The following is a 57671-nucleotide window of genomic DNA, read 5'->3' as shown; positions in this document are numbered from 1 at the left end:
CATCGGCAAGGTGATCGGCCGCTCGGGTCGTACCGCGACCGCTCTGCGGACCGTGGTCGGCGCCCTGGCCGGCCGGGACCAGGTCCGCGTCGACTTCGTCGACGTGGACAAGGGCCCACGCCGTGGTCCCGGCGGTCCCCGCCGCGGCTGACCATCCCACGCTCGTAAGAGACGACGCCCCGACCCCGCACGCCGGGGTCGGGGCGTCGTCCGCTCCGGCCGTATCCGGCCACGACCACGAAGGACGGCATGGCGAACAGCATCGAGGTGGTCGTCGGCGCGATCGGCCGCGCCCACGGCATCCGTGGCGACGTGGCCATCGACGTCCGCACCGACGAGCCCGAGCTGCGGTTCGCGGCCGGTGCGGTGCTCCGCGCTGAGGGCAGCGGCCGCCGCTTCACCGTCGCCTTCTCGCGGGAGCACTCCGGCCGGCTGCTCGTGCACTTCGACGAGCTGGCGGACCGCACCGTGGCCGAGGCGGCCCGCGGCATCGTGCTGGTGGTCGACGTGGACCCCGATCAGCTGCCGCCCGAGGAGGACGAGTTCTACGACCGGCAGCTGGTCGGCCTGCAGGCGGTCGCGGCCGACGGCAGCGTGGTCGGGCCCATCCGTTCGGTGCTGCACCTGCCCCTGCAGGACACCCTCGAGATCGACACCGCCGACGGGATCCGGCTGGTGCCGTTCGTGACGGCCGTGGTGCCGAGGGTCGACCTGGCTGCCGGCGTCGTGCACCTGGCCGACGTACCCGGTCTGCTCCGTGAGCTCGACGACGACGTCGACAGCGACCTCGAAGCCGACGGGACTGGCGGCGCTGACGTGACTGGCGAGGCCGATGTCGTGGACGAGGACGACGCCGGGCCCGGCGCCGGCTGACCCGCCGATGCGCATCGACATCGTCTCGATCTTCCCCGACTACCTGGACCCGCTGCAGCTGTCGCTGGTCGGCAAGGCCGCGCGGACCGGGCTGATCGAGCTGGCCGTGCACGACCTGCGGACCTGGACCCACGACCGGCACCGCACCGTCGACGACACCCCGTACGGCGGGGGAGCCGGGATGGTGATGAGGCCTGACCCCTGGGGCGAGGCGCTGGACACGCTGGCCCCCGCGGGTGTCGAGCAGCGCGATCCGCTGCTGGTGGTGATGACCCCGTCGGGGGAGCGGTTCAGCCAACCGCTGGCCGAGCGGCTCGCCGGCGAGGAGCACCTCGTGATCGCCTGCGGACGCTACGAGGGCATCGACGCGCGGGTCGTCGAGCATGCCCGGACCCGGATGCGGGTGCTCGAGCTCAGCGTCGGCGACTACGTCCTGAACGGCGGCGAGGCGGCCGCGCTGGTCGTCGTGGAGGCGCTGGTCCGGCTGGTGCCTGGCGTGATCGGGAACCCGGAGTCGCTGACCGAGGAGTCGCACGCGGTCGGCAACGACGGCCTGCTGGAGTACCCCGTCTACACCAAGCCGCCCTCCTGGCGTGGGCTCGACGTGCCCGAGGTGCTGTTCTCCGGTCACCACGGCCAGATCGCCGCCTGGCGCCGGGAACAAGCCGTCGCCCGCACCCGGGAGCGCCGCCCCGATCTGCTGCCGGCCGACCTGGACGACCTGGTGGTCAGCCGGGCCGTCGCCGCGGACGCGGGTGAGCTCTGGACGCTCCAGCTGGCCGCCTACCTCGCCGAAGGCCGTCAGCACGCGACCTTCGACATCCCGCCGCTGACCGAGACCTTCGCCGAGGTGCAGGCGTCGTTGCACGTCGGCACGGTGCTGGTCGCCCGGCGGGCCGGCCGGCTCGTCGGCTCGGTCCGCGGCGAGGTACGCGAGGGCGGCGTCTGGTACGTCGGCCGGCTGATGGTGGCGCCCGACCTCCAGGGTGCGGGCCTCGGCGGCAGGCTGCTGGAACAGGTCGAGTCGCTGGCGCCCACGGGCACGCGCACCTTGCGGCTGGTCACCGGCCTACGCAGTGAGTCCAACGTGCGCTTCTACCGTCGTCGGGGCTACCGCGTCCTTGGTTCCCGGACCCATCCCGAGGCTGGCATCATCGAGCTCGAGAAGACGGTTCGTCCCGGCTGAGGGCTCATGGCGGCGGGCTGGTCGGTGGGCGGTCGGTCGTGCCAGCGCCGTGTGCGGCCCGTGCCAGCGGCAGCAGGCACGCTGGTAGCACCAGCCTCCGCACCGGGGGCGGCACCAGCAAGGGGGCCACCCATGAGCCAGCAGACGTACGCGATCGAGGCGGAAGGGCTGCGCAAGCGCTTCGGCACCACCCAGGCCCTGGCCGGGGTGAACCTGACAGCGCGGGAAGGCACGGTGCTCGGGGTCCTCGGGCCGAACGGGGCCGGCAAGACGACCGCCGTCCGGGTGCTCGCCACCCTCCTGCGGGCCGACGCCGGCCTGGCACGCGTCGGCGGGTTCGACGTCGTCACCCAGGCGCACGAGGTTCGCCGCACCATCGGCCTGACCGGCCAGTACGCCTCGGTCGACGAGGACCTGACCGGCACCCAGAACCTGGTGATGATCGGCCAGCTGCTCAACCTGACCACCGCCGACGCCCGCAGCCGGGCGCGCGAGCTGTTGACCTGGTTCGACCTCGCCGACGCCGCGGCCAAGCAGGCCAAGACCTACTCCGGCGGGATGCGACGGCGCCTCGACCTGGCTGCGAGCCTGGTCGGCCGACCCGCCGTGATCTTCCTCGACGAGCCCACCACCGGCCTGGACCCGGCCAAGCGCGAGGACATGTGGGACGTCATCCGCAGCCTGGTCAGCGAGGGGTCGACCGTCCTGCTCACCACCCAGTACCTGGAGGAGGCCGACGCGCTGGCCGACGAGATCAGCGTCATCGACCACGGCCAGGTGATCGCCCACGACACCCCCGACGGCCTCAAGCGCACCATCGGCGGCTCCCGGATCGAGGTCCGCCCGACCGACCCCGACCGGCTCGAGGACGTGGCCGCCGTGCTCGCCGAGGTTGGTCAGGGCGTCCCCGAGACCACCGGCCGAGGCCGGCTCAGCGTGCCCGTGGCCGGGGAGGAGGCGCTGCCGGTCGTCGTCGCCCGGCTCGCCACCGCCGGAGTCGCGCTGACCGAGCTCTCCCTCCACCTGCCCAGCCTGGACGAGGTCTTCTCCACCCTCACCGGGCACCGGACCCAGGCTGAGGAGGACGCCGCATGACTCTGTTGCACTGTCGCGCTCCGCGCTCCGGGGTCCTGAGCTCCGCCAGTTCTCGCTCGTTCGTCCCGATTTCGGACGACGGCGTTCTGCGTCGTGCCGGCAAGGCGCGTCGTCCGAAATCCCTCCTCACTCCCGAGAGGCTCCGTTCATGACTGGCCTCGACCTCCGCGCTCCGCGCTCCGGGGTCCTGAGCTCCGCCAGTTCTCGCTCGTTCGTCCCGATTTCGGACGACGGCGTTCTGCGTCGTGCCGGCAAGGCGCGTCGTCCGAAATCCCTCCTCACTCCCGAGAGGCTCCGTTCATGACCACGACGACCACCCCCGCAACGAGCCAGCACCAGCCGGCGCGAACCACCCTGTCCACGGCCGGGCCCACCGATTCCCGCACCAACCTCGGCACCTACGTCCGGCACGCCGTGGTCCTCGCCCGGCGCAGCCTGGTCAAGACCATCCGGACGCCCGAGGCCCTGATCGACGTCACGCTGCAGCCGATCATCTTCCTGGCCCTGTTCACCTACATCTTCGGCGGGGCCATCGCCAGCGGCGACCGCGGCGCGTACCTGCAGTTCCTGCTGCCCGGCATCCTCGGCCAGTCGATCGCCCTGGCCGGCATCGCGCTGGGCACCAACCTGAACTCCGACATCGACAAGGGCGTCTTCGACCGCTTCCGGTCACTGCCCATCGCACGGTCGGCGCCTCTCGTCGGCGCGGTGCTCGCCGACCTGTTCCGGTACGTGGTGCTGTGCGCGGTGACCCTCGGCACCGGCTTCCTGATGGGCTTCCGGGTGCACACCAGCTGGCTGTCGGCCCTGGCCGCGGTCGGCCTGGCCATCGCCTTCGCGCTCTGCTTCTGCTGGATCTCGGTCTTCATCGGCATGAAGGCGCGGACGCCGGGCTCGGTCCAGGCGATCGGGTTCTTGATGGTGCTGCCGCTCAGCTTCGGCAGCAACACCTTCGTGTCCACCGACACGATGCCCGGCTGGCTGCAGGCGTTCGTCAACGTCAACCCGATCTCACACCTCGTCTCGACCGTCCGGGCGCTGATGAACGGCGGCGCCTACGGCACCGACCTGATCTGGACGCTGGGCTGGATGGCCGTGCTCCTGGTCGTCTTCGTGCCGCTGGCGCTCCGGGCCTACCGCGCCCGCGCCTGAGCAGTCGGCAGGCCCAGCAGCGCCGGGTCGAGCCGGGCCACCGCCTCCGCGCGGGTCAGCGTCCGGCCGGCCCGGTAGTGCTGGTCGAACGCCTCACCGAGGCCGGCCCGGGCGGCGGCCCTGATGGACCGCACGTCGGGGTCGCTCTCGTCGTCGGACCCGAGCACCTGGGCGGACGCGCCGAGAACGGTGGCCGCCTCGGCCGGCTGCGCCAGGGCCAGCGCCAGCTGCGCGGTGGCCCGTCCGACGGTGGCGAGGATCGGCATGTCGGTCGTCAGCACCCCGGCGGCGTAGGCGCTGGTGAGGTCCTCGGCCGCGTCCTCGACCCGTCCGGCCGCCGCCGCGATCGCCCCCGCCGTGCCCAGGACGATCGCGCGGGCGTGGTCGAGCAGCGGTGATGCCCCCCGGTGCTCGGCCAGCCAGCGGCGCAGCGTCACCAGCCGGGCCTCGGCGGCCGCCACCTCGCCGGCCCGCCACTCCAGCCCGGCCAGGGCGGCCCCGGCGAACATCTCGCGCTCCCGGTTGCCGCCCGGCAGCGCCCCCGGGGCCTGCAGCGCCAGCAGCTGGTCGCGCGCCCGCTCCAGATCCCCGAGCCGGGCGTACAGGTCGGCCAGCCGGAGCCTGATGTAGAGGTCGTCGTCGGAGGAGCCGAGAGCCACCACGTGCCGGGACGCCTCCTCGTACTCGGCGACGGCGTCGGCGGTCCGGCCCTCCAGCGTCGACAGCCGGGCCAGCGTCACCAGCGTGGTCGACAGCCCCCAGCGGTCCCCGAGCGCGGCGAAGGTGGCGTAGGCCTCGGTCACGGCCTCGCGCATCCGTGGGAGGTCGCCCTCGTTCTCGGCCTGTCCGGCCAGCGAGCTCAGCAGCGCCGCCCGCAGCCAGGGATCGGTGGAGGTGCGCAGCGAACGCGTGGTCAGCTCGTCGGCGATCTCCAGCCGCCCGGCGAAAACCGCGAGCATCGGCCGAAGCGCCTCGAGGCCGACGAACGGCGGGGCCGGGGCGGCGAGCAACTCCTCGGCCACCCGCTCGATCCGGGCCTGCGTACCTGCCCAGGTGTCGACGCCGTCCAGGGCCGCCACGGGCTCAGAGCTCAGCGTCGAGGTCATCTCCGCCAGCACGAGACCGGCCCGGGCGAAGACCAGCTCCCCGGCGTCCGGGTCGTCGTTCGCCGCCACGGCGTAGCCGAGCATGGCGGCGGCCTCGCCCGGGCTGTCGAGCAGCATCCAGTACCAGACCAGGGCCAGGGCCAGGTGCAGGGCCTCCACGCCACGGCCGGAGTCGCAGAGGAAGCGCAGGGCGCTGAGGATGTTCTCGCGCTCGAGGTTCAGGGCGGCGAGGGCGGCCAGCTGGTCCCGGGCCCGGAGCTCGGGCTCCAGCCGGACCGCGAGGTCGGCGAAGTAGCGCGCGTGGGCGAGCCGGCTCTGCTCGAGCTCGTTCCGCTCGGCCAGCCGCTCGACCCCGTACTCGCGGATCGTCTCCAGCATCCGGAACCGCAGCGTCACCCCCGCGGTGTCGACCTGCAGCAGGGACTTGTCGACCAGCGCGAGCAGCAGGTCGTCGACAGCCGCCGCGTCCAGCCGGTCGTCCCCGCACACCGCCTGGGCCGCGCCGACGTCCGCCCCGGCCGGGAAGACGGCGAGCCGTTCCGCCAGCAGCCGCTCCTCCGGGCTCAGCAGGTCCCAGCTCCACGCCACCACCGCCCGCAGGGTCCGGTGCCGCGGCAGGCTGGTCCGGTTGCCGCCGGTCAGCAGCCGGAAGCGGTCGGAGAGCCGGCTCGCGATCTCGGCGACCGGCAGCACCCGCAGCCGGGCCGCCGCGAGCTCGATGGCCAGCGGCAGCCCATCGAGCCGCCGGACGATCTCGACCACGGGTCCGAGCGTGCCCTGGTCCAGCGCGAAGCCGGGTTGGACCGCCCGGGCCCGGTCCAGCCACAGCCGCACGGCCGGGTAGTCCGCGGCGGCGGCGCTCCCGGTGGCCGCCGGCGGCCGCACCAGGGGAGCGAGCGGGACCAGCGCCTCGGCCGTCAGGGCCAGCGGCTCGCGGCTGGTGGCCAGCACCCGGACGCCCGGGCAGACCGCCAGCAGGTGCTCCACGACCGCCGCCGCCGCGTCGACGAGGTGCTCGCAGTTGTCCACCACGAGCAGGCACGACGCCTCGTGCAGCACCTCGACCAGCCGTTGGAGGGTGTCCTGGGTGGACCGCTCGGTCCGGTCGAGCAGCTTGGCCTCGCGGAGGCCCAGCGCGTCGAGCACGGCCGTGGCGATGCCGGCGCCGTCGGTGACCGGGGCCAGCTCGACCAGCCAGGCCGACTCACCTCCCTCGGCCAGCCAGCTGCGAGCCGCCTCCACCGCGAGCCGGGTCTTGCCGGCGCCGCCAGGACCGACGACCGTGGTCAACCGGTGGTCGCGCAGCAGCTCCTGCACCCGCTCGACGTCACGCTCGCGCCCGACGAAGCTGGTCAGCCAGGAGCGCAGGTTGCTGCGGTCGGGCCGCCCGGCGTCGGCGGCTCGGGCCGGGTCCGGCCCGCCGCGCAGCAGCTGGAGGTGCAGGTCCCGGAGCTCGGGGGAGGGGTCGCTGCCCAGCTCGTCGCGCAGCAACCGGCGCGTCTGCTCGTAGCGGGTCAGGGCCTCCGGCGTCCGCCCGGCCGCGGCCAGCAGCCGCAGGTGCACGGCGGCCAGCCCCTCGTCGAACGGGTGGTCGGCGAGGACCTCGGCCACGACTCCGGCCGCTGGGTCCGCAGTACCTGCTCTGAGCGCCAGCTCGCCGAAGGCCTTGACCGCGGCCAGCCGATCCGCCTCCCAGCGGGCCGCGTAGCCCGTTCGGTAGTCCGCGTCACCGGCATCGGCCAGCGGCTCGCCGCGCCAGAGCGCCAGGGCCTCCGCCAGGTCGGCCAGCGCTGCGTCGGTGTTGCCGTGCTGACTGCGCTCGGCAGCCCGCCGTCGACGGTCGCCGAAGCGGGTCACGTCCAGCTCGTCGGCGCCCAGCACCAGGCGGTAGCCGGCGGCGTCCTGACGCACCCGGTCCGGCTCGGCCAGCACCCGGCGCAGCCGGGACACCAGGGACTGCAGGGCATTCGCGGGGTCGCCGGGGGCCCCGTCCGGCCAGACGGCGTCGACCAGCTCGCGGGACGGAACAGGTCGGCCGGCCTCCGCGGCGAGCCGGCAGAGCAGGGCCCGCAGGCGCGCTCCCGCCACGGCCACCTCGCGGCCGTCGCGGCGGATCTCCAGCGGTCCGAGCAGCCCTACCTCCACGCCGTCCAGGGTCTCAGACGACACCACCTCCCGGACGCGACCGCAGGCGGGTCGGATGCGGCTCCCGACGTGGCGAAAAACACCAGTGATCACGGTGGCCTTATTCGTCATCGCCCATAGCGGAGTCCTAGGGTGACTGCGTGGCGACGACAACACTGACCCCGACGCAGCGGGCGGTCAGGACGACGGTGGCGCTCAAGGCGCTGATGGCGGTGAGCGGGCTGATCATGGTGGCCTACCTGCTCGCCCACATGTACGGCAACCTCAAGATCTTCGCGGGCCAGGCGTCCTTCGACGGCTACGCCCACCACCTGCGCACGATCGGCGAGCCGATCCTGCCGCACACCGGACTGCTCTGGATCATCCGCGTGGTGCTGCTGGCCGCGGTCGTCGGTCACGCGTACTCGGCGTTCAAGCTGTGGGCGCGGGCCAAGAAGGCGCGCGGCGGCGGGAACACCAAGCGCTACCAGTCGACCAAGGGCCGCACCGGGGTGCAGCGCAGCTACGCCTCGTTCACGTTGCGCTGGGGCGGGATCATCATCTTGCTGTTCATCGTCTTCCACCTGCTCAACTTCACCTGGGGCACGATCCACCCCGGCGGCGCCTCCGACAGCCCCTACCAGCGCGTGCTGAACGGCTTCGGCGTCTGGTGGGTCGTGGTGGCCTACACCGTGGCCATGATCGCCGTCGGGTTCCACCTGCGGCACGGCATGTGGAGCGCGCTGACCACGCTGGGAGCCAACACCGGAGCCGTCGCGCGGCGCCGGCTCAACCTCCTGGCCTACGCCGTGGCCGGCGTCATCACCGTCGGCTTCCTCCTTCCCCCGTACAGCATCCTGCTGGGATTGGTGAGCTGACATGAGTGACGAGCGCAGCACGACCGCGGCCGTGACCGAGGGAGTCGCCGATGCGGCTCGTCGGGTGACCGGAGCGGTCAGGGACCTGGTCTCCCTCGACGCCGACTCCTTCTACGCCGACGGCGAGGACATCGCCGACACCAAGGCGCCCGCCGTGCCGATCGAGCGGCGCTGGGACGAGCGCAAGTTCAACGCGAAGCTGGTGAACCCGGCCAACCGGCGCAAGCTCAGCGTGATCATCGTCGGCACCGGCCTCGCCGGCGCGTCCGCCGCGGCCACGCTGGGCGAGGCGGGCTACAAGGTCACCACCTTCTGCTACCAGGACTCCCCGCGCCGGGCCCACTCGATCGCCGCCCAGGGCGGCATCAACGCCGCGAAGAACTACCGCAACGACGGCGACTCGGTCTACCGGCTCTTCTACGACACGGTGAAGGGAGGCGACTTCCGCAGCCGCGAGTCCAACGTGTACCGCCTGGCCGAGGCCAGCGTCCAGATCATCGACCAGTGCGTCGCCCAGGGCGTCCCCTTCGCCCGCGAGTACGGCGGTCTGCTCGACAACCGCTCGTTCGGTGGCGTGCAGGTCTCCCGCACCTTCTACGCCCGCGGCCAGACCGGCCAGCAGCTGCTGCTGGGCGCCTACCAGGCGCTGGAGCGTCAGATCGCGGCCAAGACCGTCGAGATGCACACCCGGCACGAGATGCTCGAGGTCGTCGTCGTCGACGGGAAAGCGCGCGGCGTGGTGGTGCGCGACATGGTGACCGGTGAGCTGGAGACCCACTTCGCCGACGCCGTGGTGCTCGCCACCGGCGGCTACAGCAACGTCTTCTTCCTCTCCACGAACGCGATGGGCTGCAACGTCACGGCGACCTGGCGGGCGCACCGCAAGGGCGCGCTGTTCGCCAACCCGTGCTTCACTCAGATCCACCCCACCTGCATCCCGGTGTCGGGGGACTACCAGTCCAAGCTGACGCTGATGAGTGAGTCGCTCCGCAACGACGGCCGCATCTGGGTGCCGAAGAGCGGGGAGGACAAGCGCGACGCGCGGCAGATCCCCGAGGACGAGCGCGACTACTACCTGGAGCGGATCTACCCCTCGTTCGGCAACCTGGTGCCCCGTGACATCGCCTCACGCGCGGCCAAGAACGTCTGCGACGAGGGCCGCGGGGTCGGACCGGGCGGACTCGGGGTGTACCTCGACTTCGCCGACGCCATCGCCCGCCTCGGCCGCAAGGCCGTCGAGGACAAGTACGGCAACCTCTTCGACATGTACGCCCAGATCACCGGCGAGAACCCGTACGAGACGCCGATGCGGATCTACCCGGCCGTGCACTACACGATGGGCGGGCTCTGGGTCGACTACGACCTGCAGTCCACGATCCCGGGTCTGTTCGTGGCGGGTGAGGCCAACTTCTCCGACCACGGTGCCAACCGGCTCGGGGCCAGCGCGCTGATGCAGGGCCTGGCTGACGGCTACTTCGTGCTGCCGAACACGATCAACGACTACCTGGCCGCCGGCCCGTTCGCCAAGGTCGACGAGAGCCACCCGGCTGCCGTCGAGGCCGTCCAGGCGGTCCGGACCCGGGTGGACACGCTGCTCTCGATCCGCGGCACCCGCACGGTCGACTCCTTCCACAAGGAGCTCGGCCACATCATGTGGGACTACTGCGGCATGGAGCGCAGCGAGGAGGGCCTGCGCAAGGCCATCACCCGGATCCGCGAGCTGAAGACCGAGTTCTGGTCCGACGTGCTGGTCCTGGGCACCGGTGAGGAGATCAACCAGGCCCTGGAGCGCGCGGGCCGGGTGGCCGACTTCATCGAGCTGGGCGAGCTGATGTGCATCGATGCGCTCGTCCGACGCGAATCATGTGGTGGGCACTTCCGCGCGGAATCCCAGACTGAGGACGGCGAGGCGTTGCGGCATGACGACGAGTTCGCCTACGTCAGCGCCTGGGAGTTCGGCGGTGAGGGCGGCAGGCCCGTCCTGCACAAGGAGCAGCTGGTGTACGAGAACGTCGAGATGAAGCAACGGAGTTACAAGTGACGCTGACCGCTGGAGAGAAGAACGCCGCCGCGGAGGTCCAGGCCTCAGGGACCGACGGCACCCGGATGATGAACATCACCGTCCGGGTCTGGCGTCAGGCCGGCCCCGAGGCCGAGGGTCGGATGGTCAGCTACCAGGTGCCGGACGTGTCGGAGCACATGTCCTTCCTGGAGATGATGGACGTCCTCAACGAGCGGTTGACGATGGAGGGCGACGACCCGATCGCCTTCGACCACGACTGTCGCGAGGGCATCTGCGGTCAGTGCGGCGTCGTCATCAACGGTGTGGCCCACGGCCCGCAGCAGACGACCACCTGCCAGCTGCACATGCGCTCCTTCCGCGACGGCGACGTGATCGACGTCGAGCCCTGGCGGGCGGACGCCTTCCCGGTCCTCAAGGACCTGGTGGTCAACCGCAGCGCCTTCGACCGGATCATCGCCGCGGGCGGCTACATCTCGGTGCCGACCGGCTCGGCGCCCGACGCCCACGCCTCGCCCGTCCCGAAGGCCAACGCCGACCACGCCTTCGACGCCGCCACCTGCATCGGCTGCGGCGCCTGCGTGGCCGCCTGCCCGAACGGATCGGCGATGCTCTTCACCGCCGCCAAGATCACCCACCTGGGCATGCTGCCCCAGGGCCAGCCCGAACGGCACTCACGCGTCCTGGGCATGGTCGCCCAGCACGATGAGGAGGGCTTCGGCGGCTGCACCAACATCGGCGAGTGCACCGCCGTCTGCCCGAAGGAGATCCCCTTCGAGACCATCTCCCGCCTGAACCGCGACCTCTTCGGCGCCCTCACCCACCCCAACAGCTGACCGCAGCCGGCCACTTTCCCCCCCGGGGTCACCGGGCTGCCCGCCTGCCTCCCGGGCAGAGCCGGGACGGTCACTTCACAGCCCGTCGGGCCTCCCTGCTCCCGCTCCCGAGGGTGTGATGTCGGCCTCGGGCCTGTGAAGTGGCCCCGTGGGTGAGGGTGGACGTTCGATCGGGTCGCGCCGTTGCGGCCGGGCCGGAGTGCCGTCCGCCCGCCGTTAGGCTGGCTGGATGAGCGACGACGCAGCCACGCCTGACCCCACTGCCCCGACCCGTCCACGCCGGGTCGCGGTCACCGGTGCGGCCGGCAAGACGGGACGGGTGGTGGCCCGCTGGTTCGTCGAGCACGGCTACGAGGTGCGGCCGATCGACGGCAACGGTCTCGCCGGGGCCTACGGACCGCTGGCCGCCGAGCTCGGGGTGGGCCTGTTCCGCGCCGACCTCCGCGACTACGGCCAGACCGTGGACGCCCTCCGCGACGTCGACGCTGTCGTGCACCTGGCCGCCATCCCCGCGCCCGGGCTGTTCCCAGCCAGCACGACGTTCCTCGACAACACCGCGATGAACTACAACGTGTTCGCGGCCGCCCAGCTGCTGGGTATCGACCGTGTGGTCTGGGCCTCCAGTGAGACCACCTTCGGGCTGCCTTTCGACACCCCGCCCCGGTATGCGCCGATCGACGAGGACCACTACCCGCTGCCCGACAGCACCTACGCCCTGTCCAAGGTCGTGGGGGAGACGATGGCCGTCCACTTCGCCGAGTGGACCGGCGGGACCTACATCGCGCTGCGGTTGTCCAACGTGCACGTCGGGGACGACTACGCGGCGGTGCCCGGCTACCAGTTCGACTTCGCGCTCCGCCGGTGGAACCTGTGGGGCTACGTGGACGCCCGTGACGTCGCCCTGGCGTGCGAGCGGGCCGTGCTGGCCGAGCTCACCGGGGCACACAGCTTCGTGATCGCCGCCGCCGACACCCTCATGGAGGCCGCGAACGCCGAGCTGATGGCCGACCAGTTCCCCGGCGTCCCGATGACCCGTGAGGTCGGCGAGCACGAGACGCTGCTGGCCATCGACCACGCCCGAGAGCTGCTGGGCTACGAGCCTCGGCACAGCTGGCGCGACCAGGTCTGATTACCGGCGCAGCGGGCCCGTGTGGCAGACTGGCCCGCTGTTGTCCTCATCGACGCGCGGCTCCTGCCACAGGGGGATCGACCGCCGCCGGCGGGGTTCTCAACTGAATCGATCTCAGGTGACCTGTGGCACTGGCGAGGAACAGACATGAGCAAGCTCATCGACGCGCTCGACGCGGCATCCCTGCGGACAGACGTCCCCGACTTCCGGCCGGGTGACTCGGTCAAGGTGCACGTGAAGGTCACCGAGGGCAACCGGTCCCGCCTGCAGGTCTTCGCCGGCGTGGTGATCTCCAAGGCCGGTGACGGTGTCCGCGAGGCGTTCACCGTCCGCAAGGTCAGCTTCGGCGTCGGGGTCGAGCGCACGTTCCCGATCCACAGCCCGATCATCGACCACATCGACGTCGACCGTCGTGGCGACGTGCGGCGCGCCAAGCTCTACTACCTCCGCGGTCTGCGCGGCAAGGCTGCCAAGATCAAGGAGAAGCGCGACGCCATCTAGGCGTTCCCGCGCCGCTGACGAGCCGGGAGGTCCCGTGACCGATGAGACGGTCGCGGACCCCGACGTGGCGGTCGAGCCGCGGTCGCTGAGCTTCGGTGGCCACGTGCTGGCCTTCCTGGGCGAGCTGTCCGGGGTGGTGGTCGGCGCGATCATCGTCGCCTCTCTGCTGCGGGCCCTGGTGGGCCAGATGTTCCTGATCCCGTCGTCCTCGATGGAGCAGACGCTCCAGATCAAGGACCGGGTGGTCGTGGAAAAGCTCACCAGGGTCCAGCGTGGCGAGGTCGTGGTGTTCCGCGATCCCGGTGGCTGGCTGAACGGCCCCCCGGCTCCCGAACGGGGTCGGGTCGGCCGGGCGCTGGAGTTCGTCGGCGTCCTTCCTGACACGGGGACCGACCACCTGATCAAGCGGGTCGTCGGCTTGCCGGGTGACCACGTGGTCTGCTGCGACAGCGCCGGCCGGATCACCGTCAACGACGTCGCCCTGGACGAGACGTCCTACCTGGACACCCCGCCGGGCGGGGAGCAGGCCGAGCCGTCGATGATCCCGTTCGACGTCGTGGTGCCGCGGGACCGCATCTTCGTCCTCGGCGACAACCGCGACTACAGCCGTGACTCGCGCTGTCACCTGCACGACCAGACCCCGGGTGCGGTCGCGGGCAGCAACGCCTTCGTCTCCGAAGACCTCGTGGTCGGCCAGGCCGTCGCGGTCCTCTGGCCGGTCGGTCATGCCCGGCGGCTGAGGATCCCGGCTACCTTTGACCCAGTTCCCGCCGCCGCAGCGGCCCCCGCTGTGCCCACGATCGACGCCGGACCCGAGGCCTCCTGTTGACGACTGACCAGAACGCCCGCAGCGACTCCCCGGCTGCCGATGACCCGACGCCACCGCGCCCCAGCGCCGGTCGGCAGGCGGCCTCGTTCGGGAGGGAGCTCCTCTTCGTGGTCGTCGGTGCCATCGTGGTGTCGTCGCTGCTCCGGGCCTTCGTCGGGCAGATGTTCATCATCCCGTCGGAGTCGATGGAGAGCACGCTGCTCACCGGCGACCGGGTGGTGGTGCAGAAGATCACCGACTTCCACCGTGGCGACGTGGTGGTGTTCGAGGACCCGGGCGGCTGGCTGCCCGACGAGCCGGTGGAGCCTTCCGGTCCGGTCGACAAGGTGCTCGAGTTCATCGGGATCCCGACCAAGAGCACCCAGGGCCACCTGATCAAACGCGTGATCGGGATGCCGGGGGACAAGGTGGTCTGCTGCGACGACCGAGGTCGGATCACCGTCAACGGCTACGCGCTGGACGAGACCGCCTACCTCTACGTCAACCCGAACGGCAACCAGGTCGTGCCCTCAGACGTCCGCTTCACCGTCGTGGTGCCCAAGGACCGGATCTTCGTGATGGGCGACCACCGCGACCTCAGCGCCGACTCGCGCTGCCACCTGGCCGACTCCTCCACCACCGAGCCCCGCGGCTACGTGGCGTTCGTTCCGGAGAAGCTGGTGGTGGGCCCGGCGTTCGCCATCGCCGCACCGTTCGACCGGGCGAAACGGCTACGGGTGCCGGCGACCTTTGCCGGCGTGCCCCCGCCCAAGGACCCGGCCCCGGACAAGCCGACGATCGAGCCTGCCGGAGTCAGCTGCTGATGGGCGGTCCGGGGGAGGCCGGTGGGTCCTCGACCGACGTGCCGGTGGTCAAGGTGCGGCGGGACAGCGGGCTGTACGGCTACGAGCGGGCGCTCCACCGGGTCGGGTTGGGACCCGTGGCCGGCGCCGACGAAGCCGGTCGGGGTGCCTGCGCCGGCCCACTGGTAGCCGGAGCGGCCATCTTGTCCGACTCCCGGTCGCAACAGATCAAGGGCCTCGCCGACTCCAAGCTGTTGACGGCGCGGCAGCGTGAGCGGCTGTACGCCGAGATCACCGACAAGGCCCTCGCCTGGGCGGTGGTGAGCGTCGAACCGGGGGAGTGTGACCGGCTCGGCATGCACGTCGCCAACGTCATGGCTTTGCGCCGGGCCCTGCTGCGGTTGGACGTGCCGGCCACCTACGTGCTCACCGACGGGTTCCCGGTCGATGGGCTCGGGGTGCCCGGCCTCGCCGTCTGGAAGGGGGACCGGGTGGCCGCCTGCGTGTCCGCCGCGTCGATCCTGGCCAAGGTGACGCGGGACCGGATCATGTGCGAGCTGGACACCGTTCATCCCGAGTACGCGTTCGCCGTCCACAAGGGCTACTGCACGCCGCTGCACCAGGAACGGCTCGACCGCTTCGGGCCCTCGGTGACGCACCGGATGCGGTTCGACAACGTCGCCCGAACCACTAGAGTCGACGCGGTGATCGACCAGCAGCCGTGCCCCCCACCCGGTGCCGAGACAGCCGTCCGAGTGGCCTCGTGAGCGCCGAGGACCTCGAGCAGTACGAGAGCGAGCTGGAGCTCCAGCTCTACCGCGAGTACAAGGACGTCGTCGGTATCTTCACCTACGCCGTCGAGACCGAGCGCCGCTTCTACCTCTGCAACGCCGTCGACCTCAAGGTCCGGACCGAGGGTGGCGACGTCTACTACGAGGTCTCGATGAGCGACGCCTGGGTGTGGGACATGTACCGCCCCGCCCGCTTTGTGAAGAGCGCCAAGGTCCTCACTTTCCGCGACGTGTCCATCGAGGAGATCGCCCACAGCGACCTCCAGGTCCCGAAGAGCGTCACCGGCACCTGAGCTGCTGAGCTGCTCGCACGACACCGTGTCGACCTAGGTCCTGACTACAGGACCTAGGTCTACACGTTGGCGGCCCCGATCGCGGACGGCCGGCCCCATCGCCACCCCTACGGCATCGCGTGCCGCGGCTCCGGCTCTGGCATCGCGTGCCGCGGCTCGGGTGAGTGGTCAGTGGTCCGGCGTCGGACCAGGTCGACCAGCCCGAAGAGCAGAGCGACGCCGATCAGGGCGACGGTCGTGCGCAGACCCGTGGAGAACGCCCCGGCGTAGTCCTGCCCCTTGCTGGCGGCGACCCGCTGGAAGAACTGGGCCAGGATGATGGCCACCCCGATGGCGGACCCGACCCGCTGGGCCGTCTGCAGCATGCCGCCGCCCGAGCCGGCCTGGGCGGGGTTGACCTCCGCGAGGGTCAGCGTGACGTTGGGCGTGATCACCATCCCGCCCCCCAGACCAGCCACCAGCAGGGCCGGCGCCAGCTTGAGGCCGACGTGCCCGGAGAGGTGCGGCACCAGCAGGTCGATCGTGATCAGGCCGATCGACACCAGCACCAGACCGATCACCACCAGGATCCGGCCGAAGCGGTTGACCAGCCGACCACCCAGGAACGCCGCCACGGCTGAGCCGATCGCGAAGGAGGTGCCGGTCGCCCCGGCCTCCAGGGCGCTGTAGTGCAGCCCCGTCTGCAGGTACAAGGTGAGGATCAAGAAGATGGAGGTGAAGCCGCCGAAGTAGAACGTGCCCAGCGCGAGGCCGAACATGTAGGACCGGACCTTGAGCAGGGAGAGCTCGATCAGCGTCTCCCGTCCCCGGGCCCGCCAGTGCCGCTCCCAGAGGTAGAACGCGACGAAGAGTGCCGCGGCGGGGGCCAGCAGCCACCAGGGCCGGTCGCTCAACGGCGCGCCCTGGGTGCCCTCGACCAGCGGGAACAGGACCAGCAGGACAGCGGCGGCGAACAGCGCCACGCCGAGCGGGTCGAGCGACTGCTTGCGCCCCCCGCCGCCTCGAGGCAGCAGCCGGTGGGCGAAGAACAGCAGCACGATGCCGATCGGGACGTTCACGTAGAAGACGAGCCGCCAGCCGTAGTCGGGTCCACCCAGCTTCACCAGCAAGCCGCCCAGCAGCGGGCCCACGGCGGTCGAGATGCCGATGGAGGCGCCGAACAGCCCGAAGGCGCGGCCGCGCTCGGGCCCGCGGAAGAGGTTCTGGATGAAGCCGGACACCTGAGGGGAGATGAGGCCGGCCGCCAGGCCCTGCAACACCCGCGCGACGGAGAGGAACGTCGGGTTGGGGGAGGCGCCGGCGGCTGCGCTGGACAGGGTGAAGATGGCCACGCCGACCATGAAGATGCTGCGCCGACTGCGGGCGTCACCGAGCCGACCGGCCGGCACCAGCGCCACGCCGAACGCGAGCGCATAGCCGGCGATGATCCACTGCACGTCGGAGTCGTCAGCCCTGAGGCCGGTGCGCAGGGTCGGCAGGGCGACGTTGACGATGCTCACGTCGAGCAGGGTCATCGCCCCGGCGATCAGGCAGACGGCGAGGGCGCGCCAGCGGGCGGGGTCGGGAGAGGTCGTGGGGTCGTCGGTCACGAAGTGCCAATCTCTGGAGACGTGCAGGAGCGAACGGCTTCGTCCCTACCCCGGCGGTGCACAACTCGCACGTCCTCGGCAGACTCGGTCGCCAGGGGGTGTTCAGAGGAAGGGGCGAGGATGGACGCGTTCGACCTCGACCGGTTCGTCCGGGCGCAGGAGGCGGGCGGGACCTACGCGGCCGCGTTGGCCGAATTGCGGGCGGGCCGCAAGCGCAGCCACTGGATGTGGTTCGTCTTCCCCCAGGTAGCGGGCCTGGGGCGCAGCCACCTGGCCGTCTCGTTCGCGCTCTCCTCCCTCGAGGAGGCACAGGCCTACCTGGCCCACGCGGTCCTGGGTGCTCGGCTGCGGGAGGGCGCCCAGGCGCTGCTCGACCTCCCCGGCCGCGACGCGAACGCGGTGCTCGGCGCAGTCGATGCCTTGAAGCTCTGCTCGTCGATGACCTTGTTCGAGGCGGCCGACCCTGCTGAACCTGTCTTCGATGAGGTGCTGGAGCGCTACTTCGTCGGTCGACGCGACCCGGAAACCCTTCGACTGCTCGGTTGAGCCCGCCGCTGTCCACAGCCTGATCCGTGCGATCACGCTGTCCACAGGCAAGCTGCTGAGCCGCACGAACGGCCGCGCCGTCCGTAAGGTTCCGGGCGGAGAACGAGTTGGTATCTCTAGCAGGTCTGAGCCCGCTGATCCGGCTCGCCTTTCGTCACAGATTCCACCAACCAGCAAAGCGGGCATAGCGCGCGTCAATAGATGCTACTGGCGGGTGACAGGCGGGCTCCGTGTGAGCTCAGGTGCATTCGTTCACTACCAAGAGAGGTTCCCGATGTTCAGGATCAAGTCTCGTTTAATGGTTGGTGCGGTAATAGTCGCCGTGACCGCCTCAACCTTTCTCGCGGCAGAGCCAGTTGCCTCAGCCTCGCCGAGCGCCATGACGAACGCTACCGCCACGATGAACGGGCGGAAGGTCATCAAGGCTGGTTGGGACGACGACGCGTAGGAGCGTGTGCGGAACAAGGCCGCGCGAGTGGTGACCCTTGTTCAGAAGGCGAAGACCAAGCACGGCCACTACGACTACCGGAAGATGGACAAGTACGACAACAATCACGTCAAGTGGCGACGCCAGGCCGCGGCCTACCTGATCTGGCTCGGGAAGGACGTCACCCATCTCTCCCGAGCTGAGCGGAAGAAGGTTCAGACCTTCAAACCGAAACGCTCATTCGCCAAGGTGAAGTTCGACGACGACGACGAGGTCCTTGCCGTCCGTAACGCAGGAAACGGAGGGGGGAAAGTTTGCACGGGTTGGACCGGCTACCTTATCTCCGACAGCGTCCAGGTTCCTTTTCCGGGGATCTTTAAGTACTGGCTCTTCCTCAACTCCTGCCACACCAACGCACTGAAGTACGCCATGATCGTGGAAGCGGGAGCCTTCGCACTGTTTGGCGCCTTCTTCCCACCGGCGATACCGGTAGTGGAGACCATCGCGTTCTTGGAAGCCGTCGTTGGGGCGGGCTACGTCGAGCTGGCCCAGAGCAACTCCGGTCTCAACGCGATCCTGATCACCAAGGACGTCGCTCGCCTTGCGCTAGTGTCTCAGTGATGAGCCGTCGAGCGAAGGTCTACTGGGGAGCCGTTGTCCTGGCGTCCGCTCTGTTCCTGGCAATGGCCTTCGTCGGCGTCGTGGGCGCCTACCGGGGTGACAGCGCCCTCCTGCACGCGACGCTGATCCTGCTCTACGCCGAGTTCGCGATGATCATCGTGGTCTTCGCGCTCCGGGGCGGACCGATGAAGCGCCACCCTCGCTGAAGACCCAGAACGATGGATCCTGGTCCGGTCGCCCTCACGGGTGGCCGGACCAGTGACGTTGGTGGACGTCCGGTCCTCTGCGTGAGCCGACGTCGTCCACAGCAAACCAGCGTCGATCCGCTGTCCACAGCTTCGCCGTCGGGCCGCACGAACGGCGGTCCCGTCCTGAGGATCTTGGACGGAGGTGGGAGATGGCGACGAACAGTCGACAGACGTTGGGGGCCAGGGGCGAAGACCTGGCGGTGGCCGAGCTGGAACGGCAGGGGATGGCGGTGCTCGCCCGCAACTGGCGGTGCCGCACCGGTGAGATCGACATCGTGGCCGCCGAAGAGGGCGAGCGGGGTCGGACACTCGTCTTCTGTGAGGTGAAGTGTCGGTCCGGCCTCGGCTTCGGTGACCCGCTCGAGGCGATCACCTGGGCCAAGCTTCGCAAGCTGCGGGCTCTGGCCGCCGAGTGGATGACGGTCCACCGAGCGAGTGCGGTGGACATCCGACTGGACGCCATCGGCGTCCTGCTGATGCGTGGCCAGGCGCCGCGGCTGACCCACGTCAAGGCGGTCGGCTGATGGCTCAGGCTTCCAGCTGGTCCGTGGCGCTGATCGGCGTGGAAGGGCGGATCGTCGAGGTCGAGGCCGACATCGGTGCCGGGCTGCCCCGGACGGTGCTCATCGGCCTGGCCGACACGGCCTTGTCCCAGGCCCGAGACCGCTGCAAAGCGGCGGTCGGGAACTCCGGTCACACCTGGCCGGTGTCGCTGCTGACCATCAACCTCAGCCCGGCAACCCTGCCCAAGACGGGCAGCCACTACGACCTGGCCATCGTCTGCGCGGTGCTGGCGGCCGCTGAGGTGATCCCGAGGTTCGAGCTCCGGCGCACGGTGCTGCTGGGCGAGCTCGGCCTCGATGGTCGCGTTCGGCCGGTTCGAGGGATCCTGCCCGCCGTGCTCGCGGCCGCGACGGCCGGCTTCACCCGGGTGATCGTGCCGCTCGGGCAGTCCGCCGAGGCCCAGCTGGTCGAGGGTCTGGATGTGCTGTCCGTGGCGTCGCTCGGTCAGCTGGTGGCGCTGCTGCGCGGCGACCCGATGCCCGACGTGGAACCGCTCGAGGTCGTCGACGAGTCGCCGTCCGCGCCTTCGAGCCGTCAGCTGGACCTGGCCGACGTGGTCGGCCAGCTGGAAGCCAAGTGGGCGGTCGAGGTGGCCGCCGCCGGCCGGCACCACCTGACGTTCTCGGGGCCGCCAGGCGTCGGCAAGACGATGATCGCCGAACGCGTCCCGGGGCTGCTGCCCGACCTCAGCCTTCCTGAGGCACTTGAGGTGTCGGCGGTGCACTCGCTGGCGGGATACCAGCTCGCCGACGGGCTGCTGAACCGCCCGCCCTACAGCGATCCGCATCATTCGGCCTCGGTGGCCAGCATCGTCGGTGGCGGCGCTCGGATGGCCAAACCGGGAGCGATCTCGTGCGCCCACCGCGGCGTGCTGTTCCTGGACGAGGCTCCGGAGTTCCCGGCTCGGGTGATCGACGCCCTGAGGACGCCGCTCGAGTCGGGCAGCATCACCCTGGGCCGCAGCGAGGTCCAGGCGCGATACCCCGCCCGGTTCCAGCTGATCATGGCCTCGAACCCCTGTCCCTGCGGGCAGGCGGCGACACCAGGGGCACACTGCTCGTGCCCGCCGCTCGCGGTCCGTCGCTACGGCGAACGGATCTCCGGTCCGATCCGCGACCGGATCGACATCAGCTGCATCTTCCTGCCCATGCGCAAGGCCTATCTCAAGGCGGCGATGCAGCGGACGGAGTCCTCGGCGACAGTGGCGGCGCGGGTGGCCGAGGCGCGGGCCCGGCAGGAGCACCGCCTGCGGGGGACGGGCTGGCAGACCAACGGCGAGGTTCCGGGCCCGTACCTCCGTAGGACCCTGCCGCTGCCGGACGGGCTGCAGGTGGTCGATACCGCGGTCGACCGCGGCACCCTCAGCCCTCGAGGTGTGGACAAGGTCCTGCGGGTGGCCTGGACGCTGGCGGACTTGGCCGGCCGGCTCCGGCCGGGACCAGACGAGGTGGCCGTGGCGCTGGCGATGCGCCGGGGCGAGCAGCTGGATCGAGTGGTGGAGGCAGGATGATGGCGAGCTGGACATCGGGACTGGACGGGACCTGGTCGGACCGGGCGGCGCGGATGGCGTTGTCCTGCACGGTTGACGGCGGCGACCCGGAAGCGGCCGAGCTGGTGCGGCGGCTAGGGGCCGAGGGTGCTTGGGCGAAGGTCGCCGAGGGGGCGCTGGGGGAGCCTTGGGCCCGGCGGGCGGCAGTCACCGATCTCGACCTGGTCGAGCGGCTGGCCGCTCGGGCTGCCGTGCGGTTCGTCGTCCCGGGTGACGACGAGTGGCCCGACGGCCTCGAGGACCTCGAGCGCACGAGCCCCATCCAGCGCCGGGGCGGGGTGCCGATCGGCCTGTGGGTTCGGGGTCCCGGGCACCTGGCTGGGTGGGTGGCACAGTCGGTGTCGATCGTCGGCTCCCGCGCTTCGACGGCGTACGGCACCGGGCTGGCCGCCGACCTGGCTGCGGAGCTGGCGGAGGCCGGGGTGACGGTGATCTCCGGGATGGCCTTCGGGATCGACGCAGCCGCGCACCGCGGGGCTCTCGCTGCCGGTGGTCCGACGATCGGTGTGGTGGCCAACGGGGTCGACGTCGCCTACCCACCGGGCAACGCCAAGCTCTTCGAGGCCGTCGCCCGCGACCACCTGATCGTCTCTGAGCTCCCTCCCGGGGCGCACCCCACGCGGATCCGCTTCCTCGCGCGCAACCGGCTGATCGCGGCTATGGCCCGGGGGACGGTGGTGGTCGAGGCGGCACTGCGGTCGGGGGCCCGGAACACGGCCGGTTGGGCGCTGGAGTGCCAGCGACCGCTGATGGCGGTTCCGGGTTCGGTGCACTCCCGGGCGTCGGCGACCCCACACCTGATGATCCGCAGCGGTCAGGCGGTCCTGGTCACCTCGGCGGCGGAGGTGCTCGAGCTGGTGTCTCAGATCGGTCAGCACCCTCTCGTCCCGCAGAGCGGTCCCGAGCGGGTGACCGACGCGATGAGCGAGGACCAGCTGACGGTCTTCGAAGCCGTCCCCGCCCGGCGGCGGGCGGCCGCCGGGGACATCGCGTTGGTGGCCGGAGTGAGCATGCCGGTCTGTCTGGCCGCGCTCAACGCCCTTGCCGACCGAGGCCTGGTCGAGGCCGGTGACCGAGGTTGGCGGGCGCTGCCGATACAGGCCCTCAAGCAGGTGGTGAGGTGAGCCCGCAGGGCCGAGAGGCGCAGCAGGTCTACCCTCGACGGTGGCTCTCCTCCGTTCCCTGCCAGCATGACCGGCATGAGCCGTCGAGCGAAGGTCTACTGGGGTGTGCTGGGGCTCGGTATCGGAGTCGCCATCGCCGGTGTGGTCGTTGGAGCAGTGGGGGTCGCGACCAACAGCCACACCCTCATGGGCTACATTACGGCGGCCATTTTTGTGGAGTTCGCCCTGGTCGGGATCGGTTTCCTCATCCGCGGAGGACTGACGAAACCTCACCCTCGGTAGGCCCGGCCGCGATGCACCGGCGGACCGTCCGGTCGTCGCGGTCTCGGGGTCAGGTCAGCGGGTTCCCCGGAGGTAGTCCGCCAGCAGGGGGCCCGCCGTCCCGGACCCGGAGCTGCCGTCGGCGACGAAGACGGCAACAGCCAGGTCGCCCTGGGCCGCGATCATCCAGGCGTGGGTCTTGGGCGGCTTGCTCGTGCCGTACTCCGCGGTACCGGTCTTGGCGATCGGGGCGGGGCCGTCGAGGCCGCCGAGGACGCGGCCGGCGCTGCCTTCGGTGACCACCGCGCGCATCATCTGCTTCAGCTGCGACGCCTCGGCCGTCGTGAGCGGTTTCGCCTTCGACGTCGCCTCACGGCCGGTGACCAGGTGCGGCACGACCGTCTTGCCGGCCGACACCGAAGCGACGACGGCCGCCATGGCCAGGGGCGACGCCTCGTCCTTGCCCTGGCCGATCATGGCCTCGGCCCGGCCGGTGGCGCTCGTGGCCTCCGGGACGCTGCCGAAGTAGGAAGGGAAGCCGACGTCGTAGTCCGTGCCCAGGCCCAGTGAGGAGGCGGCCGCGGCGAGGTCGCCCTTACCGAGCTTCGTCCGCTGACCGATGAACGCGGTGTTGCAGGAGTTGGCCAGCGCGGTCTGCAGGTCGATCCGACCCCTGCGGTTGGCCGGGTAGTCGTCGTAGTTCTCGTACCGGCGGCCGTCGACCACCACGCTGGCCGGGCAGGACACCGGCGAGGTCGGCTTCAACCCGGCCCGCAACAGGGCCAGCGAGGACGCGACCTTGAAGGTCGAGCCCGGTGCGTACTGGCCGACCGTCGCCACCGACAGGTCGTCGGAGCCCGGACCGCTGGCGGCCGCGAGGACCGCCCCGGTCGACGGCCGGATGGCCACGACGGCGCTGGCCGGCTTCGTGTCGGCGAGCACCCGTTCCGCCAGCCGCTGCAGGCCCAGGTTGAGGGTCAGCTCGAGCGAGTGGCCGGCGACCGGGGCGACACGGTGCAGCACCGGAGGTACCGGGCTGGCCGAGGCCGACGCCGAGGCAGCCGGGGTGGGCGACGGCGTGGCCGAGGCCCCGGTGCCGCCCGCAGCCGTGAGGTCGGCCCGCACCACCTGGACGCCCGGGGTGCCGCGCAGCTGCACGTCGTAGCGCTTCTCCAGCCCGGACAGGCCCACCTCGTCGCCGGCCACGACGGCCCCCTTCGAGGTCTTGACCTCGTCGGCGGTCGCCTCGCCGACCGTGCCCAGGATGGGTCGGGCGAACGTCCGGCTCGGGGCGAGCATCTGCTGGTCCTCGATGGCCAGGGCGCCGGGGATCGTGGCCACCTGGGTTGCCGAGGGCCGGTCGTCATCGGTGCTGCGGAAGGTGATGGCCTCGACGAACGCCTCAGGGCCGGCGGCGGTGACCTTCGCGGCGAACGTCTTGGCGTCCACGTCCACCAGGTCGGCCAACCGCCGGACCGAGGCGGCCGTCTTGGACGCCGACACCCGGGTCTTGTCCAGACCCACCCGCACCACGCCCCGTGAGGTGACGATCGGGTCGCCGTCCTCGCCCAGCACCTGGCCCCGCTCGGGGTAGAGCCTGCTCTGGGACAGCCGGTGCGTCCCGTCCAGGGACGACTCGACGACGGACGGCTGCCACTGCGGCAGCCAGCTGCCGGCCGTCCGGTCCAGCTCGGCTTGCGTGTCGTAGGCCCACGGCTCCGCGATCCCGGGGAAGTTCCACGACCATGACAGGGTCGCGGTCGCCCGGTCGCCGCTGGAGTCGAGGCTACGGACGCTCACGGCGGGCTGCAACGGACCCATGCCCTTCACCAGTGGTTGGAACTCCGCATCCACCGCGGTGCCCGCCGCGCCGACGAAGGCCACGGGCTTGAGGTCCTTTTTCGCCAGCGCGGCCGCCAGTGCGGCGGCCGCCGTCGCCGCACCGCTGGTGTCGGGATCGGGCTGCGGGGTGGTGGAGGTGCAACCGGCGAGCAGCAGCACCAGCCCGGCCAGCCCGGCCGCGGGCCTGAGTGCCCTGCTCCTGCTGCGACTCGACCTCTCGTGTCCGTGCTGCACCGGGCCATCGTGCCATCCGGGACTGCTGCGGGCCGTGACCGGACGACGGCCCGGCCCAGCCGCGGCTTGTAGGGTCCTCGGTCATGGGCTTCTACGCGTCCCGACCCGCCCGGCTGGTGAGCCAGCTGCTCGGTGACCTCGGGGTCGTGGTCTGGGCGGTGGTCTGGGCCTTGCTCGGGGTGGTGGTGGACGCGACCGTCTCCCGGCTCGCCGGTCCCGTCCGTGACACCGCCGGCACAGCCCAGAAGCTCTCGGGCAACCTCTCCGACGCGGCCGGTACCGCAGCGCAGGTGCCGGGGCTGGGTGACCGGCTGCGGCAGCCGTTCGACGCGGCCTCCGGCTCGCTCGGTGAGCTGGTCGCCACCGCTAACCGGCAGGCCGACAGCATCGAGCGGCTGGCCGCGCTGCTGGGCTGGCTGGTCTTCCTGATCCCGGTCACGGTCGTCCTGGCTTTCTGGCTGCCCCGCCGGATCCGGTTCTTCCGGCGCGCCCGGGCCGCCCAGGCCTTCCTGGACTCGACCGCCGACCTCGACCTGTTCGCGCTGCGCGCGCTCGCCCTCCAGCCGCTCCCGGTCCTGGCCCAGATCAGCGACGACCCGGTCGCGGCGTGGCGGCGCGGCGACCGTACGGTGATCAACGCCCTGGCTGCGGTCGAGCTGGACCGGAACGGGCTCCGGCTGCCACCAGAGCTCGCGACCCCCGCCTGAGCCGGTCCCGCCGAACCGAGCAAGGACGCACCTGAGGAGGACGCCGTGGACCGCTACCAGTTCGAGCTGCCGCTCGGCAGCGGCGTGGACCGCGCCCTGACCGTGATCCGCTACGGCCACTACGGCCGGCCGGTGGTCGTCTTCCCGAGCGAGGCGGGCCGGGCGTGGGATTTCGAGGCCAACGGCATGGTGGATGCGGTCGGGTCCCTGGTCGGAGACGGGCGGGTCAAGCTGTACTGCGTCGACTCGGTGGATGCCGACACCTGGTCCGACCGCAGCCTGCCGACTGAGGAGCGTGCGGTCCGGCACGGCATCTACACCCGGTGGCTGACCGACATCCTGGTCCCCTGGATCCGGGAGGACACCTCACCCGGAGCCGAGCTGATCGCCACCGGCTGCAGCCTCGGCGCCTACCACGCGGTGCAGCTCGCGCTGCAGCGCGCCGACCTGGTGCCGTTGGCCATCGGGCTGTCGGGCAACTACGACGTCACCACCTGGCGGTCGTGGGGGGAGCGGGGCGGGGCGACCTACTTCGCCAACCCGACCGACTACGTGCCGAATCTCCACGGCGGCCATCTCGACTGGCTGCGCAGCCGGCTGTCGATCCTGCTCGTCGTCGGGCAGGGTGCGTGGGAGACTTCCCCCACCGGCGCTCTGCCCTCCACGATCACCACGGCCGGTCTGCTCCAGGAGCGCGGCATCCGGTGTGAGCTGGACCTCTGGGGCCACGACGTCAGCCACGACTGGGTGTGGTGGCAGCGTCAGCTTTCCCACCACCTGCCCCGGTTCTGCTGAGCCCGGCCAACGCACCACCTGAAGAGTTGGGGAGAACGAGATGACGTCGCACCACCTGGTCGGTCTGCTGCTCGGTGCGGAGGAGGACTGGCCGCAGGCGTTCGAGGCGCTGACCTCGCGGCTGGGTGCCTTCCGGCACGCCGGTACCGAGCACCGCCTCGACGTCGAGCGGGTGCACATCTCCCCGTTCAACCTGCGGGACAAGGCGCGGCACGAGATCGTCATCGACCGGCTCGCCTACTGGTACTACCACCCGCGGGAGTGGCTGAAGAAGGTCGCCCTGATGGACGACGTCTACCTGCTCAACTCCCCCTTCACCTTCCAGTCGATGGAGAAGCACAGTGCGTACTGCGCCCTGATCCGGCTGGGGATGAACGTGCCGGACACGGTGCTGGTGCCCTACAAGCACCCGGTCGACAACGTGCGCTGGAGCTACACCTCGAGCAAGTACAACGACGCCTTCGACCTGGAGGCCATCGCCGCGGAGATGGGCTACCCGCTGTTCATGAAGCCGTTCGACGGCGGCGGCTGGCGCGGGGTCTCCCGGGTCAGGAACGAGGCTGACCTGAGGTCGGTCTACGACGACTCCGGCGAGATGCTGATGCACCTGCAGAAGTCGGTCGAGCCGTACGACGTCTTCGCCCGGGCTCTGACCATCGGTCCCGAGACCCAGGTGATGCACTTCCGTCCCGACGAGCCGATGCACGACCGGTACGCGGTCGACCACGACTTCCTCTCACCGGGCGTCGGGCAGGAGGCGGTGACCATCGCCCAGACCGTCAACGCGCTCTTCCGCTGGGAGTTCAACTCCTGCGAGATGCTCATCCAGGGCGACACCGTGCTGCCGATCGACTACGCGAACGCCTGCCCCGACGTCGCGGTCACCTCCCTGCACTACTACTTCCCGTGGGCGATGGCGTCGCTGGTGAAGTGGACCGCCTTCTGCGCGGCCACCGGCCGTCAGGCCCGGCTGCACGTGGACACCGCGCCCTGGTTCGCCGTCGCCGACGACCCCGGGCTGGACTATGCGGCCAAGCTCGCGCGCTACCAGCAGCTGGCCGACGACCACTTCGACACCGAGCGGTACCGGGCCTTCTGCGCGGAGGCGCTGCCCGACATCGACCGGCTGGTGCTCGACTGGGTCTCCTCGCCGGACTTCGACCGGGTGCTGGTGCAGACCGTCCAGGCCACCTACCCCGCCGCCGAGCACGAGCGCTTCCTGGCCCACTTCCGCGGGCTGGTCGGGCTGTGGGTCAGCGACGAGGGCGTCCTGCTCGGCAGCCGCGCCTGAGCCGCGGTGCGGCGCCGGGTCAGGCGCGCAGGTCGGAGACCTCGGGATGGGTGTCGAAGTAGTGGGCGGTGAAAGGGCACCCGGGGTCGACCTTCAGGCCTCGCTCCCGGACCTCGTCGAGCAGCAGCCGGGTCAGCTCCCCTGCCAGGCCGCGTCCGCGGAACTCGGGCTCGGTGCCGGTGTGGGTGACCACCAGCACGTCGCCGACGCGGTGGAAGTCGGCCACGCTCGTGAGCGCGCCGTCCAGTCGACCCTCGTAGCGGGACAGGTCGTCGTTGCGGGTCAGCTGCAGCTCGGTCATCGTGAGGTCGAACCTACGCCGAGCAGCCGCGCCTTCGCCGCGGGCCAGTCGTCGCTGACCATCGCGTACTGCACGGTGTCGCGCAGGCTGCCGTCCGGACGGATCCGGTGGTGCCGCAGCACCCCCTCGCGGATGGCGCCGAGCCGCTCGATCGCCGCCTGCGAGCGCAGGTTGCGGATGTCGGTGTGCCAGACCACGCGGAGGGCGTCGAGAACTTCGAACGCCTGCTCCAGCAGCAGCAGCTTGGCCTCGGTGTTCAGCCCGGTCCGCCAGTACGGCTTGGCCAGCCAGGTGTGGCCGATGGCCAGACTGCGGTGCTGTGGCTGGATCTCGTAGAAGGACGTGGTCCCCACCAGCTCGCCCGTGCCGACCAGCCGCTGGGCGAACGGCATCCGGTCGGGGTCGGTGAGGGCCGCCGCGATCAGCCGTCGCGCGGCCGGGAGGTCGGGGGGAGCGTAGGTGAGGTGGGCGGTCACCTCGGCGGCCACCGCGGGGGTACCGAGGGCCCGGACGAAGTCGGCCGCGTCGCTCAGCCGCAGCGGGGTCAGCGCCAGCCGGGTCCGCGCCAGCGTCGGGGCTGCGAGCCAGTCGCCCGTCATCGTGACCTCCGTTCGTCCGAGCCGGTCTCCGGCCGGCGTCGGGCCACGGCGAAGATCCGTCGGAAGGGGAGCACGGTACCGGCCGGTCCCGGCGGGTAGGCCCGGTCGAGCAGCGCCCGGTACTCGGTCTCGAACTCCGCGCGCCGCGGTCCGTCGAGGGCCTGCAGCACCGGCCGCGCCCCGGTGCCGGAGATCCAGCGGAACACCGGGTCCGGCCCGCTCAGCTGGTGCAGGTAGGTGGTCTCCCAGACGTCGACGGTGCAGCCGAGCGCCGTCAGGTCGTCCAGGTAGTCCACCGGCTCCGCCGAGGACGGCCGCTCGACGTCGGCGGTGGCGTCGGCGAACCGCGGGTCGCTGGCCAGCTCGTGCAGCAGCCGGTGGCTCGGCTCGCCGAAGTTGCCGGGCACCTGGAAGGCGAACCAGCCACCGGGCGCGACGGCCGCGACCAGCTGCGGGAGCAGGCTGCGGTGCTCCGGCACCCACTGCAGGGTGGCGTTGCTGAGCAGGACGTCCACCGGGGCGTCCGGCTGCCACTCCGCCAGGTCGCCGACGACGAACGACACCCGGGGACCGGCGTGCTCGGCGGCCCGCGCGACCATCTCCGGTGAGGAGTCGACTCCGGTGATCGTCGCCGTCGGCCACCGCGCCGCCAGACCCGCCGTCAGCTGGCCGGGTCCACAGCCGAGGTCGACGACGGTCAGTGGATGGTCGGCCCCGACCCGGGCGAGCAGGTCGGCAAACGGCCGGCCGCGCTGGTCGGCGAACTGCAGGTACGTCCCGGGATCCCAGGTCGGCATCGGCGCTCCTTCAAGGTCTCTTGACGTCAAGATACCTCGACGACGGGACGGCGGCCCGCATTCGGTCCGCAGGGTGGGATCGACGGCTACCGTGGTCCCGTGACCCCCACCTCACCTGACCCAGCCGCCCCCGACAGCGACCCCGGCACGAAGGGCCGCACCATCGAGGTGCAGACCGCCGACGGTCCGATGCCCAGCTACCTCTGCACCCCGCCGAGCGGCACGGGGCCGGGCATCGTCCTCGTCCAGGAGATCTTCGGCGTCGGCGACTACATCCGCGACCGAGCGGCCGACCTGGCGGCGTTGGGTTACGTGGTGCTCGCGCCCGAGGTCTACTGGCGGCTGCCCGAGTCGGGCATCGACCCGGAGGGTGACGTCCTCGCCCAGGCCATGGGGCTGGTGCAGCAGGTCGACTGGGAGCTCGCGGTCAGCGACGTGAGCGCGGCGGTCGAGCACGTCCGCGGGATGATCGAGGTCGACGGCGGGGTCGGGCTGCTCGGCTTCTGCTTCGGGGGCGGGCTCGCCTTCAACGTGGCCGCGGTGACCCCGGTGGACGTCCTGGTCAGCTACTACGGTTCGGCGCTCCCCGGACTGCTCGGCCTGGCCGAGCGCGTCACCACGCCGAGCCTGCACCACTTCGGCACCGCCGACGCCTACATCGCGACCGAGGCCCAGGACGCGATCCGAGCCGCGGTGACGGCGAACGGCGCGCGTTTCGAGACCTACGACGGTGCGAACCACGCCTTCGACAACCCGAGCCCGATGTTCCACCACGCCGAGGCCTCGGTCGCCGCTTGGGCCGAGACCGTGCAGTTCCTCGCCGAGCACCTGGGCGGCTCGCGGGTCTGAGACCGGACCGTCCCGGTCTCGGTCTCTCACCGATTCTCCGGCTGGGCCGCACCGGAAGGGATAGGGTCACATTCGTACCGGTTCCCCGGTCGAGCGGCTGGATGCGCTCCCCGGGTGACGCCGGGCTCGGGGGACGACGGGGGAGTGGTATCCGTGAGCACTGCTATGGCAGCAGAGACGGCCAAGCCGGCCGCCTCGATCCTGATCCGCGTGCGTGGGGCCATGCCCAACCTGCGGCCGGCGGAGCGTCGGGTGGCCCAAGCGGTGCTCGCTGACCCGGCTCGCATCTCCGAGAGCGCGATCACGGCCGTGGCCCGGCTCTGCCAGACCTCCGAGACGACCGTCCTCCGCTTCTGCCGCGCGCTCGGTCTGGCCGGTTACCCCGAGCTGCGGATCGCCCTGGCCCGGGCGGCCCAGTGGGAAGAGGGCGACCGGACGGCCCCTCCGGTCACCGGCGTCATCACCAAGACCGACAGTCTCGCCGACATCGTGGCCAAGGTGACCCACGCCGACGCGCGCGCCATCGAGGACACCGGGTCCGCACTCGACCTCACCGTGCTCGAGGCGGCAGTGACCGCCGTGGCCGCCGCACGGCGCATCGACATCTACGGCACCGGGGCCAGCGCCCTGGTCGGTGAGGACCTGCGGCTCAAGCTGCACCGGATCGGGCTGGTGTCCTTCCTGTGGTCGGAGTCGCACCAGGCGCTGGCCTCCGCCGCCCTGCTCGGTCCCGCCGACGTGGCTATCGGGATCTCGCACACGGGGACGACGGTCGACATCGTCGACGCGGTCCGGGTGGCGCGCGAGGGCGGGGCCACCACCCTGGCCGTCACCAACTTCGCCGGCTCCCCGGTCGCGGCGCTCGCCGACCTCGTGCTGACCACCGCGGCTCGTGAGACCACGTTCCGCTCGGGTGCCATGTCGAGCCGGATCGCCCAGCTCGCCCTGGTCGACTGCCTGTTCACCGGAGTCGCGCAACGCTCCTACGACCGGGCCATGGAGGCGCTGGAGAACACCTACGAGGTCGTGCAGTCCCGACGTGGGCGTCCGGCCCGGGTGGCGGCGCACCCCGTCTGACGCGGGTGCGGGGCAGTGGCTCCGAAGGCCTCAGACGGCCGGGGTCCGGCGACGTCGCGACTGCCGGACGGCGCCCAGGAGCACCCCGACCAGGAGCACGATCGACAGGTACCAGGAGTAGCGCGCGACCTCGGCCAGGACGTGCACCGCCGGCTCGCCGATCCGGTAGCCCAGGTAGATGAAGAGGCCCCGGGTCACCGCCGCGGTGGCGATGTCGACCAGCAGGAAGCGACGCAGCGTCATCCCGGCGGCGCCGACCGTGGCGTACACCACCGCGCTGGGCAGCGGGATGATGTAGCCGGCGATGATGGCCAGCGACCCGAAGCGTCGTGCCAGGCGTTCGGCCCGGTCGGCGTTGCGAGCCGAACGCGCCGAGCGACCCGCCACCATCTCGATCAGGCCGCGGCCCCAGAGCCGGCCCGCCCACCAGAAGAGCCAGTCGAACTTGACCGCCCCGATGGTGCCCAGCACCAGGCCGAGCGGCCAGAACCCGACGCCCGTGGCGGCGAGAGCACCGATGGTCACCGCCGAGACCCGGGAGCCGCCCAGCCCCGCGAGCAGGTAGGGGTTGGCGCCCAGCAGCACCGGCCGCAGCGGCAGCAGGGCCAGGTTGTACAACCCGGTCACGGTGAAGCCAGCCCAGCAGATGATGTCGCTACGTCCCGGCTTGCCCTTCCAGGGCATCCGCGGGTCGTCCCACCACTCCTTCTCTGCGGAACCGTCCCCTTCGGCGATATCCCTGTCGGCGCTGTCCCCGGTCTCGACCTCCGCGGGTTCGACCGGCCCGGTCGTCGCCTCCTCAGCTGCGCCGATGGTAGGCCTCCCGCCAGGACGGGACGGTCGGCCGCCAGGCCAGCGGCATCTGCGCCTCGGCGGGGGTCCGGTTGGCCTTGTGGTTGTTGCAGCGGGTGCAGGCGGCGACGGTGTTGAGCCAGGTGTTCTGCCCGCCGCGGGACTGCGGCAGCAGGTGGTCGACGGTGTCGGCGTGGCCCGAGCAGTAGGCGCAGCGGTGTAGGTCGCGGCGCAGCACGCCGCGCTTGGACCAGGCCGGGTTGCGCGCGTACAGGAACGTGGTCTTGACGTAGCGCAGCAGCCGCAGCACGACCGGCCACGGGTAGGGCCCGATCGAGTGGCCGTCCCGGGCCTCCTCGACGATGGCCACCTCACGGACGAGCATCTTGATGGCGTGCTGGATCGACACGGTGTGCAGGGCAGTGTTGTCGGTGTTCAGGACGACGACGCCGGACATGTCCGCACCTCCTCAGTCGTTCCGTGGCTCGGTCGTCACGGGCACCTGGCCCATCCGGGCCGAGACGATGATCCACACCAGCAGACGATGCTGTCATCAGGATTATGGCCGGTCCGGTCAAGCGGAGGGCGCAGGACAGCGGTTCCGGCGGTGTCGGTCCCTGACCCCCGTTCCCTAAGCCCCTCGAAGGGCGTCCGTTCCCTGAGCCTGTCGAAGGGCGACGTAGTCTCAAGTCTTGGTCGACCCCGGTTGACGTTCTAGAACGCACGTTCGATTATTGACGGGTGACCGTCCTTTCCGTGGCCGACCGGGTGTCTGAGCTGCAGCAGCGTGTGCAGCGGATGCAGGGTGCCGCCGTCACCCGCACCCTCGACAGCCTGCCCGCCCTCGGTGAGGTCCTCCGGCTACGGACCGGTGGCGCGTACGCCGTGGACAGCCCGAGCCTGGCCATGGCGCTGCTGGCCGGCCCCTCGCTGGCGGGGGAGTGGAGCGCGGTGGTCGGGGTTCCCGAGCTGGGCTGGGAGGCGGCCGCCGGCTTCGGACTGGCGCTGGAGCGGACGATCGCCGTGCCGGCTCCTGGTGAGCACTGGCTCAGCGTGACCGCCGGGCTCGCCGACGTGGTCTCGGTCGTCCTGGTCCGCCCGGCCAGCCCGGTGAGCGAGGCCCAGGCCGAGCGGCTGCGGTCGCGGCTGCGGCAGAAGGACGCCGCCCTGGTCTGCTGGGGCAGCTGGCCGCGCTGCGACGCCACCCTCAGCGTCACCGGTTCGTCCTGGTCCGGCCTCGGTCAGGGTCACGGACACCTCCGCGGACGTCAGGTGGAGGTGAGCGTCCGCCGGGGCGGCGCTCCGGTTCGTCGGACGAGGCTGTGGCTGCCCGGGACCGACGCCCAGGTGAGCGTCGCGGCCGAGGCGCCCGTCCAGCTGCTGCGGGCGGTCTGAGGTGCCTCCGACGACCAGTGCCGTACTGAGCGGTGTCGAGCTGTTACCTGCCCCTGCGGCCGACCACGTCCCCGCCGACCCGGGTGGTCCGCCGGGCCGTCGGGTGATGGTGGTCTGGTGCCCCGACTGGCCGGTGGTCGCGGCCGCGCTGGCCGCCGAGCTGTCCCTGGACGCCCCGCTCGCGGTGGTCGAGCGGGGGGAGGTCTTCGCCTGCTCCGCGGCGGCCCGGACCGAAGGGGTGAAGCGGGGGATGCGCCGACGTGACGCCTCGGCCCGCTGCCCCGAGCTGGTCGTGCTCGACCGCGTCCCCGAGGTCGAGGCCGCGAGCTTCGAGGCGGTGCTGTCCAGCGTCGAGCAGGTCAGCGCCGGGGTGGCCCCGGTCCAGCCCGGGCTGTGCGCGATGGGGGTGCCCAGCCGCTTCTACGGCGGTGAGGCCGCCGCGGCCGCCGCGGTGGCCGAGCACCTCGTCGCGGTCGGGGTCTGGGACTGCCGGATGGGGATCGCCGACGGCCTCTTCGCCGCCGAACAGGCGGCGCGCCGGGCGCCGACCCAGGACTGCGTGGTGGTGCCGGCCGGCGGGTCCGCGGAGTTCCTCCGGGTGCTGCCGGTCGCGGCCCTCGCCGACGCCGACCTGGTCAGCCTGCTGCGTCGGCTCGGGCTGCGGACGCTCGGGGACTTCGCCGCCTTGCCGTCCCGCGACGTGCTGACCCGGTTCGGCTCCATCGGCGCCTGGCTGCACCGCCAGGCCCGCGGCCGGGACGACCGGGTCGCGGTCTCCCGCCAGGCCCCGCTGGAGCTGACGCAGCGGGTCGCCTTCGAGCCGCCGTTGGAGACCCTCGAGCCGATCGCCTTCTCCACCCGGCAGACCGCCGAGCGCACCGTCACCGAGCTGGCCCGGCACGGGCTGGTCTGCACCGAGGTGCGGATCGTGGTCAGCACGGAGGGCGGCTGGAGCGGCTCGCGGGTCTGGTTGCACTCGCGCTGGTTCACCGCCGCGGACCTGGTCGACCGGCTGTACTGGCAGCTGCAGGGCGACCCCGCGCCCGACCCGGTGTGCGAGGTGCGGATCGTCCCCGAGACGGTCGAGTCGGTGGGCGACCACGGCGAGGGGCTGTGGGGCAGCGCGCCGGACGAGCGGGTGCAGCGCGGCGTGGCCCGGCTGCAGGGGATGCTCGGGCCCGAGGAGGTGCTGGCTCCGACCGTCCAGGGTGGCCGCAGCCCGCGCCGCCGCCAGGCCCTGACGCCGTGGGGCGAGCGGCCCGCCACCGCCCGGCCGACCGCCCTGCCCTGGCCTGGCTCCGTCCCGCCACCGGCACCGGCGCGGGTCTTCGCCCAACCGCAGCCGGCCCGGGTCACCGGCTCCGACGGCCGTCCGATCGCGGTGACCGCCCGCGGCCTGGTCACCGGGGATCCGGTGCAGTTCAGCGTCGAGCGGATGTCCCCGCCCACCCGGGTCCAGGCCTGGGCCGGGCCGTGGCCGATCGACGAGCTGTGGTGGGACCCGACCCAGGCCCGGCGGGTGGCCCGCTTCCAGCTGGTCGGGGTCGACGGCAGCGCCTGGCTGCTGGTCGAGGAGGACGGCCACTGGTGGTGCGAGGCCCGCTATGACTGAGCCCAGAAGATCTCCTGTCGTCACGAGCGGTAGCAGAGTGCACGCAATTGGTCCGCAGGCGAGCAGCTTGCTACCGCTCGCGCCCTCAGACGCCGCCCGGAGGCCGGCCCGGTGAACTGGGAGAACCCCCCGATGAGCTGGTCGGAGCTGGAGCGGCAGCTCTCCGACCGGGCCGCCCCCGCGCCGCCGGCCGCGAAGGGGCGCCCGTTCGCGCGCGCGGTCTCTCCGGACAACCCGACCGACGACTCGGCGCCGGGCTACACCAAGCGGCGGCCGGCGTACGAGCGCTCGGTCCCGGTGCAGCGGCCGACCGGGCCGGTGGTGCCGTACGCGGAGCTGCACTGCCACAGCAACTTCAGCTTCCTCGACGGCACCGCCGACCCCGAGACCCTGGTCGAGGAGGCGGTCCGGCTGGGGCTGGACACGCTGGCCCTCACCGACCACGACGGTCTCTACGGGGCGGCCAGGTTCGCTGAGGCAGCCGGGGCGTACGACCTGCGCACCGTCTACGGGGCCGAGCTCTCGCTGGGGCTGACCACCCCGCAGAACGGGGTCGCCGACCCCGAGGGCCGGCACCTGCTGGTGCTCGCGGCCGGCGTCTCGGGCTACCACCGGCTGGCCGGAGCCATCACCGAGGGGCAGCTGCGGGGGGGCGAGAAGGGCCGGCCGCGCTACGACCTCGGCGAGCTGGGGGCGGTCGCGGGCGGTGAGTGGGTGGTGCTGACCGGCTGCCGCAAGGGGGCGGTGCGCTCGGCCCTGGTGGCCGGCGGGCGCGAGGCGGCGGCCCAAGAGCTGGACCGGCTGACAGCGCTGTTCGGCCACGGCCAGGTGGTGGTGGAGCTGACCGACACCGGCCTGCCGACCGACTCCGACGCCAACGACGTCCTCGCCGAGCTGGCCGCAGACCACGGGCTGCGCGCCGTGGCCACCGGCAACGTCCACTTCGCGACCCCGGCGGAGTACCGGCTGGGGTCGGCGATGGCTGCGGTCCGGGCCCGGCGCAGCCTGGCCGAGATGGACGGCTGGCTGCCACCGCCCGGGGTCCACCTGCGCTCGGGGGAGGAGATGCAGCGGCGCTTCACCCGCTACCCGGGCGCGGTGGCGGCGAGCGTGGCCCTGGCCGACGAGCTCGCCTTCGGCCTGCGGCTGGCCAAGCCGCGGCTGCCCAAGCAGCAGGTGCCCGTGGGCCACACCCCGATCAGCTGGCTGCGCGAGCTGTCCCGCCGGGGTGCCGACGAGCGCTATCCCGAGCGCGGGCGGGTCAACCGCGCGATGGCCCACGAGCGGCTGGAACGTGAGCTGAGGGTGATCGAGGAGAAGGACTTCCCCGGCTACTTCCTGATCGTGCACGACGCGGTCAGCTTCGCCCGCGAACGCGGCATCCTCTGCCAGGGCCGGGGCTCGGCGGCCAACTCGGTGGTCTGCTACGTCCTGGGCATCACCGCCGTCGACCCGATCACCTACGACCTGCCGTTCGAGCGGTTCCTGTCCTCGACCCGCGACGAGGAGCCCGACATCGACGTCGACTTCGACTCCGACCGGCGCGAGGAGGTGATCCAGGAGGTCTACCGGCGCTACGGCCGGCGCAACGCCGCCCAGGTGGCCAACGTGATCAGCTACCGGCCCAAGTCTGCGGTCCGGGACATGGCCAAGGCGCTCGGCTACTCCACCGGGCAGCAGGACGCGTGGTCCAAGCAGATCGACTCCTTCGGCTCGCTGCCGCTGGATGAGGACCACAGCATCCCCCCAGCCGTCATCGACCTGGCCGACGCCCTGCTCAAGGCGCCCCGGCACCTCGGCATCCACTCCGGCGGGATGGTGCTGACCGATCGGCCGGTGGGGGAGGTGTGCCCGATCGAGCCGGGGAGGATGACCGATCGCACGGTGCTGCAGTGGGACAAGGACAGCTGCGCCTGGATGGGCCTGGTCAAGTTCGACTTCCTCGGCCTGGGCATCCTCTCGGCCATCCAGCACAGCTTCGACGTGGCCGCCGAGCGGGTCGGGGAGCGCTGGACGCTGGACAGCATGCCCAAGGAGGAGGCGGGCGTGTTCGACATGCTCTGCCGCGCCGACTCCATCGGGGTGTTCCAGGTGGAGAGCCGGGCCCAGATCGGCACCCTGCCCCGGCTGCAGCCCCGTCGCTTCTACGACCTCGTGATCGAGATCGCACTGATCCGTCCCGGGCCGATCCAGGGCGGGGCGGTGCACCCCTACATCCGGCGCGCCACCGGCAAGGAGGAGGTCAGCTACCTGCACCCCAAGCTCGAGCCGGTGCTGGCGCGGACCCTCGGCGTCCCCCTGTTCCAGGAGCAGCTGATGCAGATCGCCATGGCAGTCGGTGAGTGCAGTGGCGACGACGCCGACCTGCTCCGCCGGGCGATGGGCTCCAAGCGCGGGGTGGAGAAGATCGAGCGGCTGCGCGCCACGCTGTACGCGGGGATGGCCAGCAACGGCATCACCGGGACGATGGCGGACGAGATCTACGGCAAGATCCAGGCCTTCGCCAACTTCGGCTTCGCCGAGAGCCACGCGATCAGCTTCGCCCTGCTGGTCTACGCCTCGTCCTGGCTCAAGCTGCACTACCCCGGGGCGTTCCTGGCCGGACTGCTCCGGGCCCAGCCGATGGGCTTCTACTCCCCCCAGTCGCTGGTGGGCGACGCCCGGCGGCACGGGGTCGAGGTCCGGCGCCCCGACGTCGTGCTCTCCGGGGTCGACGCCGACCTGGAGCTGCTCGACCCGGGCACGCGCGGACCCACGGGTCCGGCGCACTGCCTGGAACGCGAGCAGGAACCGGTCGGCCGGTTCGACCGGAGTGCCCCCGACCGCACCGCCGAGCACCGCCGGGACGGGAACTTCGCCCTGCGGCTGGGGCTGACCGCGGTCCAGGGGCTCGGTCGGGAGGTGGCGGAGCGGATCGTGGCCGAGCGTGAGCGGCGCCCGTTCAGCAGCCAGAACGACGTGGTCCGCCGGGGTGGCCTGACCGTGCCGCAGACCGAGGCGCTGGCCACCGCCGGGGCGTTCGAGAGCTTCGGGCTGTCCCGGCGGCAGGCGCTGTGGAACGCCGGTTACGCCGACAGCACCGACACCCTGCCCGGCTCGGCCGTGGACGCGGCGCCGCCCACCCTGCCCGGGATGAGCCCGGTCGAGCTGACCCTGGCCGACCTCTGGTCGACCACCATCTCCCCGTCCGACCACCCGGTCGGACACCTGCGCCCGCAGCTGGACGAGCAGGGCATCGTGGCCGTCCGCGACATCGGGCCGGCCTACGACACCCGCCGGATCCGGGTGGCGGGACTGGTCACCCACCGGCAACGGCCCGGGACGGCGGGCGGCATCACCTTCCTCAACCTCGAGGACGAGACCGGGATGCTCAACATCGTCTGCGCCGAGCCGATGTGGCGCCGGTTCCGCCGCGTCGGCCGCAACGCCAACGCGATGCTCATCCGCGGCCGGGTCGAGCACCACGAGGGCGTCACGAACCTGGTGGCGGACCGGCTCGAACCGCTGAGCACGGTGGTCGTCGCCGCCCGCGGCGTCCTGCCCAGCCGGCACCCGTCCCGGGACTTCCGGTGAGCCCACCCGAGGACGTTCCCGCGGGAACGTCCTCAGCCGCGCGCGTCGAGGTACAGCTTCACCGCCAGCACCAGCCCGGCAAGCGCCACCCCGAGCCGCAACGGGGTCTCCGGCAGCCGCCGGACCAACGGCGGGCCGAACGCGGAGCCGGCCACCGCACCGAGGCCCAGCGGCACCGCGGCCGACCAGTCGACCTGACCCGTCGCGATGAAGATGACAGCGGCAGTGGTGTTCGCGATGCCCACCACCGCACTCCGCAGCGCCGCCAACCGCGCCAGAGGGTCGGGCAGCACCGCGCCGAAGGTCGCGAGCAGCAGCACCCCGGCACCGGCGCCGAAGTAGCCGCAGTAGACGGTGACGGCCCCGACGACCGCCAGCACCGCCGGGTGCCCCTCGTGCAGTCGGCCCGCGTGCAGCCGTCGCAGCCACGGGCGCAGCAGCAGCACGACCGAGCCGAACGCCACCAGCCACGGCACCACCCCCGCGAAGACCCCGGGCGGCAGCCGGACCAGCAGCAGGGCGCCGGCAGTTCCGCCCACCAGACCCAGCGCCCCGAAGGTGAGCAGCCGTCGCCGCATACCCGTCAGCTCCCGCCGAGCCGAAGTCACGCTGCCCACCGTGACCCCGGTCAGCGCTACCGAGTTGGTCACGTTGGCGGCCAGCGGCGGCAGCCCACAGGCGAGCAGCGCCGGGTAGGAGACCAGCGAGGCCAGCCCGGACACGTAGCCGACCACCCCCGAGCCCGCGCCGGCCAGGGCCAGCAGCAGAAAGCGGAGCGTGGTCTCAGACGTCACCGCCGGAGTCTGCCACCCGCCGCTGAGCCCGTCGCAGCTGCCGGTCGGCACCTCCCACCGTTTGAGCGGGGGGACCTCTGGGTATCGCAGAAGGGCACTCAATGTGGAAACGATGTCAGATTGCCCAGATCTTCAGATCGGGGCCGGTTCACGCTCAATGACGACACGATCTGGCCGATTCGACGTTCGTCTTGTGCCTGTGGAGAAGCTGCACTACGTTCCCCCTGGAAAGGATTCCATTCGACCGGAATCTGTTCATGCGTGGCCGGCGACGACGCCGTCACGATCCTTGGGAAGGGAACAGCGGTGAAGAAGAGCCAGAAGACACTGCTCGCGGTGGCGCTTGCCTCCAGCGTCACGGTGATGGGTGCCTGCGGCGGCGGGGGAGACGCCGGCTCGGACTCCTCGAGCGCACCACCCGCCTTCACCACCAACGCCACCGGCGCGCTGAGCGCGTGGGGCTTCGAGAACGCCGACGAGGTCGGCACCTCCCGGCTCGACTACGCCAAGAACAAGCTGACCGGCGTCACGATCAAGATCGACGCCACCGCATTCGACGCCCAGAAGTTCACCACCCGGGCCGCCAGCGGAAACGTCCCCGACGTCGTCCAGATGGACCGCCGCTACGTGGCCACCTACGCCGCGCAAGGCCTGATCAAGCCGCTGGACAGCTGCTTCAGCGCCTACCAGATCGACCCGAAGACGCAGTACTACCCCTCGGTCGTCGACGACGTCACCTACCAGGGCCACGTCTGGGCGGTGCCGCAGTTCTACCAGCCGCCGGCGATCATGCTGAACAAGCGCGTGATGGACAAGGCCGGGGTCTCCGACGCCGACATCGACACCTCCAAGCCCGACGCTCTGCTCGCCGCGGTCGCCAAGATGTACAAGGCGAACGGCAGCAACCCCAGCACCCTCGGCCTCGACCCGGTCTCCACCGGTGCGGCCGAGCTCTGGATCATGGGCATGGGCGGTCAGCTGATCGACGCCGACGGCGCCCCGACGCTGGACAACCCGGCCAACACCAAGGGCCTCGCCTTCCTCAAGCAGCTGAACGACGCTCAGGGCGGCTACGCCAAGGTCAAGAGCTTCACCGACGCCTTCGACACATTCGGCGACAACAACCAGTTCGTGAAGGACCAGGTCGGTGCGCAGGTCGACGCGCAGTGGTACGTCAACGTCTTGACCCCGTACGTCAAGAAGGTGGAGATCGAGGCGGTGCCGTTCAAGGGAACCGACGGGCAGCCGTTCGCGGTCGCCGGTGGTACCTCGTTCGTCATTCCGGAAAAGGCGAAGAACCCCGACGCGGCCTGCGCCTGGGCGACCTCGCTGACCTCTCAGGACGCCTGGCTGGCGGCGGGCGCCGCTCGGGCCAAGACGATCGCCAAGACCCCGGGCGCCATCAACACCGGACTGTTCACCGGCTCGCCGGCGGCCGACGAAGCCATCCGGACCACCTACGTCAAGCCGAGCAGCAACGCGGGCTTCGACCAGACGATCTCGACCTTCTACGACGTCGTGAAGTCGGGCAAGTCCTACGGTGCCTCGCCGGCCGGACAGCAGATCCAGACCGAGCTGCTGAACGCCGTGACGTCCTCGATGCTGGGGACGAAGACGCCGGACGCTGCGCTCAAGGACGCTCAGACCGCCGCGATGCGGGCGTACAACCAGACACGCTGACCTCGGCGTAGACGCGCCACGAGCGGCCCCGGGTGACCCCGGAGCCGCTCGTGCTCCGTTCCGGCCGGCCCAGCACGAGCCGATGACCGCGCGGGAGTGGCGACCCTGGTCGACCTCCTGGCAGATCATCCCGGGCGCGGCTGCCCGGCACGGTCGCTCACGCTGCCGACCCGAGGAGCGGTCGAGGCCCTCTACCCCTTGCGCCCCTGCGTGGCGACGCCCTCGATGAAGTACCGCTGGCCGAAGGCGAAGAGCACCAGCATGGGCAGGGTGACCAGCAGCGCGGCCACCATCACGTACTGGTAGTCGCCCTGGCCACCGTTTCCCGGCGCGTACTTCGTCATCGAGTAGGCGATGCCGAGCGGCACCGTGAAGTCGTCCACCGTGCCGGCGTTGAGGTAGATCAGGCCGGCCTGCAGGTTGTTCCAGCTGGCCTGGAACTCGAACAGGAAGACGATGATGAACGAGGGGATGGCCAGCGGCATGGCGATCCGGCGGAAGAGACCGAAGTAGCTGGCGCCGTCCACCCGCGCCGCCTCGAACAGCTCTTTCGGCAGGCCGAGGAAGAACTGTCGCTGCAGGAAGATGTAGAAGGCCGAGCCGAAGAGGTTGGCGCCCCACAGCGGCACGTTGGTGCCGAGGAAGCCGAGGTTCTTCCAGATCAGGTACTGCGGGATCAGCGTCACGGCGCCCGGGAGCATCATGGTCGCCAGCACCAGCCCGAACAAGAAGGTACGCCCGGGGAACGTGAAGTAGGCGAAGCCGAAGGCGACCAGCGAGCTGGAGAAGGCGACCAGGGTCGCCGCCAGGAACGCGATCAGGATGCTGTTGCCCATCCAGTGCAGCAGCGGCAGCTGGTTCCAGACCTCGGCGTAGTTGCTCAGCTTGAGGGTCTCGGGGATCAGCTTGTTGTCGAAGACCTGACCCTTGGGCTTGAGGCTGGCCGCCAGCAGCCAGACGAACGGGTAGAGGAACAGCAGCGAGAACAGCACCACCAGCACCCAGAGGATGACCCGGCCCACGACGTTCTGTGGCCGGTACCAGCGGTTCGGGCGTCGGCTGGTGCGGGTGGCACCCTCGGCGACAGCGAGGCCCGCCGCCTGAGCCGCGGGCGGCAGGGCGCCCGAGGTGGACTGAGACACCGCCACTATCGGTCTCCCTCGTAGTAGACGAACCGGTTCCCGAAACGCACCTGGACCGCGGTGATGAGCATGATGATCACGAAGAGCAGCCAGGCCATCGCGGCGGCGAAGCCGAAGTCGAACTGCCGAAAGGCCTCCTGGAACAGGTAGACCCCGTAGAACAGCGACGACTCCGGCGAGGCGTTGCTCTGGTCGCGCCAGAACAGCAGGAAGGCCTGGTCGAAGACCTGCAGCGCGGCGATGGTGAGCACGATGACGTTGAAGAAGATGGCGCTGGAGATCATCGGCACCGTGATGGTGAAGAACTGCCGGACCGGCCCGGCGCCGTCGAGGGAGGCCACCTCGTACAGCTCACGCGGCACGTTCTTCAGCGCGGCCAGGAAGATCACCATGGTCCCGCTGACGCCCCACAGCGTCATCAGCACGATCGAGGGCTTCACCCACGCCGGGTCGATCAGCCACTGCGGGCCTTCGATCCCGAGCAGCCTGAGGCCGGAGTTGATCGCGCCCGTGTTGCCGTTCAGCAGCAGGAAGAACACGGCGGCCGTCGCTACCGAGGGCGTCATCTTCGGCAGGTAGTAGAGCGTCCGGAAGATCCCGGCCGAACGACCCAGCTTGTTCAGCAGGGCTGCGAGCAGCAAGGCGAAGATGATCTCCAGCGGAACGGCCATGACCGCGAAGAACAAGGTGTTCTTGAGCGACAGGGCGACCTTCGGGTCCTCGAACATGGCGCGGTAGTTGTCCAGCCCCGCCGGCCGCACCGTGTTCTTCGCGAGGTTGTAGTAGCTGAACGAGATGTAGAGGCTGTAGGCCATCGCCCCGAGCGTGAAGACCGCGAAGCCGACGAGCCAGGGCGAGATGAAGAGATAGCCGGCGAGAGCCTCGCGGCGGTTGTACTTCCGGGACCGGAGGGTCTGCCCGGGCTCGTCGCCGGTCCCTCTGGTGCGCGCGGGGCGCGTCAGTGTCGCCATCGGATCCCGGTGCCGGCTTCAACGCCAAACTTGGTCGTCCGCATGCCTACCTCCGGCCAGACCTGTGTGGCATCGTTGCCACGGCGGCGACTATAAGTCGGCTCCGGGAGGAGCGCAAGAACGTGCGCAATCTGGACATCACGCCGGTGGCGTACCCATCCGGGCCGGCTCTCAAGCGCGACCCGGTCCTTCGTCGTGCCACGCTCCGGGACGTCGCCCGCGCGGCTGGGGTGTCCCAGTCGACGACCTCCCGCGCCCTGAGCGGTCAGGGGTACGTCGCCCCCGAGGTGCGGGAACGGGTACGGGCCAGCGCCGAGCAGCTCGGGTACGTGCCGCACGCCATGGCCCGGAGCCTGCGGTCCCAGGTCAGCCGGTCCATCGGGGTGCTGGTCTCGGACCTGCGCAACAGCTTCTACGCCGACCTCGCCGCCGGCGTGGCCGGTCGGGCCCGCGAGCACGGCTACACGATGATGCTGGTCGACGTCCAGGGCTCGGCCGAGGACGAGCTGGGCGCGGTCCAGGCGTTCGTCGCGACCCGGACCGCCGGGGTCATCCTCACCCCCGTGACCGCCGCCGCGTCCTCCTACCTGATCGAGCAGCAGGTGCCGCTGGTCGAGGTCGACCGTCAGTTCTCCCCCGGACGCTGCGACGCGGTCGTGGTCGACAACCGGCACATCGCCGGTCGGGTCACTGAGCACCTGCTGGCGCTGGGACACCGTCGGATCGCGATGCTGATCGACGAGACCGCGTGGACGACGGGGGCCGACCGGTCCGCGGGGTACCTCGAGGCTCTGGGCGCAGCCGGTCTGCCGGCCGCGCCGGAGCTTCTGGTCGCCGTCGGCTGGAGCGCCGACGGGGCCCGCCGGGCCGCGGTCCGGCTGTTGACCCAGCGCCAGCGGCCGACGGCGGTGTTCGCCGCCAACAACGTGCTCGCTGAGGGTCTGTGGCGGGCGGTCAGCGACCTCGGGCTGCAGGTGCCGGCCGACGTGAGCATCGTGTCCTTCGACGACGCACCGTGGATGAGCATGGTCAGCCCGGGCGTCACGGCCGTGGCCCAGGACGTCGTCGCCCTGGGCGCCTCAGCCGTCGACCGTCTGCTGGCCCGGATCGCCGACCCCGACGAGCCGCCGCGGACGGTCGTGCTGGAGGCCCAGATCCTGCCGCGCGGCTCCACCTCGGCGCCGCGCTGAGGCGCTCGTCCGACCGGCCCGCGAGTCGAGCCACCCGTTTCGGACCTGTCAGGGTCGAGCAGAAGTTACGCTCGACCTATGTGGCAACGTTCCCAGAAGTCCCCGTGACAGCGGCGCCGCCGAGCGCCGGCCCCCGGCCGGTGACGGTCGAGGAGCGGGAGGGGCTCACTGAGGTCCACGGAGTCGACTACTCCCTCGTCCTGGACCCGGCTGCCTTTCCGCACGCGCCCTACGCGGTGCTGCGCGACCGGGCCGGTCGGACCTGGAGCTCGCTGAACCTGCTGAGCTCGCTGCACACCCTCGAGTCCCCGGACGAGGTGTACGCCGTCGACGGCTGCGAGGTCGAGCTGGGACCAGACGATGCGACCGTCGTGGTGCGGACCCGCAGCACGGCCTGGACCAGCCACGAGCTGCGCCTGGTCTGCCGGCCGGACGCTCTCGAGCTCAGCGTGCGGGTCACCGGCCGGGGCCGGATCGGCTCCGTCCAGCTGCTGGGCGGGGTCGGCACCCTGGTCGACGGGGCGGCCGGCACGTTCGCGTCCTCGATCGCGTTCGCCTCGGTCCTGGTCCCGGCCCCGGGGGAGCCGGTCCAGCTGGTCCGGCCGGCGCACAGCGCGGGTCAGGTCGGGCTCGTCGGCGACGCCTCGCCGGGCCGGCTGCACAGCGTCTTCTCCCCGCCGCCGCTGGTGTTCGGGCTGGGCCGGTCCGTGCCCACCGGGCCGGTCGCGATTCCCGACGGTGACTGGCTGGGACTCTCGCTCCGGGCTCCGGTGGCCGAGCTGACCTTCACCACCCTCGGCTACGTGCCGCTCGACGGCGGCTTCAGTCTCCGGCTGGAGTACGAGGGCCACACCGAGGTCACCGACGCCTGGCGGACTCCCGTGCTCGTGCTGCGGCCCGCGAGCACGGGCTGGGCCGTGCTGGAGGACCATCGCCGTGACCTCGTCGAGCACGGCGGTGCGCCGGCGACCGTCCCGCGGGCGCGTCCGGCCTGGTGGAGCGAGCCGATCTTCTGCGGCTGGGGCGCCCAGTGCGCGCGGGTGGCCGCGGCCGCCCGCGAGGAGCACCCGACGCTGCTGCCGCCGGTCGCGGCCCGGGCCCTGGGCGTCGGCGCGGACGCCCGGACGGTCCACCACGAGCGCCGGCTGACCGGACCGGCCTCCTCGCTGGCCCGGCAGGACGTCTACGACTCCTTCCTGGCCCGGCTGGCGGCGCACGACCTGGACCCCGGCACGGTCGTGATCGACGACCGCTGGCAGGCCGCGTACGGGACGGCCGAGCCGGACCCCGAGCACTGGCCCGACCTGCGGGACTGGATCGCCCGCCAGCACCGGCAGGGGCGGCGGGTGCTGCTGTGGTGGAAGGCCTGGGACCCGACCGGACTGCCCGCCGCCGAGTGCATCCGCGACGCCGCCGGTCGACCGGTCGCCGCGGACCCGGCGAACCCGCGCTACCGCGAGCACCTCGCCGAGATCGTGACCCGGCTGGTGTCGTCCGACGGGCTGGACGCGGACGGCTTCAAGGTCGACTTCACCCAGCGGGCGCCGAGCGGGACCTCGCTGCGGGGGCATCCCGGCGTCTGGGGGATCGCCGCCCTGCACCTGCTGTTGGCCACGCTGCACGGCGCGGCGACCCGGGCCAAGCCCGACGCCCTCGTGGTCGCGCACACCATCCACCCGGCCTTCGCCGACGTCTGCGACATGGTCCGGCTGAACGACGTGGCCGGGCTCGCGGTCGGCGGCGGGCCGGTCCCGGTGGTCGACCAGCTGCGGATGCGCCACGGCATCGCCCACCGGGTGCTGCCCGACCACCTCGTCGACACCGACCAGTGGCCGATGCCCGACCGCGCGGAGTGGCGGCGCTACGTCGACGCCCAGGTCGAGCTCGGCGTGCCGGCCCTCTACTACCTGGAGACGATCGACCGGACGGGCGAGGCGGTCACCGACGAGGACCTGGCGGCGGTCGCGGCCAGCTGGCGGCGCTACCGGCAGCGGCGGGTCCGGTGACCGTCGACGACCACCCGGCGACCCTCACGTCACCGGACCGGGGCTGGCGGGAGGTGGCACCCGGGGTCTACCGCGTGGACGACACCTGCCAGGTCTACCTGGTGGTGGCCGAGGGCGCCGAAAGGACGGCGGTCGCGATCGACTTCGGGGCCGGGCGCGCCCTCGACCTGCTGCCCGAGCTCGGGATCAGCCGGATCACCGACGTGCTGATGACCCACCACCACCGCGACCAGGGCCAGGGCCTGCCGCGGGCGGTGGCCCACGGCGCCCGGCTGCACGTGCCGCCGGTCGAGGTGGACCTGTTCGCCCGGGTGGACCAGATGTGGCGTAGCCGTGCCGTCGACAACAGCTACGCACTGCGCGACGACCGGTTCTCCTTGCTGCGGCCGGTGCCCGTCACCGCCACGGTGGCCGAGTACCGCAGCACCGGCTACGGCGGGGTCCGTCTCCGGGCCCTGCCGACGCCGGGCCACACCGTCGGCTCGCTCAGCTACCTGCTGGAGCGGGGCGGACAGCGGCTGGCCTTCACCGGCGACCTCGTCTACGCCCCGGGCAAGGTCTGGTCGCTCGCGGCGACCCAGTGGTCCTACACCGAGAACGAGGGCCCGGCGATGACCGTGCTCAGCTGCTACCTGCTCGCCGACGAGCGGCCCGACCTGCTGCTGCCCTCGCACGGCGAGCCGATGCCCGGGGCGACGGCCGCTCTGGAGCTGCTGGCCGCCCGGATGCAGACCTACGTCGACTCCCGGCGTCCGCGGCCCTGGGACCTGCGCGGCTGGTTGCGGCACCCGTACGTTCCCATCACCGAGCACCTGCTCCTGAACCGGACCAGCACGGCCGCCGGCTACGTGCTGCTCTCGCGGACCGGGGAGGCGCTGCTGGTCGACTACGGCTACGACGTGAGCACCGGGTTGCCGTACGGCACCGAGCGGGCCGCCCGCCGACCCTGGCTCGCCTCGTTGGCGGCGCTCAAGGCGACCTTCGGGGTGCGGGCCGTCACGGTCGCCCTGCCCACCCACTACCACGACGACCACGTCGCCGGGATGCCGCTGCTGCGCGAGGTGGAGGGGACCGAGATCTGGGTGCCGGCCACCATCGCGCCGGTGCTGGCCGACCCGCGGGGGGAGGACCTGCCCTGCCAGTGGTTCGACCCGATCCTCCCCGACCGGGTGCTGCCCGTGGGCGAGTCCTTCCAGTGGCACGAGTACACGATCGGTGTCCACGACCAGCCCGGCCACACCCGCTACGCCGTGGCCTACGAGGTGGAGGTGGACGGCGTCCGCGTCCTGTTCACCGGCGACCAGCAGGACGGCCTGAGCGCGCCGGGCGGCCGTCGTGAGGTGCTGAACTACCAGTACCGCAACCGGTTCTCGGCCGAGGACTACCGGGCGAGTGCGGCGCTCTACCACCGGGTGGCGCCCGGCCTGATGCTCAGCGGCCACTGGGCTCCGCGGCAGGTCGACCCCGCCTACCTGGACGAGCTGACCGCGCTGGGGGAGGAGCTGGTCGCGCTGCACGCCGCACTGTTGCCCGACGACCTCGACGCCGGGCCGGACGGCACGCTGGCCCGGGTCCGGCCCTACCGCGTCGCCGTCCCGCCGGGTGGCACGGTGGCCCTGTCCGTCGAGGTCCGCAACCCGCTGTCCGCGCCCGCCGTCGTGCGCTGCGTCCCCGTGCTGCCCGAGGGCTGGGCGGCATCGCCGGTCCCCGATCTCCTGCTCGGGGCGGCAGCAACCGGGGTCGTGCGCGTGGTCGTGACCGTGGCCACCGAGCCCGTCAGCCGCGAGCGGGTCGCCGTCGACCTGACGGTCGGCGAGCTGAGGCTCGGCCAGTACGCCGAGGCCCTGGTCGACGTCGTCGAGGGGTCGCATTGACCGCCCCGGCCGCCCTGCCTACGCTCTGGGATCGATGCCACACGCTAGCTCCCCCGCAAGGGACCGCAGCGCCGCGAGACCGGAGGAGAGCGACGACCACGCATCCCGTGCTCGGCCTGGACATCGGCGGCACGAAGCTCGCGGCCGCCGTGGTCACCGCCGACGGGACGACCGCGGGCGCCCAGGTCGTCCCCACGCGGCGCGAGGACGGGCCGCAGCGGATCCTCGAACGGCTGTTCGCCCTCGGTCACCGCGCCGTCGAGACCGCCGGGCTGGGCCCGGTCGGCGCTGTCGGGATCTCTTGCGGCGGCCCACTCGACGCCCGCGCCGGGGTCCTCAACGCGCCGCTGCACCTGCCCGGCTGGCACGACGTGCCCGTGGTCGCTTTGGCCGAGTTCGCGTACGGGGTGCCGGCGGCGCTCGAGAACGACGCGACGGCGGCCGCGCTGGGGGAGTACCGCTACGGCCACGGCCGGACGCTGCCCGCCGGTGCCGGCACCCTGCTCTACCTGACGCTGTCCACCGGGGTGGGTGGCGGTGCCGTCGTGGACGGTCGGCTGCACCGCGGTGCGGCGGGCAACGGAGGGGAGTTCGGTCACGTCGTGGTGGTGCCGGATGGCCGGCTCTGCCTGTGCGGCCGGCGCGGTTGTCTGGAGCGGTACGCGTCCGGGCCCTCGATCGCCGAACGGGCCCGGGAAGCCCTCGCCGCCACTGGAGCCGGTTCGGCCGCGGCCGGCTCTGCGCTGACCGGGCTCCCGGTGGTCCGGGCGGAGGACGTGAGCGCCGCCGTCGCCCAGGGAGACGCGCTGGCCCGCCGGATCTGGGACGAGACGACCGACCTGCTCGCCGCGGCCGTGACCGACCTGGTCAACGTGCTCGAACCCGACCTGGTCGTGCTCGGGGGTGGGGTCACGCGGTCCGGCGCCCTGCTGCTCGACCCGGTCCGGGCCGGGGTCCTGGCGGCCGCGATGCGGCCGGCCGCGGCGGCCGTCCGGGTGGAGCTCGCCGCCCTCGGCGACGCCGTCGGGGTCGTCGGGGCGGCGGCGGTGGCCCTGGACCTCGCCCTACCCGGAGCAGGAGCCGAGACGGAAGGTGCCCGTGGCTGACTGGATGACCGAGGAGCTCGGCGACCACCTGCGCGCGGCCGAGGGGGTGGCCGAGCTGTTGCCGGCGGTGCGGGCGGTGGGTGAGCTGTTCTGTGCGACGTTCGAGCGCGGCGGGATGCTGCTGACCCTGGGCAACGGCGGCAGCGCCGCCGACGCGCAGCACCTCACCGCGGAGATGATCGGACGCTACCGACGGGAGCGGCGGGCGCTGCCGGCGGTGACGCTGAGCACCGACCCGAGCGTCCTGACCTGCCTCGCCAACGACTACGTCTACGCCGACGTGTTCGTCCGCCAGCTGGAGGCCCTGGCCCGGCCCGGCGACGTGGTGGCCGCCTTCACCACCAGCGGCCGCTCGGCGAACGTCGTCGAGGCCCTGCGCACCGCCCGTTCCCGCGGCGCCGTTACCGTGCTGTTCGGCGGCGGCGACGGGGGGCCGGCCGCCGCACACGCCGACCACGCGCTGCTGGTGCCCTCGGCCACCACGGCCCGGATCCAGGAGCTGCACACCTTCCTGCTGCACGCGGTCTCCGAGGTGGTCGACCGCTGGGCCGTCGGGGAGGCGTCGTGAGCCGGGCTCCGCTGGGCAACGCCCCGTCCGAGGAGGGTCCGAACCGGCCGCTGGCCACCCCCGACCGGACGCTGTACATGATCGGCAACGCCCATCTCGACCCGGTCTGGCTGTGGCCGTGGCAGGAGGGGTACGCCGAGGCGCGCGCGACGTTCGCCTCGGCGATCGCCCGGATGGAGGAGTACCCGGACTTCGTCTTCACCTGCGACCAGATGGTGCTGCTGAGCTGGGTCGAGGAGTCCGACCCGGAGCTGTTCGAGCGGATCCGCGAGCGGGTGGCTCAGGGCCGCTGGGTGAACACCGGCGGCTGGTGGGTCGAGCCCGACTGCAACCTGCCGATGGGGGAGAGCTTCGTCCGGCAGGGTCTCTACGGCCAGCGCTACCTGCAGTCCCGCTTCGGCCGGCCGGCGACGGTCGGGATGAACGTGGACCCGTTCGGTCACTCCGCTTCGCTGCCGCAGATCCTCCGCGGCCAGGGACTGAGCTCGTATGTGTTCCTGCGGCCCGGACCGCACGAGGCCGAGCTGCCCGCCACGGTCTTCTGGTGGGAGGCCCCGGACGGCTCCCGGGTACTGGCCTACCGGATCCCGTACGAGTACGGCAGCCCGCCCGGCCCGGTCGACGCCCAGACCGAGAAGTCGCTGGCCGCCCTCGACCGCGGGATGGACGAGGCGATGGTCTTCTACGGCGTGGGCAACCACGGCGGTGGCCCGACCCGGGCCAACCTCGACTCGATCCACCGCTTCGACGCCATGGGGTCCTTCGGCCGGCTACGGCTGGCCGGGCCGCAGGAGTTCGTGGACGCGGTGCTCGCCCGCGGACCGGAGTCGCTGGCGGCCCTGCCGGTGCACCGGGCCGACCTGCAGCACCACGCGGCCGGCTGCTACTCCGCCCACTCCGGGATCAAGGCCTGGCAGCGGCGGGCCCAGCACGCGGTGCTCGTCGCCGAGCGCTGGGCGGCCGTCGTCGCGCTCCAGGCGGGGGTGCCGTACCCGCGGGAGGAGCTGGGCCGAGCCTGGCGCCAGGTCCTGTTCAACCAGTTCCACGACGTGCTGCCCGGCTCGGCGATCGAGACCGCCTACGACGACGCACGCGACCAGCTGGGCGAGGCCACGGCGATCGCCAAGCGGCTGCTGGTCCGGGCCCACAACGTGCTCGCCCGGCAGGTCGACGTGCCCTTCGTCGCGGGCAGCCAGCCCGTGCTCGTGTTCAACCCGCACCCCTGGGCGGTGAGCACCGACGTCGACCTGAACTACGGCGTCCAGCCGCTGGGGGTCCGGGTCGTCGACGACGCCGGCCAGGCGGTGCTCGCGCAACCCACCGCGCAGACCTCGACCACCAACGACCGCGGCCGCGGTGCCGTGGTCTTCCGGGCTGATGTGCCCGCGCTCGGCTACCGGCTCTACCGGCTGGTCCCGGCGCTGCCGGTGGTCCCCGTCCCGGCCTGGAGCGCCGGTCCGCCGGAGCCGCTGACGGTCACCGAGACCGTGCTGGAGAACAGCCTGGTCACGGTGGCCGTCGACCCGGAGACCGGCTGGATCTCCTCCTACCGCGACCGCCGCTCCGGCGTCGACCTGGTGGCCGGCACCGACCCGGCGACCCACACCCAGATCTGCGCCGACGCGACCGACACCTGGGGTCACCGCGTCGTCTCCTACGCCTGGCCGGGTGAGCCGATGGCGCTGCGCCGCGTCGTCGTGCGCGAGGCCGGGCCGCTCCGGGGGCGGGTCCGGATCGAGCGCACCTGGGGCTCGTCGACGCTGGTCGAGGAGCTGCTGCTGGAGCACGACAGCCAGGTGCTGCGGGTCGAGGTCACGTTGGACTGGCACGAGCCGGGTCACCTGCTCAAGCTGCGGTTCCCGACCGCGCTGACCGGGCCCCGGGCCACCTTCGAGATCCCGTTCGGGCACCTCGAACGCCCGGTCGACGGGGCCGAGCAGCCCGCCCAGTCCTGGGTGGACCTGACGGGGGTGGTCGATGGCCGGCCGGTCGGTCTCAGCGTGGTCGCCGTCGGCAAGCACGGCTGGGACGTCTCTCCCGGCGACGGTCCGGCCCCGGGCCCGAGCATCGGGATGACGGCCGTCCGGAGCCCCGTCTACGCCTGGCACGACCCGCAGCCGCTCGCCGACGACGGCTGCTACCGCTACCAGGACCAGGGCGAGCAACGCTTCCGCTACGAGCTCGTGCCGCACGCCGGCGACTGGCGGTCCGCCGACCCGACCCGTCGAGCCGCGGTGCTGGGCGGTGGGGTGCGGGCGATGGTCGAGTCGTCCCATCCCGGACCGCTGCCGCCGCTGCACTCGTTCGCCGACGACGGGGGCGGTGCCGTGATGGTGACGGCGTTCAAGGGCTCGGAGGACCCGCCGACCGGCGCGGGCGCGTCCCCCGGGACTGAGGACCTCATCGTCCGCGCCGTCGAGACCACCGGCCGTCCGGCCAGTGCCCGGATCCACCTCCCTGTGGCGGACCGGGTGCTCGAGGAGGAGTTCGCCCCCCACCAGATCCGCACCTTCCGCGTCCCCGCCGACCCGTCCCTGCCCGTCACCGAGGTGGACCTCGTCGAGTGGGCCCTGCCCCTCCCCTGATCGGGAGACGGGCTGGCTCAGGGCAGGCGCGCGCCGTGCGTCCGGCCCAGTCGCAACCAGGTGCTGATCACGGTGTCGGGGTTGAGCGACATCGACTCGATGCCCTGGCGGACCAGCCAGTCCGCCAGGTCGGGGTGGTCGCTGGGGCCCTGGCCGCAGATGCCGACGTACTTGCCGCGGGCGCGGCAGGCCTTGATCGCCGCGTCGAGCATGAACTTCACCGCCGGGTCGCGCTCGTCGAAGGTGGCGGCCACCAGCGAGGAGTCGCGGTCCAGGCCGAGCGTCAGCTGGGTCATGTCGTTCGAGCCGATGGAGTAGCCGTCCACGTGGTCGAGGAAGGCGTCGGCGACCACCGCGTTGGAGGGCAGCTCGCACATCATGATCACCTGCAGGTCGTTCCCGCCCCGCTTGAGCCCGTGGCTGCCCAGCAGCTCGATCACGCCCTCGATCTCTGCGACGGTGCGGACGAAAGGGATCATGATCTTGACGTTGGTGAGCCCCATCTCGTCGCGCACGTAGCGCAGGGCCTCGCACTCCATGGCGAAGCACTCGGCGAAGTCGGCCGACAGGTAGCGCGCGGCGCCCCGGTAGCCGATCATCGGGTTCTCCTCGTGCGGCTCGTACAGCTCGCCGCCCAGCAGGTGCGCGTACTCGTTGGACTTGAAGTCCGAGAGCCGGACGATCACCGGCTTGGGTGCGAACGCTGCCGCGAGCATCGAGACCCCCTCCGCCACCCGGGAGACGAAGTAGTCCCGCGGGCTGGCGTACGCGGCCGTCCGCTCGGCGACCGCTGACCTGAGTGGCTCCTCGAGGACGTCGAAGTCCAGCAGGGCCTTGGGGTGGATGCCGATCTGACGGTTGATCACGAACTCGAGCCGCGCGAGCCCGACCCCGTCGTTCGGCAGGGCGGCGAAGGAGAAGGCCTGGTCCGGGGTACCGACGTTCATCATGATCTTGACCGCCAGGTCGGGCATGGTGGTGGCCGCCGAGCTCTCGACGGTGAAGTCGAGCAGACCGTCGTAGACGAAGCCGGTGTCGCCCTCGGCGCAGGAGACCGTGACCTCGCGGCCGTCGGCGAGGTCCCGGGTGGCGCTACCGGTCCCGACCACGGCCGGGATGCCCAGCTCGCGGGCGATGATCGCCGCGTGGCAGGTCCGGCCGCCGCGGTTGGTCACGATCGCGCTGGCCCGCTTCATGATCGGCTCCCAGTCGGGGTCGGTCATGTCGGCCACCAGCACGTCGCCGGGGACAAAGGTGTGCATGTCCTCCAGCGCGGAGAGCACGTGCACCTTGCCGGCGCCGATCTTCTGGCCGATCGCCCGGCCCTCGATCAGCCTCGACCCCGTGCTCTCGAGCCGGAAGCGCTCCTGCAGCCCGGCCGGCTGCCTCGACTTGACGGTCTCGGGACGGGCCTGAAGCACGTAGAGCTGGCCGTCGAGGCCGTCGAGCCCCCACTCGATGTCCATCGGCCGGCCGTAGTGGGCCTCGATGGCCAGGGCGTGCCGGGCCAGCTCGGTCACCTGGGCATCGGTCAGGCTCAGCCGGCGCCGGTCCTCGACCGCGACGTCGACGAAGGCCGTGGTCCGGCCCACCGTCGGGTCCTCGGTATAGACCATCTTGGTCGCCTTCTCCCCCAGACCGCGCTTGAGGATCGCGGGTCGTCGGGCGCGCAGGCCCGGCTTGTGGACGTAGAACTCGTCAGGGTTGACCGCGCCCTGGACGACGGCCTCACCCAGCCCGTAGGAGGAGGTGATGAACACGGCGTCGGTGAAGCCCGACTCGGTGTCCATGGTGAACATCACCCCGGAGCTGCCCAGGTCCGAGCGCACCATCCGCTGGATACCCGCCGACAGCGCCACGGCGTCATGGTCGAAGTGGTGGTGGACCCGGTAGGCGATGGCGCGGTCGTTGTAGAGGGAGGCGAAGACCTCCTTCACCGCGGTCAGCACCGCCTCGATGCCGCGGATGTTCAGGAAGGTCTCCTGCTGGCCGGCGAACGAGGCGTCCGGCAGGTCCTCGGCCGTCGCGCTGGAGCGGACGGCGAACGAGGCCTCCGGCGTGCCGGCGACCAGCTCGTCGTAGGCGGCCCGCAGGTCGGCCTCCAGGTCGGGCGGGAACGGCCGCGCCAGCACCTCGGCCCGGATCTCCCGGCCCACCTCGGCCAGCCGGACCACGTCGTCGGTGTCCAGACCGGCCAGCCGGGCCGAGATGAGCTCGGCCAGCCCGCTCTGGGCGACGAAGGCGCGGAAGGCCTCAGCCGTGGTGGCGAAGCCGTCGGGGACGCGCACCCCCGCATCGGCCAGGTTGCCCACCATCTCTCCCAGCGAGGAGTTCTTGCCGCCGACCTGCTCGAGGTCGGCGAGGCCGATCTCGGCGAAGCGCCGGATGTTGATCTTGGTCGTGGTGAGCTCGGCGGTGTTGATCATGGCGCTGTCCTCTTCTTGGCGAAGTTCTGCAGGATGACGGTGGACATCTCCTCCACGGATTTCGTGGCGGAGTTGATCACCGGGATGCGGTGGGTGGCGAAGATCGACTCGGCCCGACGCAGCTCCCAGCTGCACTGCTCGAGGGAGGCGTAGCGGGAGCCGGGGCGGCGCTCCTGACGGACCTGGGCCAGCCGCGCCGGGTTGCTGAGCATGCCGAAGCACCGGTCGCCGAGCCCCCGGAGCGAGTCCGGCAGGTCGTCGGTGTCGAGGTCCTGGTCGATCAGCGGGTAGTTGGCCACGAACACCCCGTGCTGCAGGGCCAGGTACATCGTGGTCGGGGTCTTGCCGCACCGGGACGGGGCCACCAGGATCACGTCGGCCTTGTCCAGGGCGCGGAGACTCTGGCCGTCGTCGTGCTCGATGGCGTACTCGACCGCCGCCATCCGGGTGTTGTAGCGCTTGATGTCACCGACCCCGTGCAGCCGGGCGGCGACCCGCTGGCCGGGGGTCTGCAGGATCTCCTCGACCCGGTTCATGTGCAGGTCGAAGAAGTCGATCAGCGGGCAGGTCGTCCGGTGCAGCTCGAGGCGGACCTCCTCGACCGCGGTGGTCGTGAAGGCGAGCGGCGTGACCGGTCCGGCCATGGCCTCGTCCAGCTGGGCCACCACGCGACGCGCCTCGGCCACGGTGGTGATGAAGGGGATCAGGTGCCGTTCGAACCGCAGCTCCGGGAACTGGATGAGCAGCGCGTTGCCCATCGTCTCGGCGCTGATCCCGGTGCTGTCGGAGAGGAAGAAGACCGGCACGGCGGGCGGTTCGTCGATCTGCGTCATGCGGTCACCTCCTCCGGAGCGTTCGCGATCTGTGTTAAGACCACTGCCATGAGTGGCATGACGCTAGCCCACGTCGCTGACTGGTCTTACGTGTCGGCCGTATGAGGTGGGGCACAACGCGCTTCCGCGTACCGGTCGGCACGCGGACGGATCGGACCGGAGGTGAGAGCCGTCACAAGGCCGCTGTCCAGATCGTGAGCGGCGGCGTTGCGGCCGCGTTACCGACCAGACCAGTACCCGCCGCCGTCCGTACCCTGCGGTCGCGGCGCGGGGAGCGGGCCGGACGGAGTCGTTCGGGCCATACTTCGACCCACCGACCGTCTCGAGGAGGAGATCTCATGTCCCAGCACGCCACCGACGGTGCCGCCGCCCCGGCCCCGCGCAAGGACCGGACGCACTTCCTCTACATCGCCGTCATCGCGGCCGTGGGCCTCGGGATCGTCCTCGGACTGGTCGCGCCTCACGTCGCCCAACAGCTCAAGCCGCTCGGGACCGGCTTCGTGGCCCTGATCCGGATGATGATCTCCCCGGTGATCTTCTGCACGATCGTGCTGGGCATCGGGTCGCTGCGCAGCGCCGCCCAGGTGGGCAAGGTGGGCAGCCTGGCGCTCGGCTACTTCATCGTGATGTCGCTGTTCGCGCTGGCGATCGGGCTGGTGGTGGGCAACCTGCTGCACCCGGGGTCGGGACTGCACCTGACCGCCGACCTGGCCAAGCAGGGTCAGTCGCAGGCCGGCGCCGGTGGCTCCACGTCGGACTTCCTGCTCGAGGTCATCCCGACGACCCTGGTCTCCTCGCTCACCAGCGGGCAGGTGCTGCAGACCCTGCTGGTCGCCCTGCTCGTCGGGTTCGCCCTCCAAGCCATGGGCTCGGCCGGCAAGCCGGTGCTGGTGGGCATCGGCCACCTGCAGCGGGTGGTGTTCCGGGTGCTGTCGATGATCATGTGGGTCGCGCCGATCGGGGCCTTCGGCGCCATCGCCGCCGTCGTGGGGGCGACCGGCGTCGAGGCCCTGAAGAGCCTGGCCGTACTGATGATCGGCTTCTACCTCACCTGTGCCGTCTTCGTCTTCGGCGTGCTCGGGCTGCTGCTGAAGCTGGTCACCGGCATCAACATCTTCAAGCTGCTGGCCTACCTCGGCCGGGAGTTCCTGCTGATCGTCTCCACCTCCTCCTCGGAGTCGGCGCTGCCGCGGCTGATCGCCAAGATGGAGCACGTCGGGGTGGCCCGGCCCACCGTCGGTGTGGTGGTGCCGACCGGCTACTCCTTCAACCTCGACGGGACGGCCATCTACCTGACCATGGCCTCGCTCTTCGTGGCCCAGGCCATGGGCGAGCCGCTGTCGATCAGGGAGCAGGTCTCGCTGCTCATCTTCATGATGATCGCCTCGAAGGGTGCGGCCGGGGTCACCGGGGCCGGTCTGGCGACGCTGGCCGGCGGTCTGGCCTCCCACCGGCCGGAGCTCGTGGACGGGGTGGGCATCATCGTGGGCATCGACCGGTTCATGTCCGAGGCCCGGGCCGTCACCAACTTCGCCGGAAACGCCGTCGCCACCGTGTTGGTCGGCTCCTGGACCCAGACGCTGGACCGTGAGCAGCTCGACGCCGTCCTCAGCGGCCAGCGACCCTTCGACGAGTCCACCATGGTGGATGACCACGGGTCGGTCGCCGACCCCGAGCCTGAGCCGGCAGCTCTCCAGCCTTCCCGCTAGGCCCTGCGAGCACCTGCGGCCGGGTCGGGGTGAGGAACGGGAAAGGGCCGCCGGTGGAGAACCACCGGCGACCCGTCCTGTGTCCGAGGGGGGACTTGAACCCCCATTCCCCGTAAAGGGAACTAGCACCTCAAGCTAGCGCGTCTACCTATTCCGCCACCCGGACCTCATCGCGTGCAGCAGTGAACGATAGCAAAGCCAGCCTCGGGCCACGAATCGCCGAGGTCGCTGCTGCGGAAGGTCCGCCTTGGTTCTCGCTGCCGCCCGCCGGCTCCCGATGGGGGTGAGACAGGATGACGGGGTGAGTGAGACGTACGCCCCAGAGGGCGAGGTCGTGGCGATCTGCCGGGACCTGATCCGGATCGACACCTCCAACTACGGGGCCCAGCCGGGCCCGGG

General features: G+C 71.6%; 50 protein-coding genes, 1 tRNA gene and 1 pseudogene (2 of these 52 only partly in view). 38 read left to right on the top strand and 14 right to left on the bottom strand.

The genetic code is table 11. The features are described from left to right. The 5 genes and pseudogenes from ACFE7W_RS00530 to ACFE7W_RS00510 all read left to right on the top strand — a co-directional run. Positions 1–151 carry the 3' portion of an RNA-binding protein gene (locus tag ACFE7W_RS00530; protein ID WP_375422816.1) on the top strand. The gene continues 122 nt to the left of window position 1, outside the view, so only the last 151 of its 273 coding nucleotides appear in the window; its start codon lies beyond the left edge, outside the window; its stop codon occupies positions 149–151. 98 nt (positions 152–249) lie between these two features. Continuing rightward, positions 250–756: pseudogene (rimM, locus tag ACFE7W_RS00525) on the top strand (ribosome maturation factor RimM); the annotation flags it as partial. Between the two features lie 124 nt (positions 757–880). Next, a complete protein-coding gene (trmD, locus tag ACFE7W_RS00520; RefSeq protein WP_375422815.1) occupies positions 881–2059 on the top strand; it encodes a tRNA (guanosine(37)-N1)-methyltransferase TrmD in 1179 nt (392 codons plus the stop codon). A 132-nt stretch (positions 2060–2191) separates the two neighbouring features. Then, positions 2192–3154 carry an ATP-binding cassette domain-containing protein gene (locus tag ACFE7W_RS00515; RefSeq protein WP_375422814.1) on the top strand — a complete coding sequence of 321 codons (963 nt, stop codon included), beginning with the start codon at positions 2192–2194 and terminating at the stop codon, positions 3152–3154. A 300-nt stretch (positions 3155–3454) separates the two neighbouring features. Next, a complete protein-coding gene (locus tag ACFE7W_RS00510) occupies positions 3455–4306 on the top strand; it encodes an ABC transporter permease (RefSeq protein ID WP_375422813.1) in 852 nt (283 codons plus the stop codon). Here the strand turns inward: ACFE7W_RS00510 and ACFE7W_RS00505 are convergent. Further along, positions 4288–7584 (bottom strand): BTAD domain-containing putative transcriptional regulator, encoded by a 3297-nt coding sequence (locus ACFE7W_RS00505; RefSeq protein ID WP_375422812.1) that lies wholly within the window; start codon positions 7582–7584, stop codon positions 4288–4290. The genes ACFE7W_RS00510 and ACFE7W_RS00505 overlap by 19 nt on opposite strands. A gap of 113 nt (positions 7585–7697) precedes the next feature. On the opposite strand from ACFE7W_RS00505, the gene ACFE7W_RS00500 reads away from it, so the two are divergent. From ACFE7W_RS00500 to ACFE7W_RS00460, 9 genes are all read left to right on the top strand, one after another. After that, entirely contained in the window at positions 7698–8414 is a 717-nt protein-coding gene (locus ACFE7W_RS00500; protein ID WP_375422811.1) for a succinate dehydrogenase cytochrome b subunit, read from the top strand. A gap of 1 nt (position 8415) precedes the next feature. Beyond that, positions 8416–10455 carry a fumarate reductase/succinate dehydrogenase flavoprotein subunit gene (locus tag ACFE7W_RS00495; protein WP_375422810.1) on the top strand — a complete coding sequence of 680 codons (2040 nt, stop codon included), beginning with the start codon at positions 8416–8418 and terminating at the stop codon, positions 10453–10455. A gap of 68 nt (positions 10456–10523) precedes the next feature. Beyond that, positions 10524–11270: a succinate dehydrogenase/fumarate reductase iron-sulfur subunit gene (locus ACFE7W_RS00490; protein WP_375423509.1), complete on the top strand. Its 747-nt coding sequence runs from the start codon at positions 10524–10526 to the stop codon at positions 11268–11270. Positions 11271–11499: 229 nt separating this feature from the next. Continuing rightward, positions 11500–12399 (top strand): NAD-dependent epimerase/dehydratase family protein, encoded by a 900-nt coding sequence (locus tag ACFE7W_RS00485; RefSeq protein WP_375422809.1) that lies wholly within the window; start codon positions 11500–11502, stop codon positions 12397–12399. 147 nt (positions 12400–12546) lie between these two features. Further along, entirely contained in the window at positions 12547–12900 is a 354-nt protein-coding gene (gene rplS, locus ACFE7W_RS00480; RefSeq protein WP_375422808.1) for a 50S ribosomal protein L19, read from the top strand. Between the two features lie 34 nt (positions 12901–12934). Further along, on the top strand, positions 12935–13729 hold the full coding sequence (gene lepB, locus ACFE7W_RS00475) for a signal peptidase I (protein ID WP_375422807.1): 795 nt from the start codon (positions 12935–12937) through the stop codon (positions 13727–13729). Beyond that, positions 13726–14532, top strand: a complete 807-nt coding sequence (lepB, locus tag ACFE7W_RS00470) for a signal peptidase I (RefSeq protein WP_375422806.1) — start codon at positions 13726–13728, stop codon at positions 14530–14532. The genes lepB (ACFE7W_RS00475) and lepB (ACFE7W_RS00470) overlap by 4 nt, the downstream gene beginning before the upstream one ends. Further along, positions 14532–15278: a ribonuclease HII gene (locus ACFE7W_RS00465; RefSeq protein ID WP_375422805.1), complete on the top strand. Its 747-nt coding sequence runs from the start codon at positions 14532–14534 to the stop codon at positions 15276–15278. The genes lepB (ACFE7W_RS00470) and ACFE7W_RS00465 overlap by 1 nt, the downstream gene beginning before the upstream one ends. Then, positions 15275–15595 (top strand): DUF2469 domain-containing protein, encoded by a 321-nt coding sequence (locus tag ACFE7W_RS00460; protein WP_375422804.1) that lies wholly within the window; start codon positions 15275–15277, stop codon positions 15593–15595. The genes ACFE7W_RS00465 and ACFE7W_RS00460 overlap by 4 nt, the downstream gene beginning before the upstream one ends. Positions 15596–15702: 107 nt before the next feature. On the opposite strand, the gene ACFE7W_RS00455 is transcribed toward ACFE7W_RS00460, so the two are convergent. After that, positions 15703–17184, bottom strand: coding sequence for an MFS transporter (locus tag ACFE7W_RS00455; protein WP_375422803.1), 1482 nt, complete (start codon positions 17182–17184; stop codon positions 15703–15705). A gap of 120 nt (positions 17185–17304) precedes the next feature. Here ACFE7W_RS00455 and ACFE7W_RS00450 point away from each other — a divergent pair, with 120 nt between their 5' ends. The 7 genes from ACFE7W_RS00450 to ACFE7W_RS00420 all read left to right on the top strand — a co-directional run bounded on the left by ACFE7W_RS00450 (position 17305) and on the right by ACFE7W_RS00420 (position 22545). Then, positions 17305–17730, top strand: coding sequence for a DUF1810 domain-containing protein (locus ACFE7W_RS00450; protein ID WP_375422802.1), 426 nt, complete (start codon positions 17305–17307; stop codon positions 17728–17730). A gap of 454 nt (positions 17731–18184) precedes the next feature. After that, positions 18185–18778 carry a hypothetical protein gene (locus ACFE7W_RS00445; protein ID WP_375422801.1) on the top strand — a complete coding sequence of 198 codons (594 nt, stop codon included), beginning with the start codon at positions 18185–18187 and terminating at the stop codon, positions 18776–18778. Continuing rightward, positions 18778–18984, top strand: coding sequence for a hypothetical protein (locus ACFE7W_RS00440; RefSeq protein ID WP_375422800.1), 207 nt, complete (start codon positions 18778–18780; stop codon positions 18982–18984). The genes ACFE7W_RS00445 and ACFE7W_RS00440 overlap by 1 nt, the downstream gene beginning before the upstream one ends. Positions 18985–19175: 191 nt before the next feature. After that, a complete protein-coding gene (locus ACFE7W_RS00435) occupies positions 19176–19550 on the top strand; it encodes a YraN family protein (RefSeq protein WP_375422799.1) in 375 nt (124 codons plus the stop codon). Continuing rightward, positions 19550–21100 (top strand): YifB family Mg chelatase-like AAA ATPase, encoded by a 1551-nt coding sequence (locus tag ACFE7W_RS00430; protein ID WP_375422798.1) that lies wholly within the window; start codon positions 19550–19552, stop codon positions 21098–21100. Before ACFE7W_RS00435 ends, ACFE7W_RS00430 begins: the two co-directional genes overlap by 1 nt. Further along, positions 21100–22263, top strand: a complete 1164-nt coding sequence (dprA, locus tag ACFE7W_RS00425) for a DNA-processing protein DprA (protein WP_375422797.1) — start codon at positions 21100–21102, stop codon at positions 22261–22263. Before ACFE7W_RS00430 ends, dprA begins: the two co-directional genes overlap by 1 nt. A gap of 66 nt (positions 22264–22329) precedes the next feature. Continuing rightward, complete coding sequence (locus tag ACFE7W_RS00420) at positions 22330–22545, top strand: hypothetical protein (RefSeq protein WP_375422796.1); 216 nt, start codon at positions 22330–22332, stop codon at positions 22543–22545. A 54-nt stretch (positions 22546–22599) separates the two neighbouring features. Here ACFE7W_RS00420 and ACFE7W_RS00415 read toward each other — a convergent pair whose 3' ends face one another. Further along, positions 22600–24600: a penicillin-binding transpeptidase domain-containing protein gene (locus ACFE7W_RS00415; protein ID WP_375422795.1), complete on the bottom strand. Its 2001-nt coding sequence runs from the start codon at positions 24598–24600 to the stop codon at positions 22600–22602. Positions 24601–24683: 83 nt separating this feature from the next. On the opposite strand from ACFE7W_RS00415, the gene ACFE7W_RS00410 reads away from it, so the two are divergent. Genes ACFE7W_RS00410 through ACFE7W_RS00400 form a run of 3 tightly spaced genes read left to right on the top strand, consistent with a single transcriptional unit; the run spans position 24684 to position 27393 of the window. Continuing rightward, entirely contained in the window at positions 24684–25307 is a 624-nt protein-coding gene (locus ACFE7W_RS00410; protein ID WP_375422794.1) for a hypothetical protein, read from the top strand. A 45-nt stretch (positions 25308–25352) separates the two neighbouring features. Continuing rightward, the gene (locus ACFE7W_RS00405) at positions 25353–26102 is read left to right on the top strand and encodes an esterase family protein (protein WP_375422793.1); all 750 of its coding nucleotides are present in this window, start codon (positions 25353–25355) and stop codon (positions 26100–26102) included. A 40-nt stretch (positions 26103–26142) separates the two neighbouring features. Continuing rightward, entirely contained in the window at positions 26143–27393 is a 1251-nt protein-coding gene (locus tag ACFE7W_RS00400) for a RimK family alpha-L-glutamate ligase (RefSeq protein ID WP_375422792.1), read from the top strand. A 19-nt stretch (positions 27394–27412) separates the two neighbouring features. Here the strand turns inward: ACFE7W_RS00400 and ACFE7W_RS00395 are convergent, their stop codons facing one another. Genes ACFE7W_RS00395 through ACFE7W_RS00385 form a run of 3 tightly spaced genes read right to left on the bottom strand, consistent with a single transcriptional unit; the run spans position 27413 to position 29090 of the window. Next, positions 27413–27694, bottom strand: coding sequence for a GNAT family N-acetyltransferase (locus tag ACFE7W_RS00395; protein ID WP_375422791.1), 282 nt, complete (start codon positions 27692–27694; stop codon positions 27413–27415). Continuing rightward, on the bottom strand, positions 27691–28293 hold the full coding sequence (locus tag ACFE7W_RS00390; RefSeq protein WP_375422790.1) for a GNAT family N-acetyltransferase: 603 nt from the start codon (positions 28291–28293) through the stop codon (positions 27691–27693). The genes ACFE7W_RS00395 and ACFE7W_RS00390 overlap by 4 nt, the downstream gene beginning before the upstream one ends. After that, on the bottom strand, positions 28290–29090 hold the full coding sequence (locus ACFE7W_RS00385) for a trans-aconitate 2-methyltransferase (RefSeq protein WP_375422789.1): 801 nt from the start codon (positions 29088–29090) through the stop codon (positions 28290–28292). The genes ACFE7W_RS00390 and ACFE7W_RS00385 overlap by 4 nt, the downstream gene beginning before the upstream one ends. 99 nt (positions 29091–29189) lie before the next feature. Between ACFE7W_RS00385 and ACFE7W_RS00380 the strand changes: the two genes are divergently transcribed. Beyond that, entirely contained in the window at positions 29190–29939 is a 750-nt protein-coding gene (locus ACFE7W_RS00380; protein WP_375422788.1) for a dienelactone hydrolase family protein, read from the top strand. Positions 29940–30092: 153 nt separating this feature from the next. Continuing rightward, positions 30093–31016, top strand: a complete 924-nt coding sequence (locus ACFE7W_RS00375) for a MurR/RpiR family transcriptional regulator (RefSeq protein ID WP_375422787.1) — start codon at positions 30093–30095, stop codon at positions 31014–31016. 30 nt (positions 31017–31046) lie between these two features. Here the strand turns inward: ACFE7W_RS00375 and ACFE7W_RS00370 are convergent, their stop codons facing one another. Together ACFE7W_RS00370 and ACFE7W_RS00365 are read right to left on the bottom strand one after the other, a co-directional pair. Next, positions 31047–31700 (bottom strand): DedA family protein, encoded by a 654-nt coding sequence (locus ACFE7W_RS00370; RefSeq protein ID WP_375422786.1) that lies wholly within the window; start codon positions 31698–31700, stop codon positions 31047–31049. Between the two features lie 115 nt (positions 31701–31815). Further along, complete coding sequence (locus ACFE7W_RS00365; protein WP_375422785.1) at positions 31816–32265, bottom strand: HNH endonuclease; 450 nt, start codon at positions 32263–32265, stop codon at positions 31816–31818. A gap of 284 nt (positions 32266–32549) precedes the next feature. On the opposite strand from ACFE7W_RS00365, the gene ACFE7W_RS00360 reads away from it, so the two are divergent. The 3 genes from ACFE7W_RS00360 to ACFE7W_RS00350 all read left to right on the top strand — a co-directional run bounded on the left by ACFE7W_RS00360 (position 32550) and on the right by ACFE7W_RS00350 (position 38388). After that, positions 32550–33203: a hypothetical protein gene (locus tag ACFE7W_RS00360; RefSeq protein WP_375422784.1), complete on the top strand. Its 654-nt coding sequence runs from the start codon at positions 32550–32552 to the stop codon at positions 33201–33203. Position 33204: 1 nt separating this feature from the next. After that, the gene (locus ACFE7W_RS00355) at positions 33205–34815 is read left to right on the top strand and encodes a DNA polymerase Y family protein (protein ID WP_375422783.1); all 1611 of its coding nucleotides are present in this window, start codon (positions 33205–33207) and stop codon (positions 34813–34815) included. A 132-nt stretch (positions 34816–34947) separates the two neighbouring features. Then, positions 34948–38388, top strand: a complete 3441-nt coding sequence (locus tag ACFE7W_RS00350) for an error-prone DNA polymerase (protein WP_375422782.1) — start codon at positions 34948–34950, stop codon at positions 38386–38388. 32 nt (positions 38389–38420) lie between these two features. Here ACFE7W_RS00350 and ACFE7W_RS00345 read toward each other — a convergent pair whose 3' ends face one another. Next, positions 38421–39182 carry a sulfite exporter TauE/SafE family protein gene (locus ACFE7W_RS00345; protein WP_375422781.1) on the bottom strand — a complete coding sequence of 254 codons (762 nt, stop codon included), beginning with the start codon at positions 39180–39182 and terminating at the stop codon, positions 38421–38423. A 306-nt stretch (positions 39183–39488) separates the two neighbouring features. Between ACFE7W_RS00345 and ACFE7W_RS00340 the strand changes: the two genes are divergently transcribed. Then, complete coding sequence (locus ACFE7W_RS00340; protein WP_375422780.1) at positions 39489–40862, top strand: ABC transporter substrate-binding protein; 1374 nt, start codon at positions 39489–39491, stop codon at positions 40860–40862. A gap of 191 nt (positions 40863–41053) precedes the next feature. Here ACFE7W_RS00340 and ACFE7W_RS00335 read toward each other — a convergent pair whose 3' ends face one another. Both ACFE7W_RS00335 and ACFE7W_RS00330 read right to left on the bottom strand, forming a co-directional pair. After that, positions 41054–42004: a carbohydrate ABC transporter permease gene (locus tag ACFE7W_RS00335; protein ID WP_375422779.1), complete on the bottom strand. Its 951-nt coding sequence runs from the start codon at positions 42002–42004 to the stop codon at positions 41054–41056. Between the two features lie 5 nt (positions 42005–42009). Further along, positions 42010–42975, bottom strand: a complete 966-nt coding sequence (locus ACFE7W_RS00330; RefSeq protein ID WP_375422778.1) for a carbohydrate ABC transporter permease — start codon at positions 42973–42975, stop codon at positions 42010–42012. Between the two features lie 122 nt (positions 42976–43097). Here ACFE7W_RS00330 and ACFE7W_RS00325 point away from each other — a divergent pair, with 122 nt between their 5' ends. The 6 genes from ACFE7W_RS00325 to ACFE7W_RS00300 all read left to right on the top strand — a co-directional run bounded on the left by ACFE7W_RS00325 (position 43098) and on the right by ACFE7W_RS00300 (position 52304). After that, the gene (locus ACFE7W_RS00325) at positions 43098–44165 is read left to right on the top strand and encodes a LacI family DNA-binding transcriptional regulator (RefSeq protein ID WP_375422777.1); all 1068 of its coding nucleotides are present in this window, start codon (positions 43098–43100) and stop codon (positions 44163–44165) included. A gap of 104 nt (positions 44166–44269) precedes the next feature. Beyond that, positions 44270–46171: a hypothetical protein gene (locus ACFE7W_RS00320; protein ID WP_375422776.1), complete on the top strand. Its 1902-nt coding sequence runs from the start codon at positions 44270–44272 to the stop codon at positions 46169–46171. Continuing rightward, the gene (locus ACFE7W_RS00315; RefSeq protein WP_375422775.1) at positions 46168–48045 is read left to right on the top strand and encodes an MBL fold metallo-hydrolase; all 1878 of its coding nucleotides are present in this window, start codon (positions 46168–46170) and stop codon (positions 48043–48045) included. Before ACFE7W_RS00320 ends, ACFE7W_RS00315 begins: the two co-directional genes overlap by 4 nt. A 107-nt stretch (positions 48046–48152) precedes the next feature. Then, entirely contained in the window at positions 48153–49151 is a 999-nt protein-coding gene (locus ACFE7W_RS00310) for an ROK family protein (protein WP_375422774.1), read from the top strand. After that, positions 49144–49719, top strand: coding sequence for an SIS domain-containing protein (locus tag ACFE7W_RS00305; RefSeq protein ID WP_375422773.1), 576 nt, complete (start codon positions 49144–49146; stop codon positions 49717–49719). The genes ACFE7W_RS00310 and ACFE7W_RS00305 overlap by 8 nt, the downstream gene beginning before the upstream one ends. Next, complete coding sequence (locus ACFE7W_RS00300; RefSeq protein ID WP_375422772.1) at positions 49716–52304, top strand: alpha-mannosidase; 2589 nt, start codon at positions 49716–49718, stop codon at positions 52302–52304. Before ACFE7W_RS00305 ends, ACFE7W_RS00300 begins: the two co-directional genes overlap by 4 nt. A gap of 17 nt (positions 52305–52321) precedes the next feature. Here ACFE7W_RS00300 and ppsA read toward each other — a convergent pair whose 3' ends face one another. Both ppsA and ACFE7W_RS00290 read right to left on the bottom strand, forming a co-directional pair. Then, complete coding sequence (gene ppsA / locus ACFE7W_RS00295; protein ID WP_375422771.1) at positions 52322–54730, bottom strand: phosphoenolpyruvate synthase; 2409 nt, start codon at positions 54728–54730, stop codon at positions 52322–52324. Then, positions 54727–55563: a pyruvate, water dikinase regulatory protein gene (locus ACFE7W_RS00290; RefSeq protein ID WP_375422770.1), complete on the bottom strand. Its 837-nt coding sequence runs from the start codon at positions 55561–55563 to the stop codon at positions 54727–54729. Before ACFE7W_RS00290 ends, ppsA begins: the two co-directional genes overlap by 4 nt. A gap of 338 nt (positions 55564–55901) precedes the next feature. Between ACFE7W_RS00290 and ACFE7W_RS00285 the strand changes: the two genes are divergently transcribed. Beyond that, a complete protein-coding gene (locus ACFE7W_RS00285; RefSeq protein WP_375422769.1) occupies positions 55902–57272 on the top strand; it encodes a cation:dicarboxylate symporter family transporter in 1371 nt (456 codons plus the stop codon). Positions 57273–57352: 80 nt separating this feature from the next. On the opposite strand, the gene ACFE7W_RS00280 is transcribed toward ACFE7W_RS00285, so the two are convergent. Beyond that, positions 57353–57438: transfer RNA gene (locus tag ACFE7W_RS00280), tRNA-Leu, on the bottom strand. A 135-nt stretch (positions 57439–57573) separates the two neighbouring features. Here ACFE7W_RS00280 and ACFE7W_RS00275 point away from each other — a divergent pair. Further along, positions 57574–57671, top strand: partial view of a M20/M25/M40 family metallo-hydrolase gene (locus ACFE7W_RS00275; RefSeq protein WP_375422768.1) — the 5' end (the start) only. 1219 nt of this gene lie beyond the right edge of the window; the window shows 98 of its 1317 coding nt (coding positions 1–98); its start codon is at positions 57574–57576; its stop codon lies beyond the right edge, outside the window.

Origin of the sequence: uncultured Friedmanniella sp., from assembly GCF_964244285.1 — a bacterium.
Classification (GTDB): Bacteria; Actinomycetota; Actinomycetes; order Propionibacteriales; family Propionibacteriaceae; genus Microlunatus.
Note: the sequence above shows the minus strand (reverse complement) of the source record. Positions and strands in the feature narration are given on the sequence as shown.

Coding starts and splice junctions, on each gene's coding strand:
- trmD (WP_375422815.1), top strand. CDS start 881: ATGCGCATCGACATCGTCTCGATCTTCCCCGACTACCTGGACCCGCTG.
- ACFE7W_RS00515 (WP_375422814.1), top strand. CDS start 2,192: ATGAGCCAGCAGACGTACGCGATCGAGGCGGAAGGGCTGCGCAAGCGC.
- ACFE7W_RS00510 (WP_375422813.1), top strand. CDS start 3,455: ATGACCACGACGACCACCCCCGCAACGAGCCAGCACCAGCCGGCGCGA.
- ACFE7W_RS00495 (WP_375422810.1), top strand. CDS start 8,416: ATGAGTGACGAGCGCAGCACGACCGCGGCCGTGACCGAGGGAGTCGCC.
- ACFE7W_RS00490 (WP_375423509.1), top strand. CDS start 10,524: ATGAACATCACCGTCCGGGTCTGGCGTCAGGCCGGCCCCGAGGCCGAG.
- ACFE7W_RS00485 (WP_375422809.1), top strand. CDS start 11,500: ATGAGCGACGACGCAGCCACGCCTGACCCCACTGCCCCGACCCGTCCA.
- rplS (WP_375422808.1), top strand. CDS start 12,547: ATGAGCAAGCTCATCGACGCGCTCGACGCGGCATCCCTGCGGACAGAC.
- ACFE7W_RS00465 (WP_375422805.1), top strand. CDS start 14,532: ATGGGCGGTCCGGGGGAGGCCGGTGGGTCCTCGACCGACGTGCCGGTG.
- ACFE7W_RS00450 (WP_375422802.1), top strand. CDS start 17,305: ATGGACGCGTTCGACCTCGACCGGTTCGTCCGGGCGCAGGAGGCGGGC.
- ACFE7W_RS00440 (WP_375422800.1), top strand. CDS start 18,778: ATGAGCCGTCGAGCGAAGGTCTACTGGGGAGCCGTTGTCCTGGCGTCC.
- ACFE7W_RS00435 (WP_375422799.1), top strand. CDS start 19,176: ATGGCGACGAACAGTCGACAGACGTTGGGGGCCAGGGGCGAAGACCTG.
- ACFE7W_RS00430 (WP_375422798.1), top strand. CDS start 19,550: ATGGCTCAGGCTTCCAGCTGGTCCGTGGCGCTGATCGGCGTGGAAGGG.
- dprA (WP_375422797.1), top strand. CDS start 21,100: ATGGCGAGCTGGACATCGGGACTGGACGGGACCTGGTCGGACCGGGCG.
- ACFE7W_RS00420 (WP_375422796.1), top strand. CDS start 22,330: ATGACCGGCATGAGCCGTCGAGCGAAGGTCTACTGGGGTGTGCTGGGG.
- ACFE7W_RS00410 (WP_375422794.1), top strand. CDS start 24,684: ATGGGCTTCTACGCGTCCCGACCCGCCCGGCTGGTGAGCCAGCTGCTC.
- ACFE7W_RS00400 (WP_375422792.1), top strand. CDS start 26,143: ATGACGTCGCACCACCTGGTCGGTCTGCTGCTCGGTGCGGAGGAGGAC.
- ACFE7W_RS00395 (WP_375422791.1), bottom strand. CDS start 27,694: ATGACCGAGCTGCAGCTGACCCGCAACGACGACCTGTCCCGCTACGAG.
- ACFE7W_RS00390 (WP_375422790.1), bottom strand. CDS start 28,293: ATGACGGGCGACTGGCTCGCAGCCCCGACGCTGGCGCGGACCCGGCTG.
- ACFE7W_RS00385 (WP_375422789.1), bottom strand. CDS start 29,090: ATGCCGACCTGGGATCCCGGGACGTACCTGCAGTTCGCCGACCAGCGC.
- ACFE7W_RS00370 (WP_375422786.1), bottom strand. CDS start 31,700: ATGCCCTGGAAGGGCAAGCCGGGACGTAGCGACATCATCTGCTGGGCT.
- ACFE7W_RS00365 (WP_375422785.1), bottom strand. CDS start 32,265: ATGTCCGGCGTCGTCGTCCTGAACACCGACAACACTGCCCTGCACACC.
- ACFE7W_RS00350 (WP_375422782.1), top strand. CDS start 34,948: ATGAGCTGGTCGGAGCTGGAGCGGCAGCTCTCCGACCGGGCCGCCCCC.
- ACFE7W_RS00330 (WP_375422778.1), bottom strand. CDS start 42,975: ATGGCGACACTGACGCGCCCCGCGCGCACCAGAGGGACCGGCGACGAG.
- ppsA (WP_375422771.1), bottom strand. CDS start 54,730: ATGATCAACACCGCCGAGCTCACCACGACCAAGATCAACATCCGGCGC.
- ACFE7W_RS00290 (WP_375422770.1), bottom strand. CDS start 55,563: ATGACGCAGATCGACGAACCGCCCGCCGTGCCGGTCTTCTTCCTCTCC.
- ACFE7W_RS00285 (WP_375422769.1), top strand. CDS start 55,902: ATGTCCCAGCACGCCACCGACGGTGCCGCCGCCCCGGCCCCGCGCAAG.